Here is a 42,918-nt window from a genome sequence, read left to right on the forward strand (position 1 = left end):
TTTTTTCTATCATTTGAGCTGCTATTAGGCCTTTTGTGATAGGAGTTTTTAGCTCGTGCATGATATTTCTTAAGAAAAGATGCCTTGAGTCATTAAGCGCCTTGATCTGACAAACTGCCTCATAAAATGCCTCTGAAACTTCAGAAATTTCATCCTTGCCGTTGCCAACATTTTGTACGCCGTCAAGCTCACCATTTGCAAATTTTACGATCTGACGCTTTAGCTTTCTAAGTGGTTTTATCTTATATATGACAAAAATGTAAGCACCTAGCAAAATGACCGCAACCACCAGAAAAACAGCCTTTATCACCTCGTATCTATAAGGCTGAAATTCTTTATCCATTAAAAGCTTTAGCTCGTCTAAATGCTCAATCCTTAAGTAGTGATGCTTGTCATAAAGCAAGATCGCACTTGAGCCTAGATCGCTTGAAATTTCTTCTAAAACGGTCGCTTGTTTTAAAATTTCATCTTTTTTCTTCTCATCTTTGATCTCTGGCATATCGATATTTGAAAGCTGGCGGTCGTACTGAACTTTATTTATGATACCACCCATATAAAACAAATTTGTCCTAGCAACGTTTGAGTATTTGTTATTTAGCTCTCTTGTATAGTTTTGCTTATCAAAGCCCATGAGCCATAAAAAAGCTAGAAATATCGAAACGAGCGCAAGAGCAAAGATAAAAGTTATGGTTATAAAAATAGACGATCTTGGCATCAAAGAACCAATTTATAGCCGATACCGCGGATCGCGTGGATGTATTTTGGCTCTTTTGGATTTTCATTTAATTTTTGGCGAATCCTGCCGATAATGACGTCGATACTTTTGTTTGAGCTATCTTCGTTTATGCTCTCACAATTGTAGATGAGCTCCTCTCTAGTAACCGCTCCACCTTCTTTTAAAAGTAGGTATTTTAAGATGTCGTATTCTGCGGCAGTTAAATTTAGCACGTTTCCTTTAAATAAAATTTCATGTTCAAACTCTTTTAAAACCAAGTCTTTATTTAAATTTCTCGCCTCATTTGCAGGAGTGATACTCTGCCTTCTTAAATGACTTTTGATACGAGCTAAAAGCTCTTGTGGGTCATATGGCTTTGGCAAATAATCATCCGCTCCATTATCAAGAGCATTTACCTTATCCGTTATATCATGTCTTGCACTTGATATGATTATAGGTATATTGTGATTTTTCCTGATCTCTTTACAAACTTCTAATCCATCCATACCAGGCAATGTAAGATCTAGTATCACTAGGTCAAATTTACTTGTATTTAGCGTAGAAAGTCCGATATATGGCTCTTCAGCAGTCACTACTTCAATATCATAGTTTTCTAGATATTCAGTTAAAATTTCAGCAAGCTCCATATCATCTTCTATCATTAAAATTCTAGTCATGATCTTTCCTGTTGTAAATTTATTTTTAAGGATTATAGCAGATTAAGATTTTAAAAATTTAAAAGGGTTAAGAGCTGAAATTTCAGCTCTTAGATGATTATTTTATAACAAGGCCTTGTATGATACCGCCGCGATTTATCCACACTAGTGTCTTTTTGCCTTTTGTATTTTTGATTGTATTTGCAAATGTTTGAAGATCTTTTATGCTCTCTTCGCCAACTTGAACGATCACGTCGCCTCTTTCAAAGCCAAAGTCTTCAGCTTTTGAGCCTGATTTCACATCAGTTACTAGCACGCCTTGAGTATCTGGGCTAATTTTGTATTTATATCTTATCTCATCGCTTAGATTACTAACGCTAAGTCCTTCGATGATAATGCTTTTTGCTATGTCTTTTGAATTGTGATCAGCGTTTGCAAGCTTGATTTTTGCATTCATTATTTTATTTGATCGCTCGTAAGTTATATCAACGCTGCTATTTGGAGTTAGTGAACCGATGAAATTTTTAAGATCATTTGCATTTTTGATAGCTTTATCATTAGCCGATATAACCAAATCGCCTCTTTTTAGTCCAGCTTCATCTGCTGGCATGCCTTGCTCTACGCCACTTATTAAAGCACCTTCTTTATTTGTGTAAAGCTCTTTTTGCTCATCAGTTAAATTTGCAATCGTAACGCCGATAAAGCCACGCTCGATCTTGCCGTCAGTTATCAGCTTTTTAGCGATATCTTTTACCATATTAGATGGGATCGCAAAGCCAATACCGTTGTTGCCGCCACTTTTTGAAAGTATGGCTGAGTTTATTCCGACTAAATATCCTCTGCTATCAACCAAAGCTCCACCTGAATTTCCTGGGTTTATCGAAGCATCTGTTTGGATGAAATTTTCATATTGATTAAGGCCGATATTATCTTTATTTAGACCTGAAATGATACCTTGAGTGATACTTTCACCAACGCCAAATGGATTACCTATCGCAAATACAACATCTGCATCAAGCAGCTTTGATGAGTCCGCAAAAGTGATCGTATTTAGTCCGTTTGCTTCTATCTTTACGACGGCTAGATCGGTTTTTGGATCACTTCCTATTAGCTTTGCTTTATACTCTTTGCCGCCATTTGCAAGAGTTACGACTATTTGATCACTATCTTCTATAACGTGATTATTTGTAACGATATATCCATCATTTGAGATGATAACGCCAGAACCAAGCGAAGTAGTTTTTTCTTTTTCTTTTGGTTTTGCAAAGTTAAATCCAAAAAATTCATTGAAGAAAGGGTCATTAAACATCTGCTCAATACCAGCGTTATTTACCGTTTTTGTAGTTGAGATATTTACAACTGAAAGCTTTGCCTGAGCGATCGAGTCATAATAAGAAAGTACGCTATTTTTATCGCTAAGTGGCGAGACTCTCGTGATATTAGAGTTAGCTTCATTAAATTTAATATCAGCCCCTACTAAAAAAGAAGCTGCTACTAATGAAATTAGCACAATCTTTTTCATTTTTTTCCTTTAAACTAAAAATTTTTGCAAATTATAAATATAGTGAAAAAATAAAATCTTAACACTTTTTCTTGTTATTAAACAAAAATAAACTTGACTTGCATAGACTAAAGCTTTGTGATATAATCCGTATCAAAAAAATATAAGGAGAATATATGAGTGAAAGCTTATATGAGACTTTAGGGGTTTCAAAGGGTGCCTCAAGCGACGAGATAAAAAAAGCTTATAGAAAACTTGCTAGAAAATATCACCCAGATATCAACAAAGACCCTGGAGCAGAAGATAAATTTAAAGAGATAAATGCTGCTTATGAAATTTTAAGTGACGATAAAAAACGAGCTCAATACGACCAGTATGGCGATACTATGTTTGGCGGTCAAAATTTCCACGACTTTGCTAGTAGCTCAGCCGATATGGGCGATCTAAATGAAATTTTAAAGAATATCTTCTCAGGTGGCTTTGGCGGTGGTGGAGCTAAATTTAGTAGCGGATTTGGTAGTAATTTTGGAGGCTTTGACGGATTTAGTAGTGGTGGATTTGGCTTTGGCGGAGCTGATCTAGACGTAAATGCAAAAATTTCCATACCATTTGACGTAGCTGTAACTGGTGGCGAACATAAGATAAATTTTAATGGCGAAAGCATTAAGATAAAAATTCCAAGTGGCATAGAAGGCGGCGAGAAGCTTCGTGTAAAAGGCAAAGGTAAAAGCGCTGGTGGTCAAAAAGGCGACCTCATACTTGCTATTAGTGTTGAGCCAAGCGACGAATATGAAAGAGTCGGAGACGATCTTTATAAAGATATAGAAATTCCACTAAAAACTATGCTTTTTGGCGGAAAAGTCGATGTGCATACTTACAAAAAAGATGTCACGATTAAGATCGCTGAGAACTCAAAAACAGGCACAAAGATCCGCCTAAAAGGATATGGCGTGCAAAACAGAAAGAGCGGAATTTATGGCGATCTTTACTTAAAAGCTAGAGTAAAACTTCCAAATATCAGTGAGCTTGATGAAGGCTTAGTAAAAGAGTTAAAAGAGAAATTACCGGAGTAAAAAAATGCAAAATTATGAAGAACCACTTTTTTTAATAAGCGTTGTTGCAAAGGTTTTAAGCATACATCCACAAACTTTAAGACAGTATGAAAGAGAGGGACTTATCGAACCATCAAGAACAGATGGCAAGATGAGGCTCTACTCACAAAAAGACGTTGATCGCGTAAAAACTATACTAAATTTAACCCGCGAACTAGGTGTAAATTTAGCCGGCGTTGATGTGATACTTCAGTTGAAAGAAAAAATTGACGATTTAGAATCAACTATTGATGAGCTAAATAAAAAATTGCACGAAGTTACCAGCCAAACTAGCACAAAAAGATCGCTCGTAAAGAGAAAAAATAGCTTTGATCTTGTATTTTACGAAGGTAAAAGATAATTTATGGAACAAATTTTAGAAGGTTTCTTGCTTGTTGCAGCGATCTCAGTCGCATTAAATGTCATTTTTAAAAAATTTCAGATCCCAACCATCATCGGCTACATCGTAACTGGTACGCTTATATCAGAATTTTTCAACCTAAAAAGCAATGATGAAATTTCTCATATCGCGGAATTTGGTATCGCATTTTTGATGTTTACCATTGGGCTTGAGTTTAGCTTTAAACACTTAATGGGCATGAAAAAAGAGGTCTTTTTAAATGGCGGCTTACAGGTTTGTTTAAGTGGCTTTATAATGGGGGTGATGCTTTATTATGCCCTTCACTTAAAAGACGAAACGGCACTTATTGCAGGTCTTGCGCTTGCACTCTCATCAACTGCGATCGTACTAAAGACACTAAACGATAGTGGCGATGTGAGTAAAATTTACGGTAGAAAAGCACTTGGAATTTTACTATTCCAAGATATTGCCGTCATTCCTATTTTGCTTATGATAGATATGTTTAGCTCGCAAGATGCTTCAATAAATGAGCTTTTACTAAAGACATTTACAAGTGCGATTATTCTTATCGTTGTGCTATTTTTACTTGGTAAATATGTCATCAACTGGATATTTTATAAAGTTATTCAAACAAATTCGCAAGAGGTTTTTATAGCTACGATTTTATTTATGGTCGTTGGCTCCAGTACTTTGGCTCACTTCTTTGGCTTCTCATACTCTTTGGGTGCATTTTTGGCCGGTATGATGATGGCTGAGACACAGTATAAACACCAAATCGAAGTTGATCTCATACCTTTTAGAGATCTGCTTCTTGGACTATTTTTTATAACCGTTGGTATGCAGATAAATTTTGCTGTCGTCATCTCAAACATCTGGCTTGTTCTTGGCCTAGTATTTAGTGTCATGGTGATAAAAGCAGTTGTCGTTTTTGCTATCTTAAACATCTACTTAAAGCGAAGAGTTGCTGCAAAAACTGCACTTAGTGTTTGTCAAATAGGCGAATTTGCACTAGCTGTTTTTGGACTAATGACTACTAGAAATTTACTTGATATACAAACAGCTCAAATTTTTATCGCAGCCTCAGTTGTGTCGATGTTTGCTACGCCTTTTATACTTAAAAAACTAGACGCAATAGCAGACCTCATAGAACGTGAGATCGTTGTTGAACCAAATGAAACTCTAAAGCCGCAAAAAATCAAAAATCACATCGTGGTTTTTGGCTATGAGAGGCTTGGTCAAGAGGTCGTTTTAAGACTAAAAGAGACAAAGCTTTTATATCTTGTGCTTGATAATGATATTAGTCTAGTTGAGCTTGGTAGGAGCCGCGGAGAAAATGTATTTTTAGGTAATGTTCTTCAAAGCCATACACTTGAAAATGCCTGCCTAAGCGATGCAGCCGCTGTTATTATAACCGTTAACAATGAGCAAAGAGTGGAGCTCATCGCGCAAAAGATAAAAGACTACGGCGTAAATACCCAAACTATAATAAAAATAAATGGTGAGGGCAATAAAGATATTTTTGGTGAGCTAGGTAAAAATTTTCACCTAATAAATGAAGAGCGTGTCATGGCAAAAACACTCGTGCACGAGGCTCTTCAATGCAAAATCGATCATGATATAAGAGCATAAAAGTATAAATTTATCCTAGAATTTTACAAGTTTATGTTCGGTTTTAAAATAATCTTTTAAAAATAACTTTTACAAGCAATGAGCAAGCCTAAGTCTCTAGGCTCTACTCATTTCTTAAAGTTTGAAGCACATTTACTTCTGTGGCTTTTTTAGCTGGATAATAAGACGATATAGCCACGATAAATACAGCTCCAACTATAATAAGCACAAGATCGATGGTTGAAAGCTCGAGTGGAAGTTTACTTGAGCCATAAACGTCAGCCGGCAAGTCTATAATGTTGAAATTTCCAAGTAAAAATAGCCCTAAAAAGCCAAGCACTAAGCCAAATATAATGCCGCCACCACCGATTACTAGCCCTTGATAGAAAAAGCTTCTTTTTATCTCACTTTTACTAGCTCCAAGTGCAAGAAGCAAGGCGATCTCTTGCCTGCGGTTCATCACTGTCATTAGTAGCGAGCTTATGATATTTAGCGAAGCCACAAGGATAATAAGCATCAAAACGATAAAAAGTGCTCTTTTTTCAAGTGCGAGCGCTGAGAAAAAGTTGCCATTTTGCTCCCACCAGCCAATGGCAACAGTGCCAGCTGGAAGCCCCTCGCGCACTCTTTTTATATCATCAAATGGCTTACTTGAAAAGATATGAATTCCATCATAAACGCCTTTTGGATAGTCTAAAATTTTCCTCAAAGCATCAACTGAAGTATATGAAAATGCTTTATCGTAGGCGATTAGACCAGATGTAAATGAGCCACCGATACCAAAGCGCTTCATCTTTGGCGTTAGTGAAAAGCCAGCAGGATCAGCCTTTGTAAAGATAAGAGTTAGTTTCTCATCATCTCTTAGTCTAAACTCGCTCATTATGCCACTTCCCACAAGTATCTCAAAACCATCTAGCTCTTTATCTTTTAAAGCTTCATTTACGACTGAGTTTATCTGTTTTTCATCTTTAAAATTTACGCCATAAACCAGTCCGCCCTCAAGCGCATTTGCCGAGCGGTAAATGACCTGCGTGCTTATAAATGGACTAAATTTTAAATCGCTAAATCTGGCCTTTAGCTCATCAACAAAGTCATCATCAATAGAGCCCTTAAAGGCGCTTTGAACGGTTATTGGATAGTTCATCGTAAAAAGTTTACGCTCAAATTCTTTGTCAAATCCATTCATAATCGCCATTGCAACGATCAAAACCATAAGTCCGATGCTAACACCAAGAAAGGCAAGCAAGGCACTTAGGGTGATAAATGGCTGAGTTTTATCAAATCTTAAATATTTAAAAAGTAGGTACTTTGGTAAGCTTGTCATCAAATAGCCTTTAAAAGATTAAGGCGCTTTACACGCCTTAAAAGTAGAAATTTTAAGCAAATATGCCTTTTTTAGGGCCACTTTTTCCGTGGCAATCTTTATATTTTTTACCGCTTCCACAAGGGCATGGAGCGTTTCTTGGTATCTTTTTTTCAGGCGTAAATTTATCATCCTCGCCTTGGTTGTTATAGCTTAAATTTTCATTTTCAGCATTTTGACTAGCTTCAAGCATCATTCTGGCTTGCTCTTCTTGCTCCTCACGGCTCTTAAATCTAACAACCTGAAGCGTCTTAACACTCTCACTTTTTAGCCTGCTAACTAGCTCCATAAAGAGGTTATAGCTCTCTTTTTTGTATTCAACAAGTGGATCTTTTTGATTATACCCTCTAAGGCCGATACCAGTTTTTAGGATATCCATTTGATAGAGGTGCTCTCTCCACGCATTATCAAGCACTTGAAGGTATAAAATTTTCTCTATCTCTTTTCTTTGATCTTCATTTAGCACGCTCATTTTCTCGTTATATCTTACTTCAAAAATTTGCGCAAGCTTTTCTATTAACTCATCATACTCTAGGCCTTTTAGCTCACTCTCATCTATTTCTTCACCGCAGTCTGCAAGGATGATAGAGCATAAATTTTTAATATCAAAGTCATCTTTCAAGCCGCCATGGAAAATTTCAGCCGCGTCAAGTAAATTTGCAGCGTACTCTTTTCTATTTTGAGCTATCTTTTCGCTCATATCGTAGTTTTTATCAAGTAGCTCGTCACGGTATTTATAGATAGTTTTTCTTTGCTCATTTGCCACATCGTCATACTCAAGCAAGTGCTTTCTAGCCTCAAAGTGCAAGCTCTCAACTTTCTTTTGGGCATTTTCAACAGCTCTTGTTACCATTCGGCTCTCGATACTCTCGCCCTCGTCGATACCTAGCCTATCCATGATCGCTTTTATGCGGTCGCTACCAAAAATTCTTAAAAGATTATCTTCAAGACTTAGATAAAATCTACTCATGCCAGGATCGCCCTGACGTCCAGCACGACCACGGAGCTGATTGTCTATCCTTCTACTCTCGTGCCTTTCAGTACCGATAATATAAAGTCCACCTAAATTTCTAACCTCATCATCGATCCTAATATCAACACCGCGTCCTGCCATGTTTGTAGCAATAGTCACAGCACCTTTTACACCAGCTTGAGCGATGATCTCGGCCTCTTTTTCGTGGTTTTTAGCATTTAGCACAGAGTGTGGGATGCCAACTTTTTTAAGCATCTCGTGAAGTACCTCACTGCGCTCGATGCTTGCAGTTCCCACAAGTACTGGCTGACCTTTTTCGTGAGCTTTTTTAACTTCGTCAATAACTGCTTTAAATTTCTCATTTTGAGTTTTATAGATAAGATCGTTTTGATCGATCCTTTTAACTGGCAGATTCGTAGGGATCGAGATAACTTCAAGGTTATAAATTTGAGAAAACTCAGTGGCCTCAGTCTGAGCCGTACCAGTCATACCTGCAAGCTTTTTATACATCCTAAAGTAGTTTTGATATGTTGTATCGGCTAAAGTTTGGCTCTCTTCTTGGATTTTTACGCCCTCTTTTGCCTCAAGTGCTTGGTGAAGCCCCTCACTAAAGCGTCTGCCTTCGCTTAGACGTCCAGTAAATTCATCAACAATGACTACCTCGCCATCTTTTACGACATAATGAACGTCTTTTTCAAAGAGATTATGAGCTTTTAAGGCTTGGTCTAGGTGATGGCTTAGTATGGCATTTTCAAGGTTGTATAAATTCTCAACTCCAAAGAGCTTTTCAGCCTTACTTATACCAGCTTCTGTGATCATTATCGTTCTATTTTTTTCATCTACTATAAAGTCACCACTTGGCTTTGAACCTGGCACGTTTGGATCAGCTGGAATGCCTCTAGTAAGCTGTTTAGCGACCTGATCAGCTCTTATATAGCCATCGAGCGTACGGTTTGTTGGGCCAGAGATTATAAGTGGAGTTCTAGCCTCGTCTATCAAGATGCTATCGACCTCGTCCACGATAACGAAGTTGTGGCCTCTTTGCACCTTTTGGCCAGCTTCAAATTTCATATTGTCACGTAAATAGTCAAAGCCAAATTCTGAATTTGTACCGTATGTTATGTCGGCGTTATAAGCAGCTTGTCTTACGTTATCATCGTATCCACCGCTTAGTATCACATCGACACTTAATCCTAAAAAGTTATAAAGCTCGCCCATTTGCGTAGCGTCACGCTTTGCAAGGTAGTCGTTTACGGTTACAACGTGCACACCCTTGCCGCTCATTGCGTTTAAGATGACTGGCAAGGTTGCCACCAAGGTCTTACCCTCGCCCGTTTTCATCTCGGCAATCCTACCCTCATTTAGCACCATGCCGCCTATTAGCTGTACGTCAAAATGGCGCATCTTAAGCACCCTTTTGCTAGCCTCTCTAACGATCGCAAAAACATCATTTAAAATTTCATCTAAAGTGACTTTTTCTTCTACTACTTGGGCTTTTAGTTCATTAAATTTGATCTTAAGCTCATCATCGCTCATCTTCTCATACGTTGGCTCAAACGCATTTATCTGCGCCACACGTTTTATGTATTTTTTGACTTCTCTATCGTTTTTGGTGCCAAATATCTTTCTAAATACCGATGAAATCATTATTTTACCTTCCTAAATTTTTAAACTTTGGATCTTAGCATAGTTTAACTATTTATTTAATTAAACTGGGCTAGAATACGCCAAAAAAGGATAAAAAATGAGAAAATTTCTAGTTGCCTCTCTCGTTGCGGTTTGCTCATTTGGTGCTGGCTTAAATTTCAAAAGCCTTCAAAGTGACTTTACGCAAACTGTATTTAGCGAAGGCAAAAGCATAAATTACAAGGGTAGATTTTACGCAAAAAACGACAATACTGCACTTTGGATATATGAAAGTCCAACACCAAAGAGAATTTATTTTAACAAAGAACGTGTGATCGTGATTGAAGACGAACTTGAGCAAGCTATTATTTCAAAGCTTGATGATACGCCAAATTTGACGCAAGTTTTGGCTCATGCGGAGCAAATTCAACCAACACTTTACAAAGCGATATATGACGGAGTTGAGTATTTTATAACTATTAAAAACACGCTTCCAACGACGATTGACTATAAAGACAAGCTTTCAAATAAAATAAAAATAACTCTAAGCAATCCAGTAAAAGACGCACTCATACCACAAGAGACTCTAACTCCTGTCATTCCCCAAGGCTATGACATTGTAAATCAATAAATTTGGCTAGCTTTAGCCAAATTTACTTACTTCTCTCCAAAATCTTTTCCAAATTCCTGCACGTTATTTAGATCAATAGGCTTTTGAACTACGTCATTTGGATCTGGTGAGATGATGATCTCATTGCCTTTTTTCTTCTTTTCTGGTTTTGTTACAATCTCTTCATTAACGCTTGGATCGGAGCATAAATTTTGGCTTTTTATTGCTTTTATGATCTCGCTTAGTTCAAGATTATTTATCACTTTTATATTTAAGATAAGCACATCATCGATATCAAGAGAGTGCTTTTTGGCTGCGTATTTTATGAAAAGCTCTTTAAATTTCTCTTTTCCCATTGAGGTTAAAATATCTTCCACGTAAAAGCTACCAACTATTATGTTTAAAGTATCAAGCACGTAGGCTTCATTCTCCTCCACATCACGTCCGACAACTTCAAGGTTCATATTTATCTTTTTTGTTAAATTTTGTCCAGCTTTTGAGTAGATATCTGTTTGAAAGTCACTCACTTTTAGCACGTCTGCGAATGCAAAAACGCCAAAAACAAGGCTTAAAAATAGCTTTTTCATAAACTCTCCTTAATATGCAAAAATACGTTTTCTTGGTAAAATTTCTTAACTTCGTCGTCAATTTTAACCACTTTTCTTAAATGCTGCCTAAAATCACTTTTCTTATCATAAAAAAGTTTTAAATTTTTAGGACTTACTGCGCGAGAAAGTGCGACATAGAGCTGTCCTTTGGCAAAAATGTGGTTGATATTACAAATGAGCGAGTTTATGCTCATTCCTTGAGATTTGTGGATAGTTAGAGCGTAAGCAAGCTTAAATGGAAACTGGTAGAGTGACGCCTGTACATTTTCTTCGATCTCATCTTCGTTTAAATTTAACGAACTAAATATATAAGCGGCTTTTTCTATCTCACAAATTTCGCCACTATCTTTTTTCACGATCACGCTTGAAATGATGCCATTTTCTTTTAAAATTTGCATGATCTTGCCTTGCTCACCGTTATAGTACTCGCCCCATTTATTTGACGTAAAGATAATCTTAGCGCCTATCTTCATCTTCAAATCCCTTGAGATATTTAGCGTATTTGCCCATTTTTCAAACTCTTTTTTATCTAAATTTTCATCCAAAATGCTCACATCTGAGTTTGAAATTTCAAGTGGCGTGCCAAGTTCTGAAAGCCTTTTTTGATTTAGCATTTCAGCCTCGGCGTTTCTGCCAAAAAGCACACTCGTATCATTATCTGGCTCTATCTTGGTCACTCTTAAACTCTCTATATAGCTCATTATTTCATCATCTAGCTCACCTACTCTTAAGCGAGAGAGAATTTCATAAAATTTCAGATCATTCGTACGTTTTGAGACTAGTAGCTCAACATTTGTAAATTTCATATCCTCCCACGCACTGGAGTTAAAGGCATATAAAAAATTAAAAAGTCTATTTTCGTTTTGCTCCTTTTGCACTGGCGGAAGCTGATAAAAATCGCCCACTATAAGCACCCTACCTTTAAATTTGGAAGTAAGTAGTCGGTATCTTATCATCTCCATTAAATCTGAGCTCACCATTGAAATTTCATCAATTACAAGCAGATCACAAGCATCTAGCATATTTCGTAGCTTGCTTAGTTTGTCTTTTTGATGATAGTCAAAGCGTCTTAGCTCCTCATAGTCCTTGCAGTAGCCAAATTTAAAAAAGCTATGCAAGCTAACTCCTCCAAGGCTAACGGCACTTATGCCAGTTGAGCCAAGGATTATGACGTTTTTAAAATTTTCTTTGTAGTGTCTGATGATGGAGGCGGTTAGATAGCTCTTGCCAACACCGCCGCCACCTGTTAAAAAGACGTTTGAGCGAGATAAAATTTCTAAAATTTGCTCTTTCATCTACTCAAACATCTCTGGGCGATACTCAAAGTGCATCGTATCAAAGTGCTTCCAGCGTCCACCCCAGATAAATTTATGTTTTTCAAAAACACGCACTATCTTTTCAGGAATGAGATTTTGGTAGCCATTACTCCACTGCCAGTAGTGGCTCTTTTTCACATTTATATCGATCGCAATACCATAGCTGTGCGGACTCAAACGGTTTGTGCCAGCGATGATGCGCCACTTAAATGTTCCACCTGGATCTTTTAAATACTCAAGCAAGCTCGCATCACTTTTTACCATATCGTTTAGCTCATTGCTTATGTCTTGTAAGGCGGCTGCGGCTCCATTTTTAGAATTAAATTGTAACTTTAGCGCAAGGCTATCTTTTAGCCAAATGACATCTACTAAATTTGCTTTTACCTCGCTCTCGCTTGAGCCATAAATTTTGCCTAAAAGCTCGTAGTTTCTACATCTGCCAGCATCACTTAGTGCGGTGCTAAGCGGCGAAAATGCAGCGTAATCAAGCGCATTCATATCCTCTATATCAGCACCGATACTACACTCATCATCTTTTTGTTTAAAGTCATCATAGACAAATATTGTTCCATCGCCAAATTTGACCAGATTATCCTCAACCTTAACACCATAAGCCCTTTGCAAAGCTGAAATTTTTCTAGCTTTATCGCTTATTACATTTTCTGGCTTTATCACATTTATAGAATCGACCTTTGAAATGAGCAAATTTGAGTTTTGTATGTCGCTTCTGTTTTGTCCGATGTTTAACGTAGTTACTGCCGTAGCACCAATTAACGCTCTGCCGTTATTTTCGGTTTTTAACCCCCAAGCATCATGCACCACATATATATCATCGCCCTTGTATCCAGCATAAAGCATGATATGTCCTGGCAGATGCACAAGCGTAAGATATGGCACACCTTTTTCTTTTATCTCTTTTGTCTTAGCGGCGTTACTAAGTCCTTTTAGATCAAATTTTTGTCCCATATTTGCTTGAGCTCTTGAGTTTCTGGGCAACCACACGCCAAAACTTGCTAGCAAATCTTTGGTAAAAAGCGAGCAATCCCTTAGCTTATCGACCCCGCCCCAACCGTAAGGCTGAGTAAGAAGAGAGCTAATAAGTGTTTTTAGATTTGAATCATTAAATTTAAGAGGAAAAAGAGCGCCAACAGACTTTGGCAACACAAATTCTCTCAAGAGATTTCTTACATAAATTTTACCATAGTAGTTTTTACTATCCTGTGCCAAAACAGGCAGTATCGCTCCAACTCTTGAATAAAACAAGAAATTTCCAGCCTTATCATAAACTGGCATCTTGTCCGTTTTTATAGTCACAAAACTTGACTTTTGATAGGCATTTGCCTCATCATCGCTTATAAATTTTATATCCTCGACCTTTACCCAGCCCCAAACCGCATCATCGCTAACAAACGCCCATGCCCTATCTTTTGAGAGGTGCGATACAAAGAGCGGATGAGCGATGCTTAGGGTTGATTCTTGCAGATAATCAAACGGATAGCCCTCGCCTGGAGTTTGCGGATTTAAAAATATCGGCTCATCGGTTGGAAAATTTCTTAAAGCTGTGTTTGCCGAAGTTAGAGCATAAGCAGAGATGCTTGAAAGAGCTGAAAAATTTGCATTATCCTTTTGTGCGTCAAACCAGCTTTGTGGTATCTGTCTAAAATTTGAGCCAAAATACTTTCTCTTTTCGCTTGGCTTATATATATTAAATGCCCAAAAGACATCGTTTTGATTAAATTTTACGCCCCTTAATGTAAAAACCTTAAACCTTCTTTTTAAAATTTCCTCTTGGTCAAAGCTTGCACTTTGTATATTTTGCGGTAGTGACGAGGCATCTTGCTTCATTTCAAAATCAAGCAAACTAATGCGTTCATTTGGCTTATATACATTTTCATCCGGTAAAGAATTTTGCACACTTGGCTTTGGCTGGGTCTGCGAACATCCCAAAAACAAAGCAACACTAAATGCTAAAAATATACCCTTTTTCAACTTTTTCCTTATCCTTAAAAATAGCTTCTACAATTAAAACAAAAATATAAAACATCTTTTCATTATTGTTTTTACAAATTTACTTCATCGTCTCATTCTCTTTTTACTTTTATATCGTTTGAGTTTTTCTTTGAAACCTCATCCACTTTTACATCATTGAGAGCATTTACAAAACCTTACTACGACGCACTTAAAGATCACCTCAAACATAACGTTGCCTTTTAGTTTATCAGACATTAACCCCTGCTATCTCATCTTCGCTGTAAACTAAAATTTCATTTTCTTTTAGTAGTTTTGCTGTAATACCATCGCCCGAAATAAGCCTCTTGCTAAAGCTTCCATCATAAATTTGCCCACTTCCACAACTTGGACTTTTTGATTTTAAAATAGCCTTTTTACAACCATTTAGTTTGGCTATCTTTAGGCAAATTTCTGCTCCTTTTTTAAAATTTTCACTCACATCTTTACCTGAAAATTTACAAATAACTGCACCATTTTTCATCTCAGCTGGTTCCCTTGGCGTACTAAGCCCACCATAAACCTCCGGACAAACAAAAAGCAGATGATATCTCTTTGAAATTTCATCCAAAACATCTTTATTTAAGAGATTATTTTCGCCGTTAAATTTACAATTTATGCCAACTAGGCAAGCACTTACTAAGATTTTTTCTTTCAAAGTCCAGCTTCTTTTAAAAGTTCACCAGCATAAATTTCACGAAGTTTGCTTGAAATTTCTCCTACTTTTGCACCATTTATCGCCTTGCTATCTGCATAAACGACTGGCAAGAGTATAAGTGTCGCAGCCGAGATAAAGACTTCATCAGCACTATAAACTTCATCCATACCAAATTTTCGCTCCTCTATCTTAAGGCCAATATCTTTAGCAATCTTTAAAAGTCTCATACGGCGAATTCCTGGCAAAATTTCATTTGAAAGTGGTTTTGTGATTAAAGTTTTATCCTTGATGATAAAAGCACTTGAGCTACAGCCCTCTGTGACAAAGCCATTTTCCACCATAAAGCCCTCGTCTGCGCCTTTTTTGTGAGCTTCATTTTTAGCGTAGCACTGAGCCAGAAGCGAGATAGACTTGATGTCACGCCTTTTCCACCTGATATCCTCGACACTTACGACTTTTATGCCAGTTTTTGCGGCAGGATTGTTTAAAATTTCGCTCTCGTAGCAAAAGATAAAGACGCTTGGTGTTAAATTTTCTATGAAATAGAAATTTCTAAATGCTACACCTCTTGTTACTTGCATGTAAATTCCGCCCTCTTTTAAGGCGTTTTTAGCGATTATCTCATTTAAAATCGATTCAAATTTTTCCTTTTCGTAGGGCAGGCTTATATCTATTTCATTTAAGCTTCTTTCAAATCTCGCCCAAAATCCATCCTTATCAACCATTTTTGAATTTATCACAGGCACAACCTCATAAATTCCATCACCAAATATAAATCCTCTATCAAAAGCACTAACTTTTGCCTCGTCTTTTTGCAAAAATTCTCCATTTAAAAAGACGGTTTGTAAAGCTTGATCTGCCATTTTTAGCTCCTTAAATTTTGGGCAAATTGTATCTAATTTTGTTTGAATTTATAGATTCTTAGATATAATGAGCCAAAATTTCAAAGGTAAAAAGTCTATAAAAAATGCAAGAAACTTTAAAAGATAGAATCATAAAAAACGTTTTTTTTGTTTCAAAACAGCCAGTTTTATTTAGGGATCTACTTGAAGCAAATGCCCTTTTTAACGAAGGTATGCTAATAGATGGAGCAAAGCTAAATTTTAGATTTAACCACATCAAGCTCTATCAGATTTACGCACTTATCTGTTTTGTCATTTTATTTCCATTGTTAATCATCACGCATCATTTTTTAGCAAAAACTGATGCACATATATCGATAATAGCGACTGCTGTCGTCACTTCGGCCGTTTTCATTGGCTTTGATATGTTTAAAGTTTGGGCAAGAAGAGAGATAAGTCACGATCTTATCAAGAAAGCTTGGAGCGTGCATTTTCCGTATTTTGGCTATGAAAAATACTCAAGCAAGGTCGAAGAAATTTATAATACTGCCATAAAAAATGACATATCAAAAAAAGATTTAGAACAATATATATATGAAAAGCTAATCTCTCAAAAAGAAAGCAATTAGCAAGTTAAAAATAGGCTTTGTTTATTGAGCTAATTTTATTTTTGTGCAGTTATATACAAAATGGCTATATTATTTGCCAATATAATTGAATCGCCAAAATTTAAAAACTTTAAATGTTTAGTTATTTCCATTGGCGCTCTTGCATATTGTTTAAAATTTGATTTTTATAACGTAAATTTTCGAGCTTTATATTAAGAGCTCTATTTTCCTCTAAAAGCATATCTCGCTTACCGCTGATGTCCGCTATATCTCTACTTATATAATAAATTTGATTTGCTATGTAAATTTTTGGCAAAAATATAGCTAGAGCTATAAAAACCGCTAAATAGACCATCACCAATGTCTTAAAGCTTAAATTTACTTCACGTTTTTGCTCCTCGTCGTGAAGCGTCAACAGCTCTTCTTTTTCTTGCATTTTTATCCCTTTATCTTAAAAACTCTAAGTTTTGCGCTCTTGCTTCGCGAGTTTATCTTTAGCTCATTTTGGCTTGCTGTTAGTGGCTTTTTGGTCAAAATTTCTCCTAGTTCGTGATTGTTTCCGCATTCACATCTATAGACGCCAGGTAGGCAGATACAGCTATTTGCCCATTTTTTAAAGCGCTCTTTTACGATCCTATCTTCAAGCGAGTGAAATGTAATAATCGCCACAAGACAATCCTTAAACCCACATTCTTCTATACTATCAAGTAAATTTGTTAGCTCATCTAGCTCACCATTTACCTCTATCCTGATGGCTTGAAAGGCAAGTATCGCAGGGCTAACTCCGCGCCCTTTTATCTGAGTTGTACCTATTAAATTTGCAAGCTCTTTTGCACTCGTTATCTTGCCAAAATTTCTAGCATTTATAATCTTGTTCGCAATCCAGGTAGCATTTTTTAGCTCACCATAATCTCTAAAAATTCTAACCAACTCATCAAAAGAGTAGCCATTTACAACGTCATATGCGCTAAAATTTCGCTCTTTGTCCATGCGCATATCAAGCGTGCTTGAGCCAAGACTAAAGCCCCTATCATCTTTATCTATCTGAAGCGAGCTAACACCAATGTCAGCCAAAATTCCTCTAACATTTAAAATTTCTTCTTGACTTAGCTTGCTAGTCAATTCAGAGAAGTTACTTTTATAAATTTTAACCCTACTACCAAATGGCTCAAGTTTTTTTAGTGAAAAATTTATAGCTTCATTATCTCTATCACAGGCAATTAAATTTAAATTTTTATTTTGAGACAAAATGGCACTAGAATGCCCTGCATACCCAAGCGTACAATCTATAAAATTTCCATTTAAATTTTTAAAAAAAGATAGAACTTCATCAAGTAAAACACTGATATGTGGACTTTGCAACACTGCCTCTTTATAGTAAATAGTGTGGAAAATTTATCGAAATTTTACTTAAAAAGCTATCATTACACAAAATTTTACATAAATTTTAAGATAGCTTAAATATAATCGCTTAAACGTAGGAGGAAAAATGGAGCTAGAACACTCAATAAATGAGATAAAAACGATATCACTTTCTATGTTTAGAAAGAATTTTTTTGGCGTCTTTCACGGCTCGATTTCGGCAAGAGTCGAAAAAAATCAATTTATAATCAATAAACAAAATGCCATTTTTGATAATTTAAAAGATGATGATTTGACACTTCTTTCATCAAAAAAAGACTATCGTTGGAATGAAGCTAGTCTTGATGCTGATATACACTTAAATATTTATAAAAATATAAATGAGGCAAGATTTGTTTGCTACGCGATGCCACCATACGCAACTGCCTACGCAATGAAACATGAAAAAATTGTACCGAAAGATTATTTTGGGTATATGAGATTTGATAAAATTTCTGTTTATGATCCAAAACAATATGACGACTGGTATGAACGTGCAGAAACTGAAATTTATAGATATATGCTAGAAAAAAATACAAACATTATTATCGTTAAAGGATATGGCATTTACGCATACAGTAGAAGCCCTCAGCTTCTTGCAAAAGAGATAGCTTTGCTAGAAAATAGCTGCAAATTGCTTCATTTAACTAGTGGTTATAGCGATTATAGTATTTAAAAATTTTGCTAACAATACTAAAAAATTGTTAGCAAAATTCTTTACAAAGGTATTTTTAAAGCCCCTATTTTAAGCTTATTTAAGGCAATTTTATATAATATATCATACAAATTTCGTTAGTCTTTTAAAGGAAAATTTAATGTTGTCTTGGATGCAAAAACATAAAAAATACCTAGTTGTTACCATTTGGGTAAGTACAATAGCCTTTGTTGGAGCAGGCTTTGTAGGCTGGGGAGCATATGATTTAAATAGCAATCGAGCCACTTCGATAGCAAAAGTAGGACACAGAAATATAAGCATTCAAGAACTGCAACAAAAATACGATAGTTTATATCAATACTACAATAATCTTTTTGATGGCAAATTAACTCAAGAAAAGGCTAATGAGTTAGGATTACAAAATGCTGCACTTCAGGCTACAATTCAAGAGAATTTACTATTAAATTTTGCAGACGATATAGGTCTTAGTGTTAGTAAAGATGATATTTTAAAATATATAATCGCTGATCCAACATTTCAAAAAGATGGTGCTTTTGATAAAAATTTATACTACGATATTTTAAGAAGGGCCAGAATAAATCCAACCGATTTTGAAGAAAATTTAAAACTAACAATACTACTTGATAAACTTAGAACTATTTTAAATTTACCAGCCAGCAAAGAAGACATTGCAATGATGGAAGCAAGCTTTTTTATGCAAGACAAATTAGCAATACAGATAATAAATGCTAATCAAAGTGATATAAAAATAGATGAAAAAGAGCTAAAGAATCTTTGGGAAACAAATAAAAACAACTATATGACAAAGACTATATATGGTCTAGAAACATACTTTATAGAGTCAAATAAAAATGATGTAAATCAAACTACTTTGAGTGACTACTATAACGAAAATAAGGAGAGATACAAAGGCTCTGATGATAAAATCAAATCATTTGATGAAGTAAAGACTGAAGTTATCAAAGACTACAATATCGAGAAAAGCAAGACTGATGCTTTAAAAAAATATACCTCTATCAAAAAAGCTGAGCTTGCAACAAATGAATTTGTTAGTATAAATGAAGATAATGCAACATTCTCACTTGATGAAATAAAAGGGGCAAAAGTTGGTGAGGTTATAAAACCATTTACATACAAAGATGGATATTTGATAGTTAGGGTAAAAAGCATAACTCCTCCACAACCTATGAGTTTTGAACAAGCAAGAGCAATGGTACTTGAAATTTACAAAGATAAAAAGAAAAAAGAAAACTTAATAACCATAGCAAAAGAGTCTTTACAAAATTTCAAAGGAACTGATATAGGCTTTATCAGTAGAGATATAAATGGCTCTATCTTAGGACTAAATGAAAGTGAAACTAGAGCTTTTGTTTCTCAACTTTTTGAAACTAACAACAAAAAAGATTATGTTATATTAAAAGACAAGGCCGTTATATACGACATTTTGGAACAAAGGTTGCTTGTAGATAATATAGATAATAACTATAAGCAAATAACACAGCAGAACGTTACAATGCTTAAAAATAATGAGCTAATAAAAGATTTAACAAACAAACTTAAAAAATACTATGAAGTTAAAGAATATATCAAAAGGTAATTTATCTTGAGTACAAAAATTTTAGGTATAGATATCGGCTCTTTCCAGATTTGTGCAGTAATAGCACAACATGATGAAAATGGTATTAAGATAATTGGAATTGGAACTGAAAAAACGCAGGGAATAAGAAAAGGTGTTATAACTAATATTGAACAAGCTGCAAAGTCGATAAAAAATGCATTGATAGAAGCACAAAGAGTTGCAGGAACACGCTATGAAAAAGTCATAGTTTCTATTTCTGGTGCGTATACAAAAAGCGTTGATAGTAGCGGTGTAGTAAATATACCAAATCATGAAATAGGTATAAAAGAGATTGAGCGTGCTATGCAAATGGCCGATCATACGGCTGACATACCTCATGAATATGAAAAACTACATGTTCTTCCTTATAATTTTAAAGTAGATGGGCAAGAACATATTGAAGATCCAATAGGTATGAACGGTAGTAGGCTAGAAGTTCAAACACATATTGTTACAGTACAAAAGTCATCTATTAGCAACCTAAGAAAAGCCGTAAATTTAGCAGGTGTTCAACTAGATAATATAGTGCTTTCAGGATATGCTTCTGCGATAGCAACATTAACAAAAGATGAGAAAGAACTTGGTGCCGCACTTGTTGATATGGGTGGTGCGACTTGTAATCTTGTGGTACATTCTGGAAATTCTATAAGATACAATGAATTTTTACCTGTTGGCTCAGCAAACATTACAAATGATCTTTCTATGGCTCTGCATACACCTCTTCCAAAGGCAGAAGAGATAAAATTAGGTTATGGCGCTTTAATAAATAAGTCAATTGATTTAATAGAGCTCCCGATCCTTGGAGATGAAACAAAAAGCCACGAAGTTTCACTAGACATAATATCAAATGTTATATATGCCAGAGCAGAAGAAACCCTTATGGTACTTGCTAAGATGCTAGAAGATAGCGGCTATAAAGATAGCATTGGTGCTGGAATAATACTTACTGGCGGCATGACTAAGCTAGAAGGTATTAGGGATCTTGCATCTGCGATATTTGATAAAATGCCAGTTCGTATAGCAAAACCAAAAGAAATGGATGGATTATTTGAAATTTTAAGAGACCCAGCAAATTCTTGTGCTATAGGGCTTTGTTTGTATGGTGCTGGCAACTTTAGCCCATACGAGATTGATTCTGAGAAAAAAATGAGATACCAAGGGGAAATAGCCTCAAAACCGAAAGTAAATTTTAGAAATGTTTTTGTAGAAGAAGAAAATGTACAAAATTTTGGACAAGAGGTGCAGGATCCAAATGAAAAAGAGGATAGTTTTTCTGATAAAGATTTTGAATTAGAGATAGCAAATAAATCAAAAAACAAAGAAGAGCTTGCCAATATTGCAGATATTAGCAAACAAGAAAAAAAGCCAAATGCTTTTGCAAAATTTTGGTATAGTATTACACAATTATTTTAAGGAGAATTTCAAAAATGAGTAGCTTCACAGTAGAAGAAAATAAAAGCATCTATGGTGCAAAGATAAAAGTCGTAGGTGTAGGTGGAGGTGGTGGCAATATGGTCAACCACATAATAAGAGTTAATCCAAATTTAAATATAGATCTTATTGTTGCTAATACAGATGCTAAGGCTCTTGAAAATTCTCTTGCACATACAAAAATACAGCTTGGAGAAAAGACAACAAAAGGTCTAGGTGCAGGCATGAGACCTGAAATAGGAAAAGCCGCTGCTGAAGAGAGCTACGATGAAGTAAAAAGTGCACTTGAGACATCAGATATAGTTTTCATTGGTACAGGACTTGGTGGTGGAACTGGTACAGGTGCAGCTCCAGTAGTTGCTCAAGCTGCAAAAGATATTGGTGCACTAACAGTTGCAGTTGTTACCATGCCTTTTATGTTTGAAGGAAAAAAACGTAGAAAACTAGCTGATTGTGGCCTTGAAGAGCTCAGGAAAGAAAGCGATTCTATTGTAGTCATTCCAAACGATAAACTCTTAACACTAATTGATAAAAATGCTGGTATAAAAGAAAGCTTTGAAATGGTTGATGAAGTGCTTGCAAGAGCCGTCAATGGTATGAGTACGATCGTACTTGACTCAGGAAAAAGCGATATAAATCTAGACTTTGCAGATGTTAGAACGATTATGAGCCATAGAGGACTAGCTTTAATGGGTGTTGGCGAAGCAAGTGGCGAGGATGCAGCGCAAGAAGCTATAAAAAATGCTATACAATCACCACTTCTTGATAACATGACAATAAATGGTGCATTTGGTATTTTAGTTCATTTTAGAATAAGCCCTAGTTGTCCACTAGCTGATATCAATAATGCGATGAGTATTATTCATGAGGCAGCGGATGAAGATGCTGAAATTATATTTGGTACAACAACTGATGACAAAATAGAAGACAATAAAGTTGAAGTTACAATAATAGCCACAGGTTTTCAAAGCTCACAAAAAGAAACTGAAAAAAAAGATGAAGTACAAACTTCTACTGCAAGCGATATCATAAAAAAAGAGCGTATATTAAGACTTAAAAAAGTTAGTGGTGGATATGACGAAGACTATATGTCACAACTTGATGTACCATCATTTATGCGCCATCAAATGGACTAATAAAAAACAAACTCCTTAAAATTTCTAGAGAGCTTTTGCTCTCTAGCTTATTAGAAATTTACAAACCTTTAAATCCAAAAACTTAAAATTTAAACTCCAAGTTGGGCTTTTACAAAATCGCTTGCCATTTGTATATTCCACTCAGGCTCCCAGACAAGATCGATCTCGCACTCTTTGATACCTTCTATATCAAGCACGGCAGTTTCTACCCAGCCAAGTATCATTTCATGTAGTGGGCAAGATTTAGTTGAAAGCGTCATAGTAACTTTTACTTTGCCATTTTCATCGCGGCTCACATCGTATATAAGTCCAAGCGAAACGATATCAAAGCCAACTTCTGGATCAACGATATTTGACAGTGCGTTATAAATTTTTTCTTTCATTTTTTATCCTTTAAAACCAGTAAATCTAAAAATATTTATTATATTTATCGATAGCAAAACTATACTAATAGCTATAAAAATCATACCTGCTTGCACTAAAATTTCTAGTTCAAAGCAAGTTGAGAGAAGATAGCAAAGAAGCGAGATAGCATTAAAAGCTATACCAAAATAAGCTATCTTTTTTAGTATCATAGCATCAAGAAGTGGCACTTTTACCTTTCCAACAAAAGGTGCTACATAGTGATACCATATGAGAAATGGTGCAATCTTGTAAAGATGAGCTACGATAAAAGCAAACAAAAAGCCATATATTAAAAAATATGCAGCTAAATTTAATTTGTCTAAAGCTATAAAAACAGTGGCACCAAGCAAAGCCACCAACGAAAGCACTATATTTACATTCCAGTAATCATACGCCTTTCTAACGCGTTTTTTTAAAATATAAAGCGCTTGAACTATAAAAAGTAAAGCCGCCACACATATTGACAAAATAGACAAATTTTCATTAAAAGCTAGCAAGATACCGCCTAAAATATAGCATGCTAGTGAGGCCTTACTAAGTGTAAATTTTAGATCATGAGCTAGCGCAAACATAGGTAGGAGTACGCTAGCAGCTCCAAGTATCACAAGGAACACAAATCCCAGTACAAAATAAACGTGAAATTTTAGTGTCATCTCAAAATCAAGCATCAGCGTGCCACTAAGTATCATAAGCAAGCAAAAACCAAGCGTTATTCCAATTACCAAAAAGATAGCTGAAACAAAAAGCACAAAGGCCGCAAAGCTCTTTTTTTCATTATCCATAAAGCTTAATGCGTAAGTCGTAGCAAAAAAAGCGAGTGAGCAAAAAAGCGAAACTCCACTAATTTGCAAAATTTTAGCCTCAGAAAATAACATCCCGTAGCACATGCCCAGCAATGATAGACAAAAAATAGCCAAATTTAAAATAGCACCTTTTGCTGTAAAAAATGGCTTTTCTAAGATGACTGAAGTTAGCTGATAGAGTGCTCCGATGATAATGCTCATAACAAAGCCAACAAAAAATATATGCAAAAAACCAGCTGTATTTAGTGAGCTAATCGCATCAAAATCTGCATAAAAGAATGCTGGCACACTTAATGCTAAAAAGAAAATTCCAGCAATAAAATATCCACCGACTAACTTAAATGGTGGTGCGTAAGTATTTAAAAGCATCTTAGTGGCAAAGACTCGTATCTACGTCTTCTATATTTGCGCCGTCTTTTAGGCTAAAAATCATCTTTACAGCCCCACCATCTATATCTTCACGCTCTATGTCAAAGCTCTTATCTATCTTTGGTATAAGACCAGCTGGAAATTTATGATTTAGCATCATAATTTTTGTATTTTTATCAGCAAATTTAATAGCGATTAATGCATTGACCATTGGCTCTGGCGGCACGCAAGGACGTGAATCAAAGCCAACAAAATTTACACCATTTTCATTAAATTTATAAAATGGCACAGTTGCACCATCGACATTAAACTGCTCTGCGTTTTTGAAAAAATCGTTCATTTTTTCTCCTTTTAATTTTGGAGAATTATACTCTGATTAAACTTTTCAAACTATTGATTTGCTTCAACAAAAGCTATTTTACGTAAGGTATAAATTCCTCATATCCCAGCCTAGCCATGTCTTCAAGCGGTATAAATTTAAGACTTGCACCATTTATGCAGTACCTTAGCCCACCCTTATCGCTTGGGCCATCGTCAAAAACATGCCCAAGGTGCGCGTCACTATTTTGCGACTTAACTTCGACCCTTTTCATCATAAAAGAGTTGTCCTCCTTATATGAAAGAGCTGTTGTCGTTATAGGCTTTGTAAAGCTTGGCCAGCCACATCCTGCATCAAATTTATCTGCACTTGAGAAAAGTGGCTTTCCGCTCGTTATATCTACATAAATGCCTTTTTGATCAAATTTATCATACTCACTGCTAAACGGTCTCTCAGTCGCTGCTTCTTGCGTCACGGCATACTGCTCGCTACTTAAATTTTTCTTTAGCTCATCTTTACTAAGCGGCTTAAATTTCGCCTCATCGTAAAGCGGTTTATCGGCTAAACCTAGGTCAATGTGACAATATCCAAAAGGATTTTTATTAAGATAGTCTTGATGATACTCCTCACCTAAGACGAAATTTTTAAGTGGCGCCACCTCAACCACGATCTTATCTTTAAATTTCTTTTGCTCTATTTTCATAAAGCTCTCTATCGTTGGCAGATCACTTTCGCTCACATAGTAAATTCCGCTTCTATACTGCCTACCGACGTCATTGCCTTGTTTATTTAGAGAGGTCGGATCGATCACTCTAAAAAAATGAGCCAAAATTTCAGCCAAAGCGACTCTGTTTTCATCATATTTTACATAAAGCGTTTCAGCATGATCGCTCTCATGAAGCTCGCGGTAGCTAGTATTTTCGCTCTTGCCATTTGCGTAGCCTACCTTTGTATCCACTACACCAAATATCTTTTTAAAATATCCCTGCATACCCCAAAAGCAACCGCCTGCTAGATAAATTTCTTTCAAATTTTGCCCTGCCATCGTCTGCTCCTTTATAAGCTCATCTTTTGCCATCAAATTTAGACCAAAAAACACTGCCGCCATTAAGATAAATTTTAAGATCTTTTTCATTCTATCTCCTTTTCGTTTTTGAAAGATTATACGAAAATTAAAGTTATAAAGTGTGAAGAAAGGGGCAAGCGCCCCTAAATTTTAGTGTAAAAAGTGTCTAACGCCAGTAAAGTATAGCGACATGCCATGCTCATTGGCAGCCTCTATCACCTCATCATCTCTGATGCTGCCGCCTGGCTCGATGACGCATTTTACGCCCACTTTGCTAGCGATGTCGATGCTATCTCTAAACGGAAAGAATGCCTCGCTTGCAAGCACGCAGCCACTTAGATCGATCTTTAGCTCTTTTGCCTTTGCTACGGCCGCACGAGCAGCATCCACGCGGCTAGTCATACCCATACCAATGGCCACCATAGCGCCATCTTTTACATAAACTACGCAGTTACTCTTTGTTAGCGCAGCCACTTTCCACGCTATCTGAGCGTCTTTTAGCTCGCTACCAGTTGCAAATTTCTTGCTCATTTGCTTCATATTTTCAAGCTCTTCATCTTTTACGAAGTCTCTTTCTTGAAATACAAATCCACCATCGATGTGCTTAAAGTCAAATTTATCATTTGAGCGTACTAAAAATTTATTATCCTGAGTGAAAATTTTGATGCGTTTTTTGCTCTCAAACACTTTAAGCGCGGCATCATCGACATTTGCAGCGATGATTACTTCAACGTAAATTTCATTTATCTTTTTAGCTAGCTCCTCATCAAGCGTGCCATTTATCGCCACCACGCCGCCGTATGCTGAGATCGGGTCGCACTTAAGCGCTGCCACGTAGCTCTCTAGTAACGTATCTTTTACCGCAAAGCCGCAAGGGTTAGCGTGCTTGATGATAGCCACTGCCGGAGCGTCATCAAAGCTAGTTGCAAGCATTAGCGCGCCATTTATATCGGTCATATTATTGAAACTTGCCTCGCCTTTTAGGGCTCTAAAGTTGTTCGTAAAGAAATAATCAAACTCATAAAGCGCGCCTTTTTGGTGTGGATTTTCGCCGTATCTAGTGTCAAAAACCTTGCTTCCCACGATAAATCTAGCATCGCCAAAACCGCCATTAAATCTATCATTCATATAGTTTGCGATCATGCTGTCATAGGCTGCTGTATGCTCGAATGCCTTTATCATCAGCGATCTTCTAAACTCGTAATCATCACTTTTTTCTCTTAGGCGCTTTAAAATTTCATCGTAGTCAAGCACGCTCGTGACTATAAGCACGTCTTTAAAGTTTTTAGCAGCGCTTCTTACCATGGCTGGGCCGCCGATGTCGATATTTTCGATGATCTCGGCAAAGTCATCAGTCCTTATGGTAGTCTCTTTAAATGGATATAAATTTACGCAAACTAGGTCGATGCCCTCGATGCCGTACTCCTTTGCCTGAGCCACGTGTGTAGCGTCATCGCGTTTATGCAAGATGCCACCATGTATCTTTGGATGAAGGGTCTTTACCCTACCCTCAAACATCTCAGGTGAGCCAGTAAATTCGCTAACCTCAGTGGCTTTGACGCCCTCACTCTTTAAAAGTTTGTAGGTGCCACCAGTTGAAAGTATCTGCCAGCCAAGCTCTTCTAGCCCCTTTGCAAACTCTACAATGCCCTCTTTATCGCTAACGCTAAGCAACGCTCTCATTTTTTCTCCTTTAGATTGATTAAATTTATTTTATTTCTCCGCCAAACACATCGCTTTTTCAAGCACTAGTAGCCCCATGGCTGTGTCTTTTTTGATATTTTCTTCTGTTAAATTTTCTAGTTTTTCTAAACTTTTGCCACTAGCATTTACTTCAAAATGGCTCTTTTTAACCAAATTTTGAAGCTTGCCACCTGCGATATCAACACTAAAAGCATATCTTGAAATTTGTCTGCCATTAAAGTAGCTAGCATTTAACACGTTTAAATTTACAGGCTCATTTTTATCAAAGGCCTCGCAGATAGGGCTTTTTGAGCTAAATTTGACGACCTTTATACCGCCTTCATCTGAAAAAATATACTCTTTAAATTCATTTAAATTTTTAGCTCTAACTGCCTTAAAATCAGCCTCAACGCCATCACTGCCAGTTAGGATGATGCTAGCAGCGCTTGTCTTATTGTATTCGCCGATCTTTTTGCCATTTTCAAAAAGCGTGCTATCTTTTAGCTCAAATTTGATCTCATTTCCATCAAGATCGCTCACGTTTAGCTCTCTGCAAAAGCTAGCCACCGCTAACAGCAAAATCACAAATTTCTTCATCTAAGCTCCAAATTTCTCTTTCAAGCGCCTATAAGCCTCATTTATCTCTTGAAGCTTTTTGGTTGAACTCTCTATAACCTCTTTACTCTCTCCCCTACCCATCAAAATATCAGGATGATACTGCCTAACAAGCTCTTTATAACGAAGCTTTACCTCATCAAAATTTGCACTCTTGCTAAGTCCTAAAACCTCAAATGGATCATTTTTTTCTATACCGGTATTAGAATTCGTTTTAAATCTTGAACTATAAAAGTTATCAAATTTTAAGATGATCTCATCAAGCGTATCTTTGTCAATGCCAAATCCATAAGCAATATTTCTGATTACAGCTTGCTCACTTGCATTAAACTCACCATCAATATAAGCCAAATTTAAAAAAAACGTAAGCCTAGCGACACATGTATCATAGTTTAGATTAAACGCACGCTTATAGTTTCTAGCAGTTTCGTAGGCATTATCCACATTCTCTTTTTGACTATTATAGACATCTTTTAGATACTCACGCACACCGATAACGCCACTAACTTTTCTACTTAGATCATCAAGCACCTGACTAATGAGCCTAGCTTCTAACTCACCTACTCTACCGTCACTCTTAGCCACTTTTGCCAAGAGTGAGACTAAAAATTTAGCCTCATTTACGTTTGCTTGTTTTCTGAGGTTATTGCTTAACTGTACCTTTAGCAGTAAAAATATAGCACCGCCTAGTATCAATAAAAATAAGATACCAGACATGTTACCACAAGTGATAGATGGTATTTTTTATTTTGCCATTTACTAGCTCGTTTTTACGCCAAGAGCTCTCGTCATTCATCACGTTCCAGCGACGCTCTTCAGGGCGGTAGAACCAGTCTTTATCTATCTGATAGTAAATTTGCTTGCCATTTGTTTCAATGATATTTGCGATATTGTTATCGTGGTAGCTATTTTCATCGTAGTCAGTAAAAGCCCGCTGTCCCATCTCAGAGTAAAGTAGCGTTAGCTCTTGAAGCATTTCATTTAGGTCATCATCCATCTTTTTTACATGAAGGCCGATCTCGTGCGCCTCTCTAAAGAGGATTGGATATTCGTGAGCTGGGTAGTCACCATTTAGTCTTTCAGAAATTTCTGCGATCTTTTTGTCATCCTCGATGTGATACCTAAGAAGCTCGGTGCAAATCTTAAGCGATAGTGAGCTAGCACGGTCAACCGCACCAAATACTAGCGGATGAATATACTCATAAAGTGAGTTATAAGGGTTTGTGTCGTTTGGCCTATCTTTATCTTGCTCTTTCCAAAGCTTAACCACACGACTAAGTTCATCCATCGAAACGCTCACAAGCTCATTGCCTTTGTTTGTCGGACTAAGCTCGTGTTTGAGTGAAGTATCAACAGGCGTTAGATAGGCAAGTGGCCCCATGACGATCTCATTTGCACCAAGTGCCATCATAGTAGCAGCTGAGGCACAGTTTGCAGGTATTAGAGCTATTAAATTTTTGCAGTAATTTCTAAGTGTAGTGATTATCCTAAGAGCAGCTATTCCGCTTCCACCGTCACTTTTTATAAAAAGATAAGCAGTATCTATCTTTTTACCCTTTAAAATTTCATACATAGCACTTGCATCGTTGCCGCAAACACTACCAGCGTTTGAATTATAGTAAGTTATCAAAGTAGCGTTTAGTCTTTTTTCGATTGATTTTATTAAATTTTGTGTCTTACTAAAAAGCACTGGTGGTTTTGCTACGCCTCGTTTTTCAACTTGTTCTGCATCCTTTTGCTCATTTTCAGCCTCAGCGACCTTGCTCTTTTTCAAAGCCATTTTCTAGTCCTCTTTTCTAACGATTTTTGCAAACTCATTTAGATAAATTTCTCTTATCTCATCCACGCTCTCATCAATATCATTTAGTTTAAATCTTCTGCCGCCACTAACGCCGATCTTTTCAAATTTCACGTCAAATTTAGCAGCAAGCGCTTCAAATTTAGCCTCATCTTTCACGCCTACAACCGCTCTTGAAAAGCTTTCATCAAATATAAAATTTGACTCTTTAAATTTCGCCTCGCAGTTTATGCCGATGTTTGATATGCTAGCCATTTTTGCTAGCGTAATAGCAAGACCGCCCACACCTACACTATTTGCAAATTCTAAAATTTGCTCTTTATTTGCTTCGATTATTAGATCCCAAAGAGCTCGCTCAGCTTTATAATCAACCTCTTTTAGCTTTCCGCCAACCACGTTAAATAGTGCCTTTGCGTAAAGTGAGGCAGCAAATTCTCCGCTTGTCTCACTAAGCAGGTAAATCGCCCTACCCTCACTTAAAAATGTGCTTTTTAGGTTTAAATTTGCATCTTCATTTACGCCAACTGTGACGATGGCTGGTGTCGGATAGACGCTCACGCCGTCAGTGTCGTTATAAAGGCTCACGTTACCGCTAACAACTGGCGTATTTAGCTCACGGCAAGCCTCTTTTATACCTTCACATCCCTCTTTAAACTGCCACATAACCTCTGGATTTTGCGGGTTGCCGTAGTTTAGGCAGTCGGTGATCGCAAGTGGCACAGCGCCACTCATCGCTACCTTTCTACCAGCTGCCGCGACGGCTCTTGCAGCGCCAATTTTAGGATCAACAAAATTTGCTCTAGGATCGCACTGCGCAGCCATAGAGACGGCCTTTTTAGTGCCTTTTACTCTAATACTTGCGGCGCCTAAGTGACCAGGCTGTTTTATAGTATTTGTCTGAATATTTGCGTCGTATTGATCGTAGATAAAGCTTTTATTTAGTACCTCTGGCTCTTTTAAAAGCTTGAAAAATGCAGTTTTATTATCAACATTATTTGGAATTTTTAAATTTGCAATCTCATCAAGGTATTTTGGACGTGTGACTGGACGATCAAGCACCGGAGCTGCCTCGCTAAGTGGGCCAATAGGGATTTCACCTGCAAGCTCACCGTGCCAATAAAGCTGCATCACGCCGCTACCTGTGACCTCGCCAATGATCTCAGCGTCAAGGTCCCATTTTCTAAAAATTTCAAGCACCTTTTGCTCATAGCCCTTTTTGGCACATATTAGCATACGCTCTTGAGACTCACTTAGCATTAGCTCATAAGGCGTCATACCAACTTCGCGCATCGGCACGCGATCTAGATACATCTTCATACCACTACCGCTTCTGCCAGCCATCTCAAAGCTAGAGCTTGTAAGCCCTGCCGCACCCATATCTTGGATGCCGATGATGTAGTCTTTTTTAAAGAGCTCTAAGCAAGCTTCCATGAGCAGCTTTTCGGCAAATGGGTCACCCACTTGCACCGTTGGGCGAAGTGACTTGTTCTCGTCGTTAAAGCTATCGCTTGCCATAACAGCGCCACCAAGTCCGTCTCTGCCGGTCTTTGAGCCCACGTAAATGACTGGGTTGCCCACACCTTCAGCCTTGCCGTAGAAAATTTCATCACTTTTGCAAAGGCCAAGCGCAAAAGCGTTGATTAGGATGTTGCCATTAAAGCTAGGATCAAATGTGGTTTCGCCACCGATCGTTGGGATGCCCATGCAGTTACCATAGTGTCCGATACCAGCGACGCTTCCTTTTAGCAAATATCTATGCTTTTTAGCTAGCTCGCTATCGCCTCTTATCTCACCAAAACGAAGCGAGTTCATGTTCGCAACAACCCTTGCGCCCATCGTAAAGACATCTCTTAAAATTCCACCAACTCCAGTTGCAGCACCTTGAAACGGCTCGATAAAGCTTGGATGGTTGTGACTCTCCATCTTAAACACAGCTGCAACCCCGTCGCCAACGTCAATGACGCCAGCATTTTCGCCAGGTCCTTGGATGACCCAAGGCGCCTTTGTCGGAAAGCCGTTTAGGTATTTTTTGCTTGATTTGTAGCTGCAGTGCTCGCTCCACATCGCTGAAAATATACCAAGCTCTAGCAAATTTGGCTCGCGTCCTAAAATTTTTAAGATCTCCTCATACTCTTCGTCGCTGATTTTATGTGCTTGTATGGTAGCTTTATCCATTGATGTAACCTTTTAAGAATTTTAGGCCATTTTACAATCTTGCTTATAAAAAGTTACTAAAAAGCTTTTTGAAATTTAGCAGGATAAAGCATTATTGAGAGAATTTTGCCTACTTTGATAAGGCCTTTTTTGTAGCAGTATTTTAAAAATTTATGCCAGTGTTTTATTTTTGCTAGCATGGTAATAAAAAGTGGCAAAATTTTCAAGCCTAGCTCGTAGCTATTTTGTTGCCACTTTTATTCATATTTGCAGTTTTGTTTCTATATTTAAATTTCTATTTCGTATTTTTAAAAACTTTTTCAAGATGCGCTTCATACTCTTTTATGTATCTTGGTACATCTGGCATCTTGATCACATCATTGCACATAAAATATGGAAGCGAATTCATGCCCAAAAACTCATTTGCCTTTCTAAAATGAAAGTAAACTCCATCGATCCCACGTGCATCAAAAAACTCATTTGGATCGCTAAATGCCTCAGCTGGGGCATTCCAAGTAAGACTTAGCATAAATTTCCTTTCATTTAGCAAGCCACCTTTGCCATAGTTTTTAGTTGGATCTACCCTATGCCTACCATCGCTCGTATAAAGCTTGCCGTGGCCTGCAGTAAAGACCTCATCGATATATTTTTTCACTATCCAAGGCTCACCCATCCACCAAGCTGGCATCTGCCAAACTACGGCGTCCATCCAGAGAAATTTCTCAGCTTCAGCCTCGATATCATAGCCTTGATCTATCACGGTTTGCTTTATCTCGTGACCCATTTTTGCGAGATTTTCGCACGCAAGATCGTGAAGTGTTTGATTTAATCTGCCATCTGAGTGGGCAAATTTTTTGCCACCATTTATAAGTAAAATTTTCATTATTTCTCCTTTAAAAAGCGCAGATTTTAGCCAAAAAAAAGTATCATTTTCCTAAACAAAAATGGCTAAACATCTCATCTAAAATTTCACTTCTCTCAAATGGCTTTGTGATACTAGCAAGCGCCTTTATCGCGGTATTTAGCTCATAAGCAAAAATTTCTAGCTCCTCTTCACTTAGTCTTAAAAACGCCCTTTTTAAAGCCTCGCTCGCTTCTTTGCAGCTTAAAATTTGGCGGTTTGAGCTTAGCATGATCTCGTCAGTATCTTGCGTCTTGAGATAGTTTTCAAGCTCTTTTAAAACTACGCTTGTATCATTTTTTGCTGAAATTTTGATAGCGCCTTCTAGCTCTATGTCGAATTTAAACGCTAGATCGCTTTTGTTTAAGATGAAAAAAACTTTTTTATTTGAGCTAGAAACGAGTCTAATTATCTCTTTGTCTTGCTCGTCGCTCACAGATGAGCCGTCAAAGATAGCTAGGATGATGTCAGCTTCATTTATAGCTGAAATTGAGTAGTTTATGCCGATTTGCTCGATCCTTCCAGCATCTTTTCTGATGCCTGCGGTGTCTATTATGCGAACTAGATGTGAGCCGATCTTGAAATTTTCTTCTATTCTATCTCTAGTTGTACCAGCCTCGTCGCTAACGATCGCCCTCTCGTATGCCAAAAACGAGTTTAAAATAGAGCTTTTGCCAACATTTGGCTTACCAACGATAGCGATCTTAAAGCCATCTATCAGCCCTCTTCTTTGCTCACTAAGTGTGGCTATGCGCTCTAGTTTCTCGCTATTTTTTAAAAGCATCTGCTTGGTCTGCTCTAGTAAATTTACAGGCAGATCATCATCAGCATAATCAATCATCGTCTCCACAAAAGCAAGAGTTTTGACCACTTCGCCCCTGATCTCGTCTACAAATTTACTAAGATCGCCTTGCATCTGGCGGGTCAAAATTTTAGCAGCGATCTCGCTTTTTGAAGTGATGAGCCCTTGCATAGCCTCAGCCTTAGCTAGATCCATCTTGCCATTTAAAAATGCTCGCTTGCTAAACTCGCCTGGCATAGCAAGCCTTGCGCCAGCCTTTATTAGCTCATTTAAAATTCTCTCACTCACCATCACGCCACCATGAGTTTGAAACTCGACGATATCCTCGCCTGTAAAGCTTGCTGGGGCTTTAAAATATATAACGACGCCCTCGTCTAAAATTTCATCATCAAGGGAGTAGATTTTGGCTAGTTTTGCGTATCTTGGCTCTAAATTTGAAAGTTTAAGAAGTTTTAAAGAGGTGGCCAGAGCGTCTTTGCCACTAAGCCTTACGATAGAAACTGAGCCGATGCCATAAGCTGTGGCAAGGGCTGCAATGGTTTCACTCATTTTTTGAAAAAGTCATTTACGACGACAAATTTGCCGTCATTGCCGCTTTTTATGCCGACATATTTATCTGGGAATTTCTCGCGAAGCTTCTCAAGTGCGATCTTGACCAAAACCCCGTCAAGTGGCTTTGTTTGAGCTCTGCCACTATTTTGCACACGCTCGATCACGCCATTTAGATATTGATCCATCATCGCTTCTTGATTTTGTAAAAATTGTGCGATCTCAAGGCGAATAGCAAGGTTGTATTTTGAGTTTAGCCAGTTATAAAGCATGTAAGATATCGCTTTATACCTATAACCTTCTTTACCTATAAGTAGAGCCGCATCAGCTCCATCAAGCTCTATAAGCACCGTTTCATCGTCAAATTTGCTAACTTCAATTTTACTAATATCAAAACAACTTGCCTTAAAAAGACTATTCATACCCTCTTTGATCTCAGGTAAAATTTTATCAAAGTCGATTGTTGCTTTTTCTTTTTTTTCTTTTTGTAAAGCTTGAGCCGCACTATCTTCATCAGTTTGGTTAAAATTTTCAATAATAGAATTATCTAAAATATTTTTAGGAGCATTTTTGCTAGCTTGTGGCTCCTTTATTTCTTTTGGCTCGTCAAGTCTCTTTATCACATATCCTGGTTCAGCTTCTTCTTCGCCCTTTTGAGCAAACGCATCTTTGGCTAGAGCTTCGTTTTTTTCACTTAAATTTGACTTTTCATTTTTATGCTCTTTTTGCTCAAATTTAGTTTCGTTTTTTTCATCTCTATGTTTTTTAGGGCCTCGCTTTTTATCACTATGATCGTGTTTTTTAGCTTGCTTTTTATCTTCTTTTATAGCCTCGTTCTCATCATTTTTTTTAACAAAATTTTTATCATTTTTTGGCTTGTGTTGTGGTTTTGGCTGATTTTCTAAATTTGCTTCGATGATCGCACTTCTTTTAAAAAATCCAAAAAAACCACTGCTTGGATGCTGTAAAACTTTTATATCAAGCTGAGTTACTGAGCAATTAAGCTGCTCAGCTGCCTTTTGAAACGCCTCTTGAAGGGTATTTGCTTCTATTTTCATTAAGCCTTTACCTCCGCAGCTTTTTTATGTTTTTCAAAAAGTTTATTTACAAATACTTGCTGAATAACCGAGCAAACGTTATTTACAAACCAGTAAAGTGTAAGACCAGCTGGGAATGTCACGAAGAAAAATGTAAATATAAGAGGTAAAAATTTCATCACCTTTTCTTGCATAGGATCAGTAAATGTCGTTGGTGTAAGCTTTTGCTGTAAAAACATCGTTAGACCCATCAAAATAGGCAATACAAAATATGGATCCATTACTGAAAGATCGTGTATCCAAAGTATCCAAGGAGCACCTTTTAGCTCGATCGCATTTAGTAAGACGCGGTAGATCGCAAAAAATACCGGAATCTGGAGCAAGATCGGTAAGCAGCCACCCATCGGATTTGCACCATGCTTTTTATAAAGCTCCATCATATGAACTTGCATTTTTTGCTTATCATCTTTATATTTTGTCTGAAGCTCTTTTACCTTTGGAGCAAGCTCTTTAAGCTTATTCATAGATAGCATACCCTTGTATGTAAGCGGGAATAAAACTATCCTTATAACAAGTGTTAGTACAACTATAGCCCAGCCCCAGTTGCCAATGTAGTTATGCAAGAAATTTAAAAATGCAAACATCGGTTTTGCTATAAATGTAAACCAACCATACTCAATAACATCGTTTAGTCTCTCATCCATCGAACTTAAAATTTTATGCTCTTTTGGTCCAATATATGCGCCTAATTTTAAATTATCATTTGCCTTTACAAAAAGAATAGGATTGTTGTTAGAATCTTTGTCTACGGCTACTTCAAATGGCTTTTCAAATGAGTAAAATAGCGTCGTATAGTATCTATCAGAGGCGGCTGCTATTGTGGTATTTGCATAGTTTTTAACCTCTTTGGCGTCACCATCTTCTATAATATTTAGGCTATCATCTGCATTTCTAAGCATAACGCCATGAACTGTGTAGCTATCTACTGCGATGTTTGTCCTAAAACCAGGAGTGATGAAATAATCAACATTTTTACTTAAATTTACTTCAACTTCATATCTGCCATTTGGGTAAAATTTGATATTTTTTGTAACTGTAACTCCATCTAAATTTTGAGTAAGTTTTATAGTTTTAGGCTCACTGCTAGCATCTATCTCACTAGCGTCACTACTATATGCAACCTTAAAAGCATCGGTATTTAGCGTACTATCGTTAAATCTAAGCTCAAGTGGCAATGGATTTTGCGAAACAAGCTCTATTTTGTTACCATCTTCAGTTTTGTATTTCTCTTCAGTTAAGTAGAATTTTGAAATTCTTCCTAGCTTATCTATTTTTGCTTCGTAGCTTTGACCTTTGATAGTAGCGATTATCTCATTTGAAGCTAAATTTTCATTTGATTTTGATGTATTTTGATTTATATTTGGAGCTTTATTTTGATCTATTGCTTGAGACATTGTAGTTTGGTTTTGCTCAGGCACCACTCTTTTTGGCATAAAAAAATCATACACTATAAAAAAAACAATAGATAAAAGCGCTGCAAGAAGCAACCTTTTTTGCATAGACATCTGTTCCATTTTAATTTTTTTCCTTTAATTTATCTAATACTTTTACGACATAAAATTTACCATTCTGACAAGGGACAAACCAAAAATTTACATTTCTGGTATCACTTTTTTGAGATATAAAACATAAGTTAAATTTTTTGTAGATGATTGGGTAGTTGATACCGCCTTTAAAAAGTTGATTGCATCTTAAAATTCGCATAAATGTTGCAAAAAAAGCAGAAAAAAAACTATTTGTTTGAAATTCCCAAATCGCGTATTGTGAGCAAGTCGGGTAATAGCGACAGCTTTTTGGTAGAAGTATGGAAATATATTTTTGATAAAAAGCGATAGCTTTAATCGCAATTTTTTTCATTTTAAACATCCCATTTTTTTTGTAGACCAACTTAAATTTTTACAAATTTTTTCAAATAAAATCTCTGTAATTCCATTTTTTGCAATAATAATATATGTGCCATCTTTTAATTCACTAGAAATGTTAAAAAAAGCGGCTCTCAAAAGTCTTTTAGCTCTATTTCTAACTACCGCTTTTCCTACTTTTTTACTAGCAACTACTGCTATTTTTTTTTCATTTGTTGGTTTATAAAAAACAATGCAAGCATCACAGTGCCACTTGCTAGCCTCTTTATAAACTTGAGAGAATTCTTTTGAGCCGCTTAACGACTCAAAACCAGCTAAGCAGCCAATCTTTTTCTACCTTTGGCACGTCTAGCGTTTATTACCTTTCGGCCATTTTTAGTTTTCATTCTTAAGCGAAAGCCGTGAGTGCGTTTTTTAGGGGTTTTATGAGGTTGATAAGTCCTTTTCATTTCTATCCTTAAAGTTAATATAAAAAGTGGGATTTTATCAAAGCAATACTTAAATTCCTTTGAATAACTTAGCTTAAAAAGCCATAACTCAAACTTTAAGCAAATCAAGTTATAATCCAAAAATGAATTTTAATAAAGACAATAGGCTTTTAAAAAAATTATTTTTCTTAAAACTAATTGGCTATAAGTTTATTGATAAAAATTTTCTTAGTCTAAGCAATTATCATGATTACAACAATATTGATGAGCTAAACCGTGAGATAAAAAAATGTTCTCTTTGTTCTTTGCGAAATAGCTCAAAAGGCGTAACAGCAGGCATCGGCAATGAAAATAGCAAAATCATGTTTATATTATTTTCTAAAAAAAATGATTCTTATGAAAATAACAGTAAAAAATTTTTAGAAAATGCCATAAAAAATAGTTTAAATTTAGATATAAAAGAAATTTATATAAGTTCTCTACTTCGGTGTGAAATTTCACAAAATGATGATAAAAGTCCGATTTTAAGCCGTTCTATTGAACTTTGTCGTCCTTATTTGTTTGAAGAGATTAGGCTGATAAAGCCAAAGATAATTGTGACTTTAGGAGAGAAAGCCTTTATGCATTTATATCCAAATTTATTGCTAAAAGGCGGATTTGCAAGCATAAGAGGTAGTATTTTAAAAAATGAAAATAGCCTTATTTTACCAACGTTTTCGCCAGAGTGGATCAGCAAAAATCCTAGTTTTGAAAATATTTTTATAGATGATTTAAAAAAGATCAAAGGAGTGATATGAGAAAAATTTTACTTTTTTTAGCCATTTTTTCGACTATTTTTGCATCGCAAGATGAGATAAACTTTGAGAGTAATATTACAAAAAATCAAAGTCTATCAAGCATACCTCCAGCAAAGATTACTTATATAAATTTAGAACCAGAATTTTGTGATAATGCCTGCTTAAATGAGCTTATTAAGTCTGATTTACTGGCTAGTTTTATGGCGAGATTTGAGCCAGCAAAAATAGACGATAACGCTCTTTTAGAGCTTTATATCTCTCTTGGTGGTGAAGCTATTTTAAAAGTTAATAAAAGCGGTAAAATCGCTGTAATCATCCCACAAAAGATTATAAAATCTTATGCAAATGTTGTATCAAATGCGGTCTTAAGCTATGTCTTAAAGCAAGATGCGGATATCGAGATCAAATTTATAAATAGCAACGATGAAAGCCCACAAAGTCTTACAAATGCTATGCAAACGGCTAGAGCCCAAGGCTTTAATTATTTTATCGCGGCCCTTACATCAAATGGTGCAAACATTATAAATTCGCTAGTTCTATCAAATGAGCTTATCTACATTCCAAGCGTTCATAGCTCTTTTATCATAAATCCAAAACCAAATTTGATCTTTGGTGGCATTGATTATAAAGACCAAATTTCAGCTTTGCTAGCTTACTCGAACGAAAAAATAGTTGCATTTGATGATGGTAGTTCATTAGGGCAAAAGCTAAATGAATATGTCCGAATGCAAAGTAGTAATTATCATGAAGCCACTATCGTAGGTAAAGATATAAATTTAAACGACACCTTAAGTAAAAAATCCAAATTTGATGACGCAAGTATATTTTTAAACATCCCAATCATCAAAGCTTCTCTTGTAGCAATGCAGATGAGAGGCTTTGAGATAAAACCATACGCACTTTTAAGCACACAGATAAATTTTTTACCAAATATCTTTAATGCTATCGCGCAAAGAGATAGACAAAATCTTTTCATCGCAAACTCACTAAATCCTATTAACGACTTATTTTTGGGACTTGGCGATCTTTTTGATGTAGATTTTAGATATTCACAAATCGGCTATTCAAGTGCTTTTGGTGCCGAGTATATATATACAAATTTTATAGATAAAAGTGCTGATAGAATTTTTACCGAAAGAGTTGAAAACTCACAAGTTTTATATGGAGTTAAAATTTATAACGCAAAAGGCGACCACTTTGACGAAGCAAATCAAGAAATTTTGCTCGATCAAAATAGCTCGATGTAAAAGCACAAAGTGGCTAAAGCTAAATTTTTAAACTTAACCACGATCTAAAATTTAGAATTCTCCAAAAATTTCTTTATCTCGTCATTTATCTTAGTAAGCTTTTTTTCTTTCATAAAGGCTAACGTAATCGTCGCTCTAAAGAGCAGTTTTTCAGCATTTTTGTCATCAAATTTATAAATTTCTTGCTCCAAAACAAGACTAGCTTTTTTAAGCTCTAAAATTTTGGTTCTAACAAATACTTCATCGCCAAGCACAGCAGAAGCTATAAATTTAGCCTCAAGCGACGAAACTAAAAAATATCCGCTCTCTTTTGTGAAATTTAGCCCAGCCCGAAAAAATGCTTCACTTCTAGCTCGCTCGCAAAATTTAATGTAGTTTGTATGATAGACTATGCCGCCCGCGTCAGTATCTTCGTAGTAGATTCGTATTTTCACGGTATTTCCTTTAAATTTAAAATACAAAGCTCTAGTTTACTATAATTTTGGCTTACTTTAATCATAGCCTAGGTTACTAGAGCTTGCTTGCCAGACAGATATTTAAGGCATGCAAATACTATTTGCTTTAGCCTTAGATTTTGTTTCTAGCAATCGAATATGCAATTTTATTAATTTTTTTATTATTTTATTTAAATTTTGTCACCAAATGATGCAGTTGTCAGGTTGTTCTCCAAAAATGATTTTAAACAACTAGGGGTAATGGCATAAGTAGTCAAAGTCAAAATTCCAGTATCGATTCCAAAAGATATTTTACATTTATACCTATTAGTTAAAAGTTTTTGATTTCTACTACCCACCTCTTCTTTTATCTTTTTTAAAAAATCTATAAAGAATTTAAATTCAAATTTGCCTCTAAAACTGTGAGATGGATTTGACTGAAGTAATATAATTTTTTTTTCTTCTATATTCTCAATTAATATTCTAGGCGAATTTGGAAATAACTTTTTTTCTAAAATATCTATATTCTCTAAATCATCAAAAATATTAACTTTTATTCTTAAGTCTTTATTAAATATATTATTGGTATTAAAATATTTTTTTAGGGCATCATTGATATTAAGTCTAGTGTCTATTTTTGTTTTCATCCTAATATCGTGTTGGCATGCCAGCCATGCATTTAAAAACAGTAGTTTATTATGAAAAGTTTTTAAGGCATCCTCATATAAGTTAATTACCTTTTGAACATCTTCATTATTGTTCATATTAAATTCATCCAGTAAAATTCTGATTAGTGTTTCTTTGGAAGAATAAAAATTTTCTATTGAATAGAAAGGTGTTACATATAACGTATTATTGGTTTTATCATCAGAATAGTCCTTATCTACAAAGAATAATACATTTGCCGCATTATACTCTGTTCTATTTTTTATTAACTCCCGAACCTTAACAACCTTATCTTTTCCGCCACATGTAAAATATTTGCATTTTTTATGGTAAGCAAATTCAATTCTTGCTCCATAATATTTTTTATCCTCATCTCCTTCAAAAAAACAATAAACCAAATCTTGATTATTTTTTACATAGGCCATTACAAAATTAACGTACGCAGCATGCCCGGATTCAGTTGAATCCTTCATTATTTCAAGCAAAGAATTATTCATTGCACTCATTCATATACATATTAATACCAACAGCAAATTTTTCTAATTCATTGTCAAAAATAAAAGGTGAATGGGTTACTGCTAATAAAAATTTACATTTACCTGATTCGATAATATCAGGTAATAACCTTTTTTGCCAAGGCAAAGAAAGTGAGAGCTCTGGCTCATCAAACAATACGATTAAATTTTCGTTTTTTTCTAAATAAATTTTTGAAAAAATTGAAACTATCTGTTTTTCTCCAGACGACAATTTATCTATTTCAACCTTTTCTTTCGTATTCTTTCTACATATATATAAATCTACCAAACTTTCATCATATACAACCTCTTTATCAAATAAGTACTGGTTGCAAACGTCTCTAAATTTTTTCATTTTATCATCAAGATGCTTATGAGCATTGTATATATCAATGAGTTTAAAAACAAAAAAAACCAAATCGCTCTTATTGTTTAATTCGTTTTTTTTATCTAATAAATTCAATATTGAATCTTTGTCCTTTTTGGATATATTATCTCCTACTCTATGTAAAATAATCCTAATTGTATTCTTATCTAATGATTCAATTTTATTTAAGTCGTTGCTTGTTGTATGCAAAAAGTGAGATAACATCTGTCCAGTTAGCTTAGAAAAACCAGTGATTGTTGACTTTTCAATTTCCTGTTTTATGCTTTTAATTTTTTGCTTGACATCATTCATTCCAAAATGTATCAATGTCTCCTCATCATCCAATTCATCGGCTAATTCCACACTATATGATTCTGTATAATAACTACGGGTGTCACGACGGCGCATACCTCTTTCCTCGAATACTCCAAGATTTTTCAAATCCTCCTCAACTCTTCTATACGTTGGTAAATATAATATTGAAAATTTTAATTCTTGTCTAATATTATCCATTTTATCAAAAACCTCAAAATTCGGTCTTTCCGTAATAAAACGAAAAATTTCAATTGCCATGATTCTATCGGGAGCAAACTGTCTAATTTTATTGTCTTTAACGTAATTTAGTATTTTTTTTTCAGCATCTTTATTAAAATCATCAAATTCGGATAAATCCAACTTTTCTAACATGAGAGCAATGCTACTTGGCAATCTTCTATTATCATTATCTAAGTAATTTACATAATCATCTAGATTAGACTTTGAAAATTGAATATGTTGTTTATTTGTAAAAAATAGCTCTATTGACTCGAATTCTATTTTTGATAGCTTAATATACTTACCGTTTAATAAATAATATAACGAATTTAAAACTGTTGTTTTTCCAAAACCATTTTCACCGATCAATATTTTTATGTTATCTTCAAAATTAATCTCAACATTTCTAAAACCAAAAAGCCCATTTATTTTAAATTGTTTAATCATTTATTTCTCCATATTAATTCTAGTTATTGCAGGAATAAATTTATTTATTCCTAAAACATAAACATAACTTATGTATATAAGCAAAAGTTCCAAAATATCGTAAATTTATACTGTATTTTAACTTTATAGAATGAGTGCGCTTAATCAAATATAGCTCCGATTATTATATTTTAAATTAATTCTTGGTATATTATTTTTAGATATTTAATTTTATCACAAAGCCTTTGAATATATCTTGAAATATATCTTATCTTA

Annotated in this window: 41 protein-coding genes and 2 pseudogenes (1 of these 43 only partly in view); 11 read left to right on the forward strand and 32 right to left on the reverse strand. The window is 35.8% G+C overall.

Translation table 11 applies throughout. The annotated features are described in order from the left end of the window. From CVT05_RS03275 to CVT05_RS03285, 3 genes are all read right to left on the reverse strand, one after another. A protein-coding gene (locus tag CVT05_RS03275; RefSeq protein ID WP_107697826.1) for an ArsS family sensor histidine kinase crosses the window boundary here: on the reverse strand, positions 1-715 show its 5' portion. Its footprint begins 527 nt before the window's first position; 715 of the gene's 1,242 nt are visible here — the first part of the coding sequence; the start codon lies at positions 713-715; its stop codon lies beyond the left edge, outside the window. After that, positions 715-1,392 carry a response regulator transcription factor gene (locus tag CVT05_RS03280; RefSeq protein ID WP_103619089.1) on the reverse strand — a complete coding sequence of 226 codons (678 nt, stop codon included), beginning with the start codon at positions 1,390-1,392 and terminating at the stop codon, positions 715-717. Before CVT05_RS03280 ends, CVT05_RS03275 begins: the two co-directional genes overlap by 1 nt. A gap of 97 nt (positions 1,393-1,489) precedes the next feature. Further along, positions 1,490-2,893, reverse strand: a complete 1,404-nt coding sequence (locus tag CVT05_RS03285; protein ID WP_107697827.1) for a Do family serine endopeptidase — start codon at positions 2,891-2,893, stop codon at positions 1,490-1,492. A gap of 155 nt (positions 2,894-3,048) precedes the next feature. On the opposite strand from CVT05_RS03285, the gene CVT05_RS03290 reads away from it, so the two are divergent. Genes CVT05_RS03290 through CVT05_RS03300 form a run of 3 tightly spaced genes read left to right on the forward strand, consistent with a single transcriptional unit; the run spans position 3,049 to position 5,953 of the window. Continuing rightward, positions 3,049-3,945, forward strand: a complete 897-nt coding sequence (locus tag CVT05_RS03290) for a DnaJ family protein (RefSeq protein WP_054196486.1) — start codon at positions 3,049-3,051, stop codon at positions 3,943-3,945. Positions 3,946-3,949: 4 nt separating this feature from the next. After that, on the forward strand, positions 3,950-4,324 hold the full coding sequence (locus CVT05_RS03295) for a heat shock protein transcriptional repressor HspR (protein ID WP_107697828.1): 375 nt from the start codon (positions 3,950-3,952) through the stop codon (positions 4,322-4,324). Positions 4,325-4,327: 3 nt separating this feature from the next. Next, the gene (locus CVT05_RS03300; RefSeq protein ID WP_021090872.1) at positions 4,328-5,953 is read left to right on the forward strand and encodes a cation:proton antiporter; all 1,626 of its coding nucleotides are present in this window, start codon (positions 4,328-4,330) and stop codon (positions 5,951-5,953) included. 103 nt (positions 5,954-6,056) lie between these two features. On the opposite strand, the gene CVT05_RS03305 is transcribed toward CVT05_RS03300, so the two are convergent. The 3 genes and pseudogenes from CVT05_RS03305 to secA all read right to left on the reverse strand — a co-directional run. Beyond that, positions 6,057-7,256, reverse strand: coding sequence for an ABC transporter permease (locus tag CVT05_RS03305; protein ID WP_107697829.1), 1,200 nt, complete (start codon positions 7,254-7,256; stop codon positions 6,057-6,059). A 52-nt stretch (positions 7,257-7,308) separates the two neighbouring features. After that, a pseudogene (locus CVT05_RS09680) lies at positions 7,309-7,410 on the reverse strand (SEC-C metal-binding domain-containing protein); the annotation flags it as partial. Between the two features lie 108 nt (positions 7,411-7,518). After that, positions 7,519-9,915, reverse strand: a pseudogene (secA, locus tag CVT05_RS03310) (preprotein translocase subunit SecA); the annotation flags it as partial. Positions 9,916-10,012: 97 nt separating this feature from the next. Between secA and lolA the strand changes: the two are divergent. Further along, the gene (gene lolA / locus CVT05_RS03315; protein ID WP_084041469.1) at positions 10,013-10,525 is read left to right on the forward strand and encodes a LolA-like outer membrane lipoprotein chaperone; all 513 of its coding nucleotides are present in this window, start codon (positions 10,013-10,015) and stop codon (positions 10,523-10,525) included. Positions 10,526-10,551: 26 nt separating this feature from the next. Here the strand turns inward: lolA and CVT05_RS03320 are convergent, their stop codons facing one another. From CVT05_RS03320 to CVT05_RS03345, 5 genes are all read right to left on the reverse strand, one after another. Then, positions 10,552-11,091 carry a hypothetical protein gene (locus tag CVT05_RS03320; protein WP_107697831.1) on the reverse strand — a complete coding sequence of 180 codons (540 nt, stop codon included), beginning with the start codon at positions 11,089-11,091 and terminating at the stop codon, positions 10,552-10,554. Next, the gene (locus CVT05_RS03325) at positions 11,088-12,407 is read right to left on the reverse strand and encodes an ATP-dependent DNA helicase (RefSeq protein WP_107697832.1); all 1,320 of its coding nucleotides are present in this window, start codon (positions 12,405-12,407) and stop codon (positions 11,088-11,090) included. Before CVT05_RS03325 ends, CVT05_RS03320 begins: the two co-directional genes overlap by 4 nt. After that, positions 12,408-14,417, reverse strand: coding sequence for an SH3 domain-containing protein (locus CVT05_RS03330; protein WP_107697833.1), 2,010 nt, complete (start codon positions 14,415-14,417; stop codon positions 12,408-12,410). It abuts the gene before it with no gap. 229 nt (positions 14,418-14,646) lie between these two features. Beyond that, positions 14,647-15,093 carry a DUF523 domain-containing protein gene (locus CVT05_RS03340; protein ID WP_107697834.1) on the reverse strand — a complete coding sequence of 149 codons (447 nt, stop codon included), beginning with the start codon at positions 15,091-15,093 and terminating at the stop codon, positions 14,647-14,649. Beyond that, complete coding sequence (locus CVT05_RS03345; protein WP_107697835.1) at positions 15,090-15,956, reverse strand: D-amino acid aminotransferase; 867 nt, start codon at positions 15,954-15,956, stop codon at positions 15,090-15,092. The genes CVT05_RS03340 and CVT05_RS03345 overlap by 4 nt, the downstream gene beginning before the upstream one ends. Before the next feature lie 104 nt (positions 15,957-16,060). Here CVT05_RS03345 and CVT05_RS03350 point away from each other — a divergent pair, with 104 nt between their 5' ends. After that, positions 16,061-16,564: a hypothetical protein gene (locus tag CVT05_RS03350; RefSeq protein ID WP_103579680.1), complete on the forward strand. Its 504-nt coding sequence runs from the start codon at positions 16,061-16,063 to the stop codon at positions 16,562-16,564. Between the two features lie 121 nt (positions 16,565-16,685). Here the strand turns inward: CVT05_RS03350 and CVT05_RS03355 are convergent, their stop codons facing one another. Together CVT05_RS03355 and rsmH are read right to left on the reverse strand one after the other, a co-directional pair. Next, a complete protein-coding gene (locus CVT05_RS03355; RefSeq protein ID WP_021090986.1) occupies positions 16,686-16,979 on the reverse strand; it encodes a hypothetical protein in 294 nt (97 codons plus the stop codon). Between the two features lie 2 nt (positions 16,980-16,981). After that, on the reverse strand, positions 16,982-17,905 hold the full coding sequence (gene rsmH, locus CVT05_RS03360; protein ID WP_103579681.1) for a 16S rRNA (cytosine(1402)-N(4))-methyltransferase RsmH: 924 nt from the start codon (positions 17,903-17,905) through the stop codon (positions 16,982-16,984). Positions 17,906-18,032: 127 nt separating this feature from the next. Here rsmH and CVT05_RS03365 point away from each other — a divergent pair, with 127 nt between their 5' ends. The 4 genes from CVT05_RS03365 to ftsZ all read left to right on the forward strand — a co-directional run bounded on the left by CVT05_RS03365 (position 18,033) and on the right by ftsZ (position 22,805). Beyond that, positions 18,033-18,620: a class II aldolase and adducin N-terminal domain-containing protein gene (locus CVT05_RS03365; RefSeq protein WP_084108231.1), complete on the forward strand. Its 588-nt coding sequence runs from the start codon at positions 18,033-18,035 to the stop codon at positions 18,618-18,620. A gap of 139 nt (positions 18,621-18,759) precedes the next feature. Continuing rightward, a complete protein-coding gene (locus CVT05_RS03370) occupies positions 18,760-20,217 on the forward strand; it encodes a peptidylprolyl isomerase (RefSeq protein WP_103589434.1) in 1,458 nt (485 codons plus the stop codon). Between the two features lie 6 nt (positions 20,218-20,223). After that, positions 20,224-21,651: a cell division protein FtsA gene (ftsA, locus tag CVT05_RS03375; protein WP_107697836.1), complete on the forward strand. Its 1,428-nt coding sequence runs from the start codon at positions 20,224-20,226 to the stop codon at positions 21,649-21,651. A gap of 14 nt (positions 21,652-21,665) precedes the next feature. Continuing rightward, a complete protein-coding gene (ftsZ, locus tag CVT05_RS03380; RefSeq protein WP_072594923.1) occupies positions 21,666-22,805 on the forward strand; it encodes a cell division protein FtsZ in 1,140 nt (379 codons plus the stop codon). Between the two features lie 89 nt (positions 22,806-22,894). Here the strand turns inward: ftsZ and CVT05_RS03385 are convergent, their stop codons facing one another. The 16 genes from CVT05_RS03385 to rpmH all read right to left on the reverse strand — a co-directional run bounded on the left by CVT05_RS03385 (position 22,895) and on the right by rpmH (position 37,677). Next, the gene (locus CVT05_RS03385; protein ID WP_107697837.1) at positions 22,895-23,188 is read right to left on the reverse strand and encodes a metal-sulfur cluster assembly factor; all 294 of its coding nucleotides are present in this window, start codon (positions 23,186-23,188) and stop codon (positions 22,895-22,897) included. 3 nt (positions 23,189-23,191) lie between these two features. Beyond that, the gene (locus tag CVT05_RS03390) at positions 23,192-24,382 is read right to left on the reverse strand and encodes a peptidase M50 (RefSeq protein WP_107697838.1); all 1,191 of its coding nucleotides are present in this window, start codon (positions 24,380-24,382) and stop codon (positions 23,192-23,194) included. Between the two features lies 1 nt (position 24,383). Further along, positions 24,384-24,722: a hypothetical protein gene (locus tag CVT05_RS03395; RefSeq protein WP_107697839.1), complete on the reverse strand. Its 339-nt coding sequence runs from the start codon at positions 24,720-24,722 to the stop codon at positions 24,384-24,386. Positions 24,723-24,795: 73 nt separating this feature from the next. After that, on the reverse strand, positions 24,796-25,836 hold the full coding sequence (gene msrB, locus CVT05_RS03400; RefSeq protein ID WP_107697840.1) for a peptide-methionine (R)-S-oxide reductase MsrB: 1,041 nt from the start codon (positions 25,834-25,836) through the stop codon (positions 24,796-24,798). Between the two features lie 81 nt (positions 25,837-25,917). Then, positions 25,918-27,450, reverse strand: a complete 1,533-nt coding sequence (gene purH, locus CVT05_RS03405; protein ID WP_107697841.1) for a bifunctional phosphoribosylaminoimidazolecarboxamide formyltransferase/IMP cyclohydrolase — start codon at positions 27,448-27,450, stop codon at positions 25,918-25,920. A 30-nt stretch (positions 27,451-27,480) separates the two neighbouring features. Continuing rightward, positions 27,481-28,047 carry a hypothetical protein gene (locus CVT05_RS03410; RefSeq protein WP_107697842.1) on the reverse strand — a complete coding sequence of 189 codons (567 nt, stop codon included), beginning with the start codon at positions 28,045-28,047 and terminating at the stop codon, positions 27,481-27,483. Beyond that, positions 28,048-28,782, reverse strand: a complete 735-nt coding sequence (locus CVT05_RS03415; protein WP_107697843.1) for a TerB family tellurite resistance protein — start codon at positions 28,780-28,782, stop codon at positions 28,048-28,050. A 1-nt stretch (position 28,783) separates the two neighbouring features. Next, positions 28,784-29,845, reverse strand: coding sequence for an SDH family Clp fold serine proteinase (locus CVT05_RS03420; RefSeq protein ID WP_107697844.1), 1,062 nt, complete (start codon positions 29,843-29,845; stop codon positions 28,784-28,786). A 3-nt stretch (positions 29,846-29,848) separates the two neighbouring features. Then, on the reverse strand, positions 29,849-32,038 hold the full coding sequence (gene purL / locus CVT05_RS03425) for a phosphoribosylformylglycinamidine synthase subunit PurL (protein ID WP_107697845.1): 2,190 nt from the start codon (positions 32,036-32,038) through the stop codon (positions 29,849-29,851). Between the two features lie 274 nt (positions 32,039-32,312). After that, positions 32,313-32,903 (reverse strand): NAD(P)H-dependent oxidoreductase, encoded by a 591-nt coding sequence (locus CVT05_RS03430; protein ID WP_199906730.1) that lies wholly within the window; start codon positions 32,901-32,903, stop codon positions 32,313-32,315. A 40-nt stretch (positions 32,904-32,943) separates the two neighbouring features. Next, positions 32,944-34,269, reverse strand: coding sequence for a tRNA uridine-5-carboxymethylaminomethyl(34) synthesis GTPase MnmE (gene mnmE / locus CVT05_RS03435; protein ID WP_107697847.1), 1,326 nt, complete (start codon positions 34,267-34,269; stop codon positions 32,944-32,946). Then, entirely contained in the window at positions 34,266-35,327 is a 1,062-nt protein-coding gene (locus tag CVT05_RS03440) for a Jag N-terminal domain-containing protein (protein WP_107697848.1), read from the reverse strand. The genes mnmE and CVT05_RS03440 overlap by 4 nt, the downstream gene beginning before the upstream one ends. After that, positions 35,327-36,880 (reverse strand): membrane protein insertase YidC, encoded by a 1,554-nt coding sequence (yidC, locus tag CVT05_RS03445; protein ID WP_107697849.1) that lies wholly within the window; start codon positions 36,878-36,880, stop codon positions 35,327-35,329. Before yidC ends, CVT05_RS03440 begins: the two co-directional genes overlap by 1 nt. A 1-nt stretch (position 36,881) precedes the next feature. Further along, positions 36,882-37,223, reverse strand: a complete 342-nt coding sequence (gene yidD / locus CVT05_RS03450; RefSeq protein ID WP_103589447.1) for a membrane protein insertion efficiency factor YidD — start codon at positions 37,221-37,223, stop codon at positions 36,882-36,884. Next, positions 37,220-37,555, reverse strand: a complete 336-nt coding sequence (rnpA, locus tag CVT05_RS03455; protein WP_087584316.1) for a ribonuclease P protein component — start codon at positions 37,553-37,555, stop codon at positions 37,220-37,222. The genes yidD and rnpA overlap by 4 nt, the downstream gene beginning before the upstream one ends. Further along, positions 37,543-37,677: a 50S ribosomal protein L34 gene (rpmH, locus tag CVT05_RS03460; protein WP_002940373.1), complete on the reverse strand. Its 135-nt coding sequence runs from the start codon at positions 37,675-37,677 to the stop codon at positions 37,543-37,545. Before rpmH ends, rnpA begins: the two co-directional genes overlap by 13 nt. 122 nt (positions 37,678-37,799) lie before the next feature. On the opposite strand from rpmH, the gene CVT05_RS03465 reads away from it, so the two are divergent. Together CVT05_RS03465 and CVT05_RS03470 are read left to right on the forward strand one after the other, a co-directional pair. Further along, a complete protein-coding gene (locus CVT05_RS03465; RefSeq protein WP_107697850.1) occupies positions 37,800-38,453 on the forward strand; it encodes a uracil-DNA glycosylase in 654 nt (217 codons plus the stop codon). Then, the gene (locus tag CVT05_RS03470) at positions 38,450-39,700 is read left to right on the forward strand and encodes a hypothetical protein (RefSeq protein WP_107697851.1); all 1,251 of its coding nucleotides are present in this window, start codon (positions 38,450-38,452) and stop codon (positions 39,698-39,700) included. The genes CVT05_RS03465 and CVT05_RS03470 overlap by 4 nt, the downstream gene beginning before the upstream one ends. Before the next feature lie 44 nt (positions 39,701-39,744). Here the strand turns inward: CVT05_RS03470 and CVT05_RS03475 are convergent, their stop codons facing one another. The 3 genes from CVT05_RS03475 to CVT05_RS03485 form a co-directional block, all read right to left on the reverse strand. After that, positions 39,745-40,134, reverse strand: a complete 390-nt coding sequence (locus tag CVT05_RS03475) for a YbgC/FadM family acyl-CoA thioesterase (protein WP_107697852.1) — start codon at positions 40,132-40,134, stop codon at positions 39,745-39,747. Positions 40,135-40,325: 191 nt separating this feature from the next. Next, positions 40,326-41,297: a DUF4435 domain-containing protein gene (locus tag CVT05_RS03480; RefSeq protein ID WP_159071213.1), complete on the reverse strand. Its 972-nt coding sequence runs from the start codon at positions 41,295-41,297 to the stop codon at positions 40,326-40,328. Further along, positions 41,290-42,663 carry an AAA family ATPase gene (locus CVT05_RS03485; RefSeq protein WP_234400535.1) on the reverse strand — a complete coding sequence of 458 codons (1,374 nt, stop codon included), beginning with the start codon at positions 42,661-42,663 and terminating at the stop codon, positions 41,290-41,292. Before CVT05_RS03485 ends, CVT05_RS03480 begins: the two co-directional genes overlap by 8 nt. Between the last annotated feature and the right edge of the window lie 255 nt (positions 42,664-42,918).

The organism is Campylobacter concisus (genome assembly GCF_003049705.1).
Taxonomy (GTDB): domain Bacteria; phylum Campylobacterota; class Campylobacteria; order Campylobacterales; family Campylobacteraceae; genus Campylobacter_A; species Campylobacter_A concisus_AR.

Bases quoted from the DNA above. Each gene is read 5' to 3' on its own strand.
- CVT05_RS03280 (WP_103619089.1), bottom strand. From the start codon at position 1,392: ATGACTAGAATTTTAATGATAGAAGATGATATGGAGCTTGCTGAAATT.
- CVT05_RS03285 (WP_107697827.1), bottom strand. From the start codon at position 2,893: ATGAAAAAGATTGTGCTAATTTCATTAGTAGCAGCTTCTTTTTTAGTA.
- CVT05_RS03290 (WP_054196486.1), top strand. From the start codon at position 3,049: ATGAGTGAAAGCTTATATGAGACTTTAGGGGTTTCAAAGGGTGCCTCA.
- CVT05_RS03295 (WP_107697828.1), top strand. From the start codon at position 3,950: ATGCAAAATTATGAAGAACCACTTTTTTTAATAAGCGTTGTTGCAAAG.
- CVT05_RS03300 (WP_021090872.1), top strand. From the start codon at position 4,328: ATGGAACAAATTTTAGAAGGTTTCTTGCTTGTTGCAGCGATCTCAGTC.
- CVT05_RS03305 (WP_107697829.1), bottom strand. From the start codon at position 7,256: ATGACAAGCTTACCAAAGTACCTACTTTTTAAATATTTAAGATTTGAT.
- lolA (WP_084041469.1), top strand. From the start codon at position 10,013: ATGAGAAAATTTCTAGTTGCCTCTCTCGTTGCGGTTTGCTCATTTGGT.
- CVT05_RS03320 (WP_107697831.1), bottom strand. From the start codon at position 11,091: ATGAAAAAGCTATTTTTAAGCCTTGTTTTTGGCGTTTTTGCATTCGCA.
- CVT05_RS03325 (WP_107697832.1), bottom strand. From the start codon at position 12,407: ATGAAAGAGCAAATTTTAGAAATTTTATCTCGCTCAAACGTCTTTTTA.
- CVT05_RS03345 (WP_107697835.1), bottom strand. From the start codon at position 15,956: ATGGCAGATCAAGCTTTACAAACCGTCTTTTTAAATGGAGAATTTTTG.
- CVT05_RS03350 (WP_103579680.1), top strand. From the start codon at position 16,061: ATGCAAGAAACTTTAAAAGATAGAATCATAAAAAACGTTTTTTTTGTT.
- CVT05_RS03355 (WP_021090986.1), bottom strand. From the start codon at position 16,979: ATGCAAGAAAAAGAAGAGCTGTTGACGCTTCACGACGAGGAGCAAAAA.
- CVT05_RS03365 (WP_084108231.1), top strand. From the start codon at position 18,033: ATGGAGCTAGAACACTCAATAAATGAGATAAAAACGATATCACTTTCT.
- CVT05_RS03370 (WP_103589434.1), top strand. From the start codon at position 18,760: ATGTTGTCTTGGATGCAAAAACATAAAAAATACCTAGTTGTTACCATT.
- ftsZ (WP_072594923.1), top strand. From the start codon at position 21,666: ATGAGTAGCTTCACAGTAGAAGAAAATAAAAGCATCTATGGTGCAAAG.
- CVT05_RS03385 (WP_107697837.1), bottom strand. From the start codon at position 23,188: ATGAAAGAAAAAATTTATAACGCACTGTCAAATATCGTTGATCCAGAA.
- CVT05_RS03390 (WP_107697838.1), bottom strand. From the start codon at position 24,382: ATGCTTTTAAATACTTACGCACCACCATTTAAGTTAGTCGGTGGATAT.
- CVT05_RS03395 (WP_107697839.1), bottom strand. From the start codon at position 24,722: ATGAACGATTTTTTCAAAAACGCAGAGCAGTTTAATGTCGATGGTGCA.
- msrB (WP_107697840.1), bottom strand. From the start codon at position 25,836: ATGAAAAAGATCTTAAAATTTATCTTAATGGCGGCAGTGTTTTTTGGT.
- purH (WP_107697841.1), bottom strand. From the start codon at position 27,450: ATGAGAGCGTTGCTTAGCGTTAGCGATAAAGAGGGCATTGTAGAGTTT.
- CVT05_RS03410 (WP_107697842.1), bottom strand. From the start codon at position 28,047: ATGAAGAAATTTGTGATTTTGCTGTTAGCGGTGGCTAGCTTTTGCAGA.
- CVT05_RS03415 (WP_107697843.1), bottom strand. From the start codon at position 28,782: ATGTCTGGTATCTTATTTTTATTGATACTAGGCGGTGCTATATTTTTA.
- CVT05_RS03420 (WP_107697844.1), bottom strand. From the start codon at position 29,845: ATGGCTTTGAAAAAGAGCAAGGTCGCTGAGGCTGAAAATGAGCAAAAG.
- purL (WP_107697845.1), bottom strand. From the start codon at position 32,038: ATGGATAAAGCTACCATACAAGCACATAAAATCAGCGACGAAGAGTAT.
- mnmE (WP_107697847.1), bottom strand. From the start codon at position 34,269: ATGAGTGAAACCATTGCAGCCCTTGCCACAGCTTATGGCATCGGCTCA.
- CVT05_RS03440 (WP_107697848.1), bottom strand. From the start codon at position 35,327: ATGAAAATAGAAGCAAATACCCTTCAAGAGGCGTTTCAAAAGGCAGCT.
- yidC (WP_107697849.1), bottom strand. From the start codon at position 36,880: ATGGAACAGATGTCTATGCAAAAAAGGTTGCTTCTTGCAGCGCTTTTA.
- yidD (WP_103589447.1), bottom strand. From the start codon at position 37,223: ATGAAAAAAATTGCGATTAAAGCTATCGCTTTTTATCAAAAATATATT.
- rpmH (WP_002940373.1), bottom strand. From the start codon at position 37,677: ATGAAAAGGACTTATCAACCTCATAAAACCCCTAAAAAACGCACTCAC.
- CVT05_RS03465 (WP_107697850.1), top strand. From the start codon at position 37,800: ATGAATTTTAATAAAGACAATAGGCTTTTAAAAAAATTATTTTTCTTA.
- CVT05_RS03470 (WP_107697851.1), top strand. From the start codon at position 38,450: ATGAGAAAAATTTTACTTTTTTTAGCCATTTTTTCGACTATTTTTGCA.
- CVT05_RS03480 (WP_159071213.1), bottom strand. From the start codon at position 41,297: ATGAATAATTCTTTGCTTGAAATAATGAAGGATTCAACTGAATCCGGG.
- CVT05_RS03485 (WP_234400535.1), bottom strand. From the start codon at position 42,663: ATGATTAAACAATTTAAAATAAATGGGCTTTTTGGTTTTAGAAATGTT.